Annotated in this window: 40 protein-coding genes; 15 read left to right on the top strand and 25 right to left on the bottom strand. The window is 70.7% G+C overall.

All coding sequences use genetic code 11. From position 1 onward, the window contains the following. Positions 1 to 228 precede the first annotated feature (228 nt). The 13 genes from OXR63_RS15105 to OXR63_RS15045 form a co-directional block, all read right to left on the bottom strand. Positions 229 to 651, bottom strand: a complete 423-nt coding sequence (locus OXR63_RS15105) for a DUF6121 family protein (protein WP_267424580.1) — start codon at positions 649 to 651, stop codon at positions 229 to 231. Positions 652 to 676: 25 nt separating this feature from the next. Beyond that, entirely contained in the window at positions 677 to 1225 is a 549-nt protein-coding gene (locus tag OXR63_RS15100) for a CBU_0592 family membrane protein (protein WP_267424579.1), read from the bottom strand. Between the two features lie 187 nt (positions 1226 to 1412). Continuing rightward, the gene (locus tag OXR63_RS15095; protein ID WP_267424578.1) at positions 1413 to 2138 is read right to left on the bottom strand and encodes a hypothetical protein; all 726 of its coding nucleotides are present in this window, start codon (positions 2136 to 2138) and stop codon (positions 1413 to 1415) included. Positions 2139 to 2141: 3 nt separating this feature from the next. After that, a complete protein-coding gene (locus OXR63_RS15090) occupies positions 2142 to 2921 on the bottom strand; it encodes a hypothetical protein (RefSeq protein WP_267424577.1) in 780 nt (259 codons plus the stop codon). After that, positions 2918 to 3970 (bottom strand): type IV pilus assembly protein PilM, encoded by a 1053-nt coding sequence (gene pilM / locus OXR63_RS15085; protein WP_267424576.1) that lies wholly within the window; start codon positions 3968 to 3970, stop codon positions 2918 to 2920. The genes OXR63_RS15090 and pilM overlap by 4 nt, the downstream gene beginning before the upstream one ends. Before the next feature lie 41 nt (positions 3971 to 4011). Then, positions 4012 to 4854 carry a prepilin peptidase gene (locus OXR63_RS15080; protein ID WP_308202132.1) on the bottom strand — a complete coding sequence of 281 codons (843 nt, stop codon included), beginning with the start codon at positions 4852 to 4854 and terminating at the stop codon, positions 4012 to 4014. Then, positions 4851 to 6689, bottom strand: coding sequence for a hypothetical protein (locus OXR63_RS15075; RefSeq protein WP_267424575.1), 1839 nt, complete (start codon positions 6687 to 6689; stop codon positions 4851 to 4853). Before OXR63_RS15075 ends, OXR63_RS15080 begins: the two co-directional genes overlap by 4 nt. After that, positions 6686 to 7393, bottom strand: coding sequence for a PulJ/GspJ family protein (locus tag OXR63_RS15070; RefSeq protein WP_267424574.1), 708 nt, complete (start codon positions 7391 to 7393; stop codon positions 6686 to 6688). The genes OXR63_RS15075 and OXR63_RS15070 overlap by 4 nt, the downstream gene beginning before the upstream one ends. Then, on the bottom strand, positions 7393 to 8781 hold the full coding sequence (locus tag OXR63_RS15065; RefSeq protein ID WP_267424573.1) for a type IV pilus modification PilV family protein: 1389 nt from the start codon (positions 8779 to 8781) through the stop codon (positions 7393 to 7395). Before OXR63_RS15065 ends, OXR63_RS15070 begins: the two co-directional genes overlap by 1 nt. An 88-nt stretch (positions 8782 to 8869) precedes the next feature. Then, positions 8870 to 9331, bottom strand: coding sequence for a type IV pilin protein (locus OXR63_RS15060; RefSeq protein ID WP_267424572.1), 462 nt, complete (start codon positions 9329 to 9331; stop codon positions 8870 to 8872). A gap of 200 nt (positions 9332 to 9531) precedes the next feature. After that, entirely contained in the window at positions 9532 to 10755 is a 1224-nt protein-coding gene (locus tag OXR63_RS15055; protein ID WP_267424571.1) for a type II secretion system F family protein, read from the bottom strand. Continuing rightward, entirely contained in the window at positions 10755 to 12365 is a 1611-nt protein-coding gene (locus OXR63_RS15050; protein ID WP_276584925.1) for a type IV pilus twitching motility protein PilT, read from the bottom strand. The genes OXR63_RS15055 and OXR63_RS15050 overlap by 1 nt, the downstream gene beginning before the upstream one ends. Before the next feature lie 21 nt (positions 12366 to 12386). Then, positions 12387 to 14051 carry a GspE/PulE family protein gene (locus OXR63_RS15045; RefSeq protein WP_267424570.1) on the bottom strand — a complete coding sequence of 555 codons (1665 nt, stop codon included), beginning with the start codon at positions 14049 to 14051 and terminating at the stop codon, positions 12387 to 12389. A gap of 273 nt (positions 14052 to 14324) precedes the next feature. On the opposite strand from OXR63_RS15045, the gene OXR63_RS15040 reads away from it, so the two are divergent. Next, positions 14325 to 14723 (top strand): VOC family protein, encoded by a 399-nt coding sequence (locus OXR63_RS15040; protein ID WP_267424569.1) that lies wholly within the window; start codon positions 14325 to 14327, stop codon positions 14721 to 14723. Between the two features lie 103 nt (positions 14724 to 14826). Here the strand turns inward: OXR63_RS15040 and OXR63_RS15035 are convergent, their stop codons facing one another. The 6 genes from OXR63_RS15035 to OXR63_RS15010 all read right to left on the bottom strand — a co-directional run bounded on the left by OXR63_RS15035 (position 14827) and on the right by OXR63_RS15010 (position 25878). Continuing rightward, a complete protein-coding gene (locus OXR63_RS15035; protein WP_267424568.1) occupies positions 14827 to 18708 on the bottom strand; it encodes a DNA-directed RNA polymerase subunit beta' in 3882 nt (1293 codons plus the stop codon). Between the two features lie 47 nt (positions 18709 to 18755). Then, positions 18756 to 22247, bottom strand: coding sequence for a DNA-directed RNA polymerase subunit beta (rpoB, locus tag OXR63_RS15030; RefSeq protein WP_194659377.1), 3492 nt, complete (start codon positions 22245 to 22247; stop codon positions 18756 to 18758). Between the two features lie 397 nt (positions 22248 to 22644). Beyond that, a complete protein-coding gene (locus OXR63_RS15025) occupies positions 22645 to 23226 on the bottom strand; it encodes a hypothetical protein (protein WP_267424567.1) in 582 nt (193 codons plus the stop codon). 302 nt (positions 23227 to 23528) lie between these two features. After that, positions 23529 to 24176 carry a response regulator transcription factor gene (locus OXR63_RS15020; RefSeq protein ID WP_267424566.1) on the bottom strand — a complete coding sequence of 216 codons (648 nt, stop codon included), beginning with the start codon at positions 24174 to 24176 and terminating at the stop codon, positions 23529 to 23531. Next, a complete protein-coding gene (locus OXR63_RS15015; RefSeq protein ID WP_267424565.1) occupies positions 24173 to 25381 on the bottom strand; it encodes a sensor histidine kinase in 1209 nt (402 codons plus the stop codon). Before OXR63_RS15015 ends, OXR63_RS15020 begins: the two co-directional genes overlap by 4 nt. Beyond that, positions 25378 to 25878, bottom strand: a complete 501-nt coding sequence (locus tag OXR63_RS15010; protein ID WP_267424564.1) for a hypothetical protein — start codon at positions 25876 to 25878, stop codon at positions 25378 to 25380. Before OXR63_RS15010 ends, OXR63_RS15015 begins: the two co-directional genes overlap by 4 nt. A gap of 131 nt (positions 25879 to 26009) precedes the next feature. On the opposite strand from OXR63_RS15010, the gene OXR63_RS15005 reads away from it, so the two are divergent. The 5 genes from OXR63_RS15005 (at position 26010) to OXR63_RS14985 (ending at position 29847) form a co-directional block, all read left to right on the top strand. Beyond that, positions 26010 to 26852: a spermidine synthase gene (locus OXR63_RS15005; RefSeq protein ID WP_267424563.1), complete on the top strand. Its 843-nt coding sequence runs from the start codon at positions 26010 to 26012 to the stop codon at positions 26850 to 26852. 97 nt (positions 26853 to 26949) lie between these two features. Next, positions 26950 to 27648: a DUF4064 domain-containing protein gene (locus OXR63_RS15000; RefSeq protein WP_267424562.1), complete on the top strand. Its 699-nt coding sequence runs from the start codon at positions 26950 to 26952 to the stop codon at positions 27646 to 27648. A gap of 100 nt (positions 27649 to 27748) precedes the next feature. Beyond that, positions 27749 to 28588 carry a hypothetical protein gene (locus tag OXR63_RS14995; RefSeq protein WP_267424561.1) on the top strand — a complete coding sequence of 280 codons (840 nt, stop codon included), beginning with the start codon at positions 27749 to 27751 and terminating at the stop codon, positions 28586 to 28588. Further along, positions 28585 to 29085: a SprT-like domain-containing protein gene (locus tag OXR63_RS14990; protein ID WP_267424560.1), complete on the top strand. Its 501-nt coding sequence runs from the start codon at positions 28585 to 28587 to the stop codon at positions 29083 to 29085. Before OXR63_RS14995 ends, OXR63_RS14990 begins: the two co-directional genes overlap by 4 nt. A gap of 66 nt (positions 29086 to 29151) precedes the next feature. After that, positions 29152 to 29847: a CGNR zinc finger domain-containing protein gene (locus OXR63_RS14985; RefSeq protein WP_194659385.1), complete on the top strand. Its 696-nt coding sequence runs from the start codon at positions 29152 to 29154 to the stop codon at positions 29845 to 29847. A gap of 3 nt (positions 29848 to 29850) precedes the next feature. Here OXR63_RS14985 and OXR63_RS14980 read toward each other — a convergent pair whose 3' ends face one another. Beyond that, complete coding sequence (locus tag OXR63_RS14980) at positions 29851 to 30420, bottom strand: hypothetical protein (protein ID WP_267424559.1); 570 nt, start codon at positions 30418 to 30420, stop codon at positions 29851 to 29853. 126 nt (positions 30421 to 30546) lie between these two features. On the opposite strand from OXR63_RS14980, the gene OXR63_RS14975 reads away from it, so the two are divergent. Further along, complete coding sequence (locus OXR63_RS14975) at positions 30547 to 31800, top strand: Nramp family divalent metal transporter (protein WP_267424558.1); 1254 nt, start codon at positions 30547 to 30549, stop codon at positions 31798 to 31800. A 7-nt stretch (positions 31801 to 31807) separates the two neighbouring features. Here the strand turns inward: OXR63_RS14975 and OXR63_RS14970 are convergent, their stop codons facing one another. Next, the gene (locus tag OXR63_RS14970) at positions 31808 to 32110 is read right to left on the bottom strand and encodes a DUF427 domain-containing protein (RefSeq protein ID WP_267424557.1); all 303 of its coding nucleotides are present in this window, start codon (positions 32108 to 32110) and stop codon (positions 31808 to 31810) included. Between the two features lie 58 nt (positions 32111 to 32168). After that, entirely contained in the window at positions 32169 to 32774 is a 606-nt protein-coding gene (locus OXR63_RS14965) for a hypothetical protein (protein ID WP_267424556.1), read from the bottom strand. A gap of 96 nt (positions 32775 to 32870) precedes the next feature. Between OXR63_RS14965 and OXR63_RS14960 the strand changes: the two genes are divergently transcribed. The 4 genes from OXR63_RS14960 to OXR63_RS14945 all read left to right on the top strand — a co-directional run bounded on the left by OXR63_RS14960 (position 32871) and on the right by OXR63_RS14945 (position 35265). Further along, positions 32871 to 33503: a GNAT family N-acetyltransferase gene (locus OXR63_RS14960; RefSeq protein WP_267424555.1), complete on the top strand. Its 633-nt coding sequence runs from the start codon at positions 32871 to 32873 to the stop codon at positions 33501 to 33503. 79 nt (positions 33504 to 33582) lie between these two features. Next, entirely contained in the window at positions 33583 to 34059 is a 477-nt protein-coding gene (locus OXR63_RS14955; RefSeq protein ID WP_071276844.1) for a hypothetical protein, read from the top strand. A 259-nt stretch (positions 34060 to 34318) separates the two neighbouring features. Then, positions 34319 to 34888, top strand: coding sequence for a DUF1684 domain-containing protein (locus OXR63_RS14950; RefSeq protein ID WP_194660134.1), 570 nt, complete (start codon positions 34319 to 34321; stop codon positions 34886 to 34888). 11 nt (positions 34889 to 34899) lie between these two features. Further along, positions 34900 to 35265, top strand: a complete 366-nt coding sequence (locus OXR63_RS14945; protein WP_267424554.1) for a GntR family transcriptional regulator — start codon at positions 34900 to 34902, stop codon at positions 35263 to 35265. Positions 35266 to 35286: 21 nt separating this feature from the next. On the opposite strand, the gene OXR63_RS14940 is transcribed toward OXR63_RS14945, so the two are convergent. Next, positions 35287 to 36117, bottom strand: coding sequence for an endo alpha-1,4 polygalactosaminidase (locus OXR63_RS14940; protein WP_267424553.1), 831 nt, complete (start codon positions 36115 to 36117; stop codon positions 35287 to 35289). Positions 36118 to 36458: 341 nt separating this feature from the next. Between OXR63_RS14940 and OXR63_RS14935 the strand changes: the two genes are divergently transcribed. Both OXR63_RS14935 and OXR63_RS14930 read left to right on the top strand, forming a co-directional pair. Beyond that, entirely contained in the window at positions 36459 to 38045 is a 1587-nt protein-coding gene (locus OXR63_RS14935) for a DEAD/DEAH box helicase (protein WP_267424552.1), read from the top strand. 254 nt (positions 38046 to 38299) lie between these two features. Then, the gene (locus OXR63_RS14930; protein WP_267424551.1) at positions 38300 to 38500 is read left to right on the top strand and encodes a CsbD family protein; all 201 of its coding nucleotides are present in this window, start codon (positions 38300 to 38302) and stop codon (positions 38498 to 38500) included. A gap of 79 nt (positions 38501 to 38579) precedes the next feature. On the opposite strand, the gene OXR63_RS14925 is transcribed toward OXR63_RS14930, so the two are convergent. Next, a complete protein-coding gene (locus OXR63_RS14925; RefSeq protein ID WP_071276854.1) occupies positions 38580 to 39128 on the bottom strand; it encodes an NUDIX hydrolase family protein in 549 nt (182 codons plus the stop codon). A gap of 90 nt (positions 39129 to 39218) precedes the next feature. Between OXR63_RS14925 and OXR63_RS14920 the strand changes: the two genes are divergently transcribed. Then, positions 39219 to 39836, top strand: coding sequence for an alpha/beta hydrolase (locus tag OXR63_RS14920; protein WP_267424550.1), 618 nt, complete (start codon positions 39219 to 39221; stop codon positions 39834 to 39836). A gap of 77 nt (positions 39837 to 39913) precedes the next feature. Here the strand turns inward: OXR63_RS14920 and OXR63_RS14915 are convergent, their stop codons facing one another. Further along, positions 39914 to 40591 carry a PadR family transcriptional regulator gene (locus OXR63_RS14915; RefSeq protein ID WP_374116144.1) on the bottom strand — a complete coding sequence of 226 codons (678 nt, stop codon included), beginning with the start codon at positions 40589 to 40591 and terminating at the stop codon, positions 39914 to 39916. Between the two features lie 170 nt (positions 40592 to 40761). On the opposite strand from OXR63_RS14915, the gene OXR63_RS14910 reads away from it, so the two are divergent. After that, positions 40762 to 41712 (top strand): DEAD/DEAH box helicase (locus tag OXR63_RS14910; protein WP_267424548.1); only part of this gene is annotated, 951 nt, incomplete at its 3' end.

Raw genomic sequence — 41712 nt, 5'->3', positions numbered from 1 at the left:
GCCGCTGATGTCGGCCACCCGGGGAACGGAGGTCCAGCCGGTCTCGGGCTGGACGGTGTCGGGGTGGCCGATCTCGGCCTGGACGTTCTCGGCCTGGCTGTTCTCGACGTGGCCGTCGGGCTGGCCGTCCTCGGGCTGGCCGGGCGCGGTCGGCTGGTCGGTCATGGATCCCCCGTCGTCACTGCCGGTTCGGTCCTCCGGCAGCATCGAGCCTACCGGCGACCGACGTCACTGCGACTGCTTGGCCTGGTGCCGCGCGAGGGTGATCCCGCCGACCACACAGAGGAGCGCGACGACGACCGAGCTCACGACGAACGGGCCGAGCGCGTACCCGGCGGGGAAGACCAGGAGCTGCGCGACGTCGTGCCGGATGAGCGCGTAGCCGACCGCCCCGATGCCGAGCATGACCAGGTAGGCGGTGGCCGCCGCGACGAGTCCGGTGACGCCCGGGTTGCCGTCGCGGATGCCGAGCGCGGTCGAGAACAGGACGACGACCGCTCCCCCGACGACCATGGCCGGGCCGAGGTACGGGGTCGCGTCGGACTGGGCGATCACCTCGACGTTCGCGAGCAGGGACTCGAAACCGGTCACGGCGATCACGAGGGCGACGAACAGGACGGACGTCATCGTCGCCACGAGCCATCGGGACATGCAGCGATCGTAGCGTCGGGGGAGCTCAGGAGGTGTGCGGGTCGGTGCGGGCGAGTCCGCCCTGCGCAGGGTGCTGCTGCTGGGCGGCGCTCACGAGGGCGAGGGCGATGGTCGCGGTGATGACGGGGATGCTCTCGGTCATCGGTGCGGCCGGTCGCGCGGGGGTGGCTGCCGGCGGGGTCGGCGTCGCCGTCGCCGTCGGGAGGCTCGGGGTCGCGTGCCCGTCGCCGCTCACGCCGGACTCGTGGTCGCGGACGGCCGGACCGATCACGGGCAGCACCGCGGTGGTGGCCGGCGGTTCCGTCGTCAGCTCGTGGTGCGGCTGGAGCCCGGACCGGCGGGCGGAGCGACGTGCCCGCCCCATCCGCACCAGGACGACGACGGCCACGATCGCCCAGATGCCGTTGACGATGGTCGACGGCACGGCGTGGTGGGCGGCGACGTTGACGGCCACGGCGACCCCGCCGACGAGATTGAACAGCTGGTAGACCGGGCCGTTCGGCAGCTTGCCCGTCGAGAACAGGATGTAGCCGGACAGGACGGTGATGGCTCCGAACCATCCGAGGAACTCCACGATTCCAGACAACACGCGCGACTCCGGGCACGACGGGGGGCGGCCGATTCGTGCCGACCGTCCGAGGGGTGGGATGCGCCGAGGACACGGCGACAGGAACATCGTAGGCAGGACGACGACCGTCGCGGAAGAGGCCTCGGCGTGGTGTGGAGGGCCCCAGTTGGAGGGCGCCCTGTGGAGGGGTGGGTCAGCCGCCGGCGGGGGCGGCAGCAGCGGTGGGGGTCGAGCGGGCGAGGACGTAGATGGAGCCGCCGAACGTCCAGGTCGACTGGTCCGACGCCGTTCCGTCCTCGCCGCTCTTCTCCGCCGAGGCGATGCTCGTGACGAGGAACAACCGCTTGCCGTGCTGCACTCCGTTGAGGAACGCGAGCGCCTGTTCGAAGGTCCCGTCGACCGCGACGGTCACCGGGATGACGGAGAAGTTCGCCCCGGTGATCGCGCCGTTGGTCACGACGGCCGGCGCGGCAGGCGCGGACGGCACGGTCGCGGCGGGAGCGGCCGACGCGGAAGCCGACGGTGAGGGTGATGCGCTCGGGGTCGAGGACGGTGCCACCGCGGGAGCGGCCGGGGCGTACGCGACGGCGTCACTCGTCGTGTACGAGGACACCTCCATGCCGGACGCGGAGGCGATCCCGTCGAGGTCCCCGATGAAGGAGGACAGGTCGGCACCGTCCGGGACGGACGCCGACAGCTGTTCGAGCTCCTGACGCATCGCGGGCAGCTTGGCTGCCTGCTCGCGCAGTCGCGCCAGTTCGACCCGGCTCGCGTGGTTCGTCGTCTCGACGTTGGTCGTCTGCGTCTGCGCTGCCGACGCCTGGGCGAGCTGCGGCTGGACGGCGAGGAAGAAGCCCCCAACGGCGACCACCGCCATCGCGACGACGGCGAGCAGCAGACTGAGACGGTTGCGTGACATCGGTCAGTCCTTCTTCTCGGAGTCCGCGGCGAACCGGCCGTCGAACGCCTTCTCGTCGAGGTGGATCGTGAGGTTCACCGTGTACTCGCCGGAGGCGTCGTCGCGGGTCACGGAGTTGGCCGTGGCGTCCACGAACCCGGTCACGGTGCCCACCGCGTCGAGCCACTCCGGCACCGAGGGCAGGGCGGTCGTCTTGGCGTCGATCGTCAGCGTCGCGACGCGCTGGCCCTGCAGCGGGTCGACCGACTGCGCGTACGCCACGGTCGCCGACGCCGAGTCCACCGTCACACCGCTGATCCGGACACCGGCGGGCAGCTTCGACTGCACCGAGCCGAGCATCGGGGACCAGTCGATCTCCGTCGAGCCGCCCACCTGCTGGGCCGCCTCGAGCAGCCCCGTGGCGCTCTCCGTCGACCGGACGTCGCTGAACTGGCGCTGCTGCTGGAGCAGGCTCACCGTCTCGTTCTGTGCGGCCGCGAGCTCGGTGTCTGCGGCGCTCTTCGTCATGCCGGCTCCGGCCGCGCCGAGTCCGACCGCGAGCGCGACGACCACGACACCGGCCCATGCCCGCCGGACCGTCGCGCGCTGGCGTCGGTGGACGTGGACCTCGCTCGGGAGCAGGTCCGCGCGGGGAGCCGCGCCGATGACGACCTGCTGCCGGCCCCGGCGTCGGCCGGACCCCACGTCGGTCTGGGCGACGGCAGGCGCCGTCCCCTTGGTGGCACGTGCCCGGCGAGGTGGCTTCCCGCTCTCGGTCGGCGGTGCGTCGATGATCTCGGTCATGCTGCTCGGCTCCCGACTGCGAGGCTCCAGGCGACGGCGATGGCACCGCCGCGCTCGCGGAGCACGTCGGATCCGATGCCCCGACCGGCGCGAGCGGAGATGAAGGGGTCGCCGAGGGCGACCGGGAGACCCGAGGAGTCGCCGAGACCCTCGCGGAGTCCGGGCATGGCCGCACCGCCGCCGACCAGGAGGATCCCGCGGACCGGTTCCTCCGGCCGGGTGTTCGCGAAGTAGTTGACGGTGTTGCGGATGCTCTGCAGGAGCTCCCCGACGGCCTCACGTGTGACGGCGACCGCGCGGACGTCGTCCGTGGTGCGGGTGACACCCGACAGGCCGAAGTGGCGCTTGACCGCTTCGGCCTCGGGCACGCCGATGTCCAGGCGCGCGGCGATCGACTTCGTCACGTCCGCTCCCCCGGTCGGGATGATCCGGACGAACTTGGGGATGCCGTCCGTCGCGATGACGACGGAGGTGGTGGTCGCACCGCAGTCGACGATCGCGACGGTCCCCGCGCCGGCGACGCGGGGCGCCAACACGCGGGTCAGTGCGAACGGGATCAGGTCCACGGCGACGGGGTTGAGCCCGGCGAGCTGCACCGCGTTGACGTTCGCGAGGACCGCGTCCTTGATCGCGGCGACGAGGAGCCCGTGCACGACGGGGCCGCTCTCACCGGTGCCCTCGGACGTCGGGTAGAAGTCGAGGATCGCCTCGCCCACCGGGACGGGCAGCATGTCCTGCACCTGGAACGGCAGCGACTCGCGGATCTGCGCGATGGGGGCCTTCGGCACCGTCAGGTCGCGCGAGAGCACCCGCTGGTTGCCCATGCCGAGGACGACGTCCTTGCTCTTGAACCTGCCGAGCGCCCACAGCGACTTCAGCGCGCCGGCGACGGTGTTCGCCTGGAGCACCTCGCCGTGCTTGGTCGACTCCTCGGGCGCCGCGATCTCGGCGAACCGGAGGATCGTCGGCTGCGGCTTGTCGACGTCGGCGACCTCGACCGCGCGGATGACGTCCGCGCCGATGTCGATGCCGACGATGTTCTTCGCCATGTCGTGTTCCTTCCGGGTCCGTGCTGAGCGTGGGTCGGCCGTCAGGCCAGACCGAGGAGTGCGAGGTAGGCGTGCCAGACGGGTTCGCCGGCGAAGGCCCCGGTCCACGCACCCAGGAGCATCCAGGGGCCGAACGGGATACCGACCCCCCGGCCGGTGCGACGCACGAGCATGAGGACGATGCCGAAGGTACCGCCGAGGAGGAAGGCTCCGAAAGCACCCACTGCGAGGGGGCCCCATCCGAGGTACGCGAGGACGAGCCCGAGTGCGCCGGCGAGCTTCACGTCGCCCATGCCCATCCCGCGCGGGACCGCTATGGCCAGCAGCAGGTAGACGCCCCCGAGCACGGCGAGCCCGCCGAGGCCGCGGACCAGCGCCGCCCAGTCGCCCGTCAGGACGCTGGCGCCGGCCAGCAGGACGCCCAGGACCGGGTACATCGGGAGCACGATCGCGTTCGGCAGCCGCTGCGTCTCGAGGTCGATGAGCGCGAGCGCGACGCTGACTGCTGCCAGGTAGAGGAGCGCGAGGAGGAGCACCGTCTGCCCGGCCGCCGTCGCGCCGTCGGCAGCACCGTCCGGCAGGAACCGCAGGGCGACCACGACGAAGAAGGCGGCGGTCCCGACCTCCACCAGGGGGTACCGGACCGAGATCGGCGCCGCGCAGTCTCGGCAGCGACCGCGCAGCAGCAGCCACGAGAGCACGGGCACGTTGTCGACACCGCGGATGCCGCTGCCGCACTTCGGGCATGACGACGGTGGCGTGACGACCGACAGACCGGCCGGCACGCGGTGCACCACGACGTTGAGGAACGACCCGATCGCCAGGCCCAGCACGCCGCCGAAGCCGAGGACCATCGCCGCGAGGGACAGCACGGACCCGGTCACGGGACGGGTGCTCCGTTCACGTCGTACGCCGTCTTCGACTCCACCTGGGTCGCGACGCGGTAGGTCGTCACCGTCGGCTGCGGGAACTTCGGCGGCGTGTACGTCGCCAGGCTGGGGTCGAACCGGTAGCTCTTGTCGAAGCCCTGTCCGCTGGCGAGACCGACCGCACCGCGGAAGTTCTGTGCGATCGAGCCGCTGACCGTCAGCGTGCCGCGCCCGGCCGTCGGCCCTCGCGTCCAGTTCTGGACGACGAAGGTCCCGAGGTTCGACAGGATCGCCGCGTCGACCTCGCGGTTGGCGGGCAGGAGGGGGTTCCCAGCCGCGTTCACGGGGTTCCACACCCAGACCGCCCGCTGGCCGATGAGCCCCAGCACCGTCGACGGCGACCGGGTGGAGGGGTACTTGACGTCGCCGGTCACGTAGACGTAGTTCTCCGCGGCGACGGTCACGGCCTTGTCGACGGTCCCCTGGACGAAGACGTCACCGCGGTCGCAGCCGTAGGGCGTGACGACGTTGGCACCGGCACCGGCCGTCGGGTCGGCCTCGGACGTCGTCGACGAGTTCCCGACGGACGGGTACCCGACGCCGTTCGCCTTCGAGCTGGTCCACTGGCTGGCCGTCCCCGCGGTGTCGCAGGCCGTCGGGATGGTCTTCGTCTCGGCGTTGCCCTTCCAGTAGTTCGGGTCCTGAGCCGTCCCGGCAGCCCGCGCCGCTGGTTCGTTCTGCACGAAGACCATGTTGTTCTTCGGGATCGGGACCGTTGCCCCGGCCGAGCTCCGGAGGTCGGCGAGTCGGCCGCACTTGTCCGGCTGCGTCGGTGCACCGGTGATCAGCGCTCCGGGCGTCGCCGTCGCTCCGGTCACGTTGCTCCGGATCGTCAGCGGGGACAGGACCGTCATGGTGCCGTTGCCGTTGAAGGTGATCTTCGTCGGGCCGGTGTACAGGCACCCGGTGCCCTCCACGGTGTCCGTGGTCGCCGGCAGGTCAGACCGCATCGAGTCGCGCAGGTCCCCGATCGTCGACGGGGGCGTGAGCGTCGAGACGGTCGCCGGGTTCGAGGCGAACTTGGCGGCGGCGGTCCCACAGTTCGCACTCGTCCAGCCGTAGACGCTCTGGAAGGTGCTCTTGAACGTCGCCCCGCAGGCCTTGATCTGGTCGTTCGACCGGACCGGCCCCTCGAGCGTGTCGTTCTGCCCGAACTGGATCTGGTCGCAGGTCGTGCTCGTCGCCGCGGGCCGGTACGCACTCGTGCAGGGCGCCGTCCCGATGCCCTTCTCGTTCGTGACGGTCGGGTCCCCGGACTCGTAGTTCGTGAAGTACAGGTAGTTGGAGAAGCCGTCCGGACGCACGTTCGCGACCACGGTCCTGGTCGTGTTGCCCGCGCGCCCCGTCGACTGCAGGCGGATGACACCCTGCGACGACAGCTTGCTGTTGTCCACGGCGTACCGGAAGGACGCGTCGCTGGCCGAACCGTCCGCCGTCGGGACGGACACCCACGCGGTGCCCGACTGGTAGTTGAACGCCTGGTTCCCGCCGGTGCCCTTCGGGAAGCTGCTGGTGCCGCTGGCGGCACTGAACGGCGCGTTCGGCTGGCCGTAGTTGCCGTACGTGTTGTCGGCGTTGAGGCGTGACTGGTAGTCCGCGACGCCCGAGTAGGCCGCTGCGATCGCGCGGTTCCACGCCGTGTCGGTGGAGGTCACGCGCGCGCCGCTCGTCGCGACGGCGACCATCGTCGCGACGAGGAGCATCACGACCATGCCGATGAGGACGACCACGGCCAAGGCAACGCCACGTTCGTCGTCGCGTGCGCGGATCGCCCGGAGGAGACGGATCACGAGGAGGCTCCCATCACGATGTTCGGCATGCTGGCCGTGTTGGTCAGGGACACGGCGTTCGGGTCCGTCGCGCTCGCGCCGATGGTGACGCTGACGTCGACCGCGCGGATGTCGGGGAGGTCGACGGCCGCGACGGGTGCCGTCAACGAGCCGAGCGGGGTGTCGGCCGCGTCCGAGAACGCGAAGAGGGACGTGCTCGTCACGGACGTCGCCAGCGTGCGGGTCGAGCTCGGTGCCGCGGACAGCAGCGACCCGGTCGCCAGCGGGAAGGAGTAGTACGAGGAGTTCCCGGCGACCGCCGTGCCGTTCCACTTGGTCTCGGTGATCACCTTGCGGGTCGTGTCCAGGGTGAGCTGGACCTCGACCGCCTTCGACAGGCTGGAGTCGAGGTTGACGTAGGCGAAGAACCGGACCGAGGTGGCGCTCGCGTACTGGAAGGCGAACTGCGAGTCGTCGCCGGTGGAGACCGGGTTGTCCGTCGCTGCCCGCAGGTTGCGGCCGACCTCGTTCATCACGGTCGCGGCGACGCGGGTGTTGGCGCTGACGGAACTCGCGACCTTCGCAGCCTTCTGCGAGGACACCAGGAACGAACCCGCCACCGTCAGGATCAGGACCGAGAGCGACATCGCGATGATGAGCTCGGACAGCGTGAGGCCGCGCTCCTCGCCCCGGGCCCGCGCCAGGAGGCGCTGCAGTCGCGTCATCACGGTGTCGGCACCGTCCTCGGGTCGAGGGTGACGACGTTGCCGTTCACCGAGGTGTTGACGTTCAGGACACCGGGCGTCGCTCCCACGGTCTGGCTGTTCGAGCTGAGCAGTCCGCCGAGCGCAGTGCTGCCGCGGAGCGTCCACGAGCCGTACGGCAGCGCGATGGTGGTCGGCGTCAGGCTGTTCAGCCCGGTGAACGAGTACGTCGTGGCCGGGGAGCACCCGGGGTCCCCGCCCGCCGGGCTCGTGTTCTTGACCGTCGCGACCAGCACGGTGTCGAGGCCGCTCAGCTTCACGTCGACGATGCCCATCGGCGCGCGGGCGGTGGCCGCGGTCGCACTCGTCGGGTTGAAGCCCGGTGTCCCCAGCGACGTGTTCGAGTCGGTGAAGACGAACGGTGACACGACGAGCTTGCTCGCGGTCGGCGTGCTCCACGCGGTCGGGTCGACGTCGGTGCAGGTCGAGGTGTAGCTGCCCGCAACGACGTTCCAGCCGTCGGAGTAGGGGAACAGGGTCGTGGAGGTCGTCGAGATCGTCTTCACCGCACTGGCGTTCTGGAAGCTCGTCGTCATGGACGTCGGGAGCTTGACCGCCTTGCCGTTGGCGTTCAGCGGCGCTCCGACCGTGACGTTGATGCCCTGGTCGTACGTGAAGGTCTTGTTGCCGACGCCACCGGTGGAGGTCGTCACGTCGAAGTACGGCGCAGGCGCCCCGTCTGGGTCGATGTTGCCGGCCTTCGTGATCGTGATCCGGTACGTGCCCGGCGTGACGCCGAGGGCGTAGCTGCAGCCGTTGGCATCGGTCGCCGCCGGTTGGGCCGGGAGGCTCTTGGCGCCGTCCGAACGGGCGGTGATCGCGACGTTGACGCCCTGGTTCGGGCCGCCGGTGGCGGTCTGCACGCCGACGACGATGGTCGAGGCCGTCGCACTCGAGACCGCCGAGGACGGTGCGATGAGCGAGTCGATGACGACACGCTTCTGCTTCGGCGAGGAGTGGCTCGACCACGACACCGTGACGGCCACGCGCTTGTAGGCGAGCACCCCGCTGCCGGCGCCACAGGAGTTGTCGGTGCCGTCGGAGTTGATCCAGTTGGTGGTGCGCGTGATCGTGTAGTTCTGGGCACCGATCGCCTGCTGGGACGTGTCGTCGTCGAGCGTGAACACGTCCTTGGTGCTGCGCGCGGCGTCGAGCGCCTGGTTCGCGAGGTTCAGCGCCGCTTCACGGGAGCGGTTGTCCTGGGTGAGGAACAGCGTCGACGCGATGCCCATCGCGACCCCGGCGGCGATGATCGCGAAGATGGTCATCGCGACCATGACCTCGATGATCGAGAAGCCCTCGTCGGACTCCCGTGCCGCCCGGAGACGACGTGCGATTGCGGTGATCACGCGCTGCTCCTCTCGGTCGTGCCCGTGTGGTGTCGGTGTACGGACCGGGCGGGTCGATCGCTCGACCCGCCCGTCCCCGTCAGGTCGACTACGAGGTGGCCGCGGTGAAGACCCCGGCCGAGCAGGTGCCCTTGGCGGCACCACTGTTGTCGGTGATGCCGAAGTTCGTTCCCGACTTGCTCTTGGCCTGGATGCAGAACGCCGTGCCGCCCGAGTTCGCCGTGTAGGTGAGCGTGTCGGAGCTGTTGCTCGTCGCGCCGGCCGCCTTGTAAGGGTCGGTCGTGAAGCTCGGCGCGGTGGTGGGGAAGGTCGACGCGTTGGCCTGGGTCTGCACGGCGATGATCGCCGTCTTCGTGTTCGACAGGTCGGACTGCGCGCCCGAGTCCTTCGCGTTGTTCTGGATGCCGAGGTACACCGGGATGGCGATCGCGGCGAGGATGCCGATGATGATCACGACGACCAGGAGCTCGATCAGGGTGAAGCCCTTGTCGTTGTTCTCGACGAGGCCGTTGCGGCGAGCGTTCAGCTTGCCCATGAGAGCGGAGTACATGTGCTCTTCCATTCTTTCGGGAATGATTTCGGAAAGGGTTCGGGGGCTAGCTCTGCCGCCGGTGTCGAGCGTATTCACGCTGGTTTCCGGGCATAATCCCGAGAACGGGGGGCACACGAGTGCGAAATGCCCCCAGTACCAGGGGTGACGACCAAACGGACCACCCCCGCGAGGGGGTGGTCCGCCATGAGGGGTCCTCGTTACTTGATGAGCGTGGAGATCTGGAAGATCGGCAGGTAGAGCGCGACGATCATGCCACCGACGACCACGCCGAGGAACGCGATGAGCAGCGGCTCGATGAGTGACGTCAATGCCTCGGTGGTGGATTCCACTTCATTGTCGTAGAAGGTCGCGATGCGTTCCAACATCAATTCCATGGAACCGGCGTCTTCACCGACGGCGATCATCTGCGAGACCATTGTCGGGAAAACCGTTTCGCGTTCCAGTGGAGCGGCGATCGATTCGCCTTTCCGGACCGATTCGGAAACGCGGTTCAGCGCTTTCTCGACGACGAAGTTGTTCGACACCTGACCGGCGATGCTCAGCGCCTCGAGGATGGGCACCCCGGCACCGATCATGTTCGACAGGTTCCGGGAGAACCGGGCCATCACGATCTTGCGGTTGAGCTGCCCGAACACCGGGAGCTTCAGCTTGAGCGGGTCGACGAAGGCACGGACCCGGTCGGTGTTCTTGTTCGCGCGCCACCAGAACCACCCGAGGATGATCGCCACGGCGAGGACCGGCCCGACGTAGACCATCGCGTGCGACAGGTAGACGAGCATCATCGTCGGCAGGGGGAGCTTGCCACCGAGGCTGGAGAACATGTCCTGGAAGATCGGGACGATGAACACGAGCATGATGACAACAGCGGCGAGCGACATGCACAGCACGACGACCGGGTAGGTCATCGCGGACTTGATGGTCGAGCGGAGCTTGTGCTCCTTCTCGAAGTTGGTGGCGATCGAGTCCATCGCCTGGTCCAGGAAGCCGCCCGTCTCCCCCGCCCGGATCATGTTGATCATGATCGGCGGGAAGTCGACCGGGTACCTCGACACCGCGTCCGAGAAGGAGACACCGTGCTCGACCTCGTCGCGGACCTTCGCGAGCACGCCCTTGAGCTTCTTGTTGTCGGTCTGGTCGGTGAGGATCGTCAGCGCGCGCAGCAGCGACAACCCCGACGACAGCATCGTCGATGCCTGCCGCGCCATGATCGCCAGGTCCTTGAGCCCGACGCCCTTCTCGAACCCCGGGATCTTGATCTCGGTCTGCAGCCCGGTGCCCGTTTTGGCCTCGCTGATGTCGATCGGCGAGACGCCCATCCCGCGCAGCCGGGCGACGACGGCACCCTCGGACGCAGCGTCGAGCCGCCCCTTCACGAGCTTGCCGGCGACGTCCCGCCCGCGGTAGTCGAATGCGAGTGACATCAGTGGCCTCCGGAGAACTTGTCGCCGAAGTCGATCTCGCTCGCGGCGATGGCCGCGGCGGACGAGTCGGAGGGGGACTCGACGCGCTGGACGAGCCGGTCGAAGCCGTCGTGGTCGTGGACCTTCTCCATCGCCGCGGCACGGGTGACGGTGCCGACGTTGACGAGCTCGGCGAGGTCCTGGTCCATGGTGTGCATGCCGGCGTCACGCCCGGCCTGCATGGCCGAGGTGATCTGGTACGTCTTGCCCTCGCGGACCAGGTTGGCGATGGCGGGGGTGGTCTTCATGATCTCCGTGGCGACGACGCGACCGGAGCCGTTCGCCTTCGGCACGAGCGTCTGGCAGACGACGCCCTCGAGCGTCGTGGCCAGCTGCGTCCGGATCTGCCCCTGCTGGTGCGGCGGGAAGACGTCGATGATGCGGTCGATCGTGCCCGGAGCGCTCTGCGTGTGCAGGGTCGCGAACACCAGGTGCCCGGTCTCGGCCGCGGTCAGCGCGACCGAGATGGTCTCGAGGTCGCGGAGCTCGCCGATCAGGATCACGTCGGGGTCCTGCCGCAGGACGTGCTTCAGGGCGGCGGCGAACGAGTGGGTGTCCGCACCGACCTCGCGCTGGTTGATGATCGCCTTCTTGTGGTCGTGCATGAACTCGATCGGGTCCTCGACCGTCACGATGTGGTCAGCACGGGTCTCGTTGACGAGGTCGATGAGCGCGGCGAGGGTGGTCGACTTGCCGGACCCGGTGGGACCGGTCACGAGCACGAGCCCACGCGGCAGCTTGGCGAACTCCGACACGTGCGCCGGGATGCCGAGCTGCTTGAGCGTCTTGATCTTGGTGGGGATGATGCGGAAGGCCGCGCCCCAGTTGCCGCGCTGCTGGTAGTAGTTCACCCGGAAGCGGTACTCCGGCGACAGCGAGTAGGCGAAGTCGAGTTCCTGGTCCTGGTCGAACTGAGCGGCCTGCTCGGCGGACAGCAACGTCGTGAGCGCCGCCACCACCTTGTTCCGCGCCCACGGCCCACCCGGGACCGCCGGGCGCAGGGCGCCGTCGACGCGCACCGTCGGTGCGGCATCGGCGGTCAGGTGGAGGTCCGAGGCCCCCTGGTAGACGACCTGCGCGAGCGCGGTCAGCAGGTCCGGGTCGGCGACCTCCCGCGCGTGGTGGGTGAAGTGGATCTCCGAGCTGTCCGAGCCGGGCAGGACCTGGAGGCTCGTGGTCGGCTGCACAGGGACGACCGGCAGGTGCTGGGTCACCGCGTCGGGGTAGCCGTAGCTGGCCGTCGACGGCGGGACCGCAGCCGGCGGGGTCGCCGGGGCGGCGTGCGGCTGCGCCACCGGCACGGCGACGGGTGAGCCGGACGGTGCGGGCCACCCGGCGACGTCGTCGCCGAGGTCGTACACGGGGACGTCGTACACGGGGACGTCGTGCACGGCGACGTCGTACACGGGGACGTCCGGCACCGGCTGGGCCGGGGCGACGGTCGGCTGCGTGCCGGTCTGCGCCATCCGGGCAGCGCGGCGCGAACCGATCTCGTGGCCCGGGCGGCCGGGGTGCCAGCCGGCGACGGGCTCGTTGCCGGCGGTGGTGATGTCGTACACCGAGTCGCTCATGATGATCGTCCCCTGCCCTCGCTACGCGACCACGCGCATGATCTCGTCGATGCTCGTCATGCCGAGCTTGACCTTCTCCCACCCGTCCTGCCGGAGGGTGAGCATGCCCTGGTCCTGCGCGACGCGGCTGATGGCGGCGCTCGAGGCCCGGGCGACGGCGAGCCGCTCGATCTCCTCCGACACGGTCATGACCTCGTGCAGGGCGATGCGGCCGCGGTACCCGGTGTTCGAGCAGACCGCGCAGCCGATCGGGGCGAAGAACGCGGGGACGTCCTCCCCGTCGATGAACCCGAGGGCGCGGAGCTGCTCGGGTTCGTAGATCGCGGGCGCCTTGCACCGGTCGCAGAGCTTGCGAGCCAGACGCTGGGCGACGACGCAGTCGAGCGCGGAACCGACCAGGAAGGGCTCGATGTCCATCTCGGTCAGGCGCGTGATGGCCGAGGGGGCGTCGTTCGTGTGGAGGGTGGAGAGCACGAGGTGACCGGTGAGCGAGGCCTCGATGGCGATCTGCGCGGTCTCGTGGTCGCGGATCTCACCGAGGAGCACGACGTCGGGGTCGGAGCGGAGGATGCTGCGCAGCGCGGACGCGAACGTCAGACCGGCCTTCGGGTTGACCTGCACCTGGTTGACCCCGGCCATGCGGTACTCGACCGGGTCCTCGACCGTGATGACGTTGATCTCCGGCTTGGCGACCGCGTTGAGGGTCGTGTACAGCGTGGTCGACTTGCCCGAGCCGGTGGGGCCCGTGACCAGGATCATCCCGTACGGCTTGGAGTAGGAGCGCTGGTACGCGGCGGCGTTCCGGTCGAGCAGGTTGAGGTCCTTGAGCGTCAGCGACGTGTTCGTGTTGTCGAGGATGCGCATGACGACCTTCTCGCCCCACACCGTCGGCAGCGTCGCCACGCGGAGGTCGATCTGCCGACCGCCGTGACGCACCGACATGCGGCCGTCCTGCGGCTTGCGTCGCTCGGCGATGTCGATGTCGCTCATGATCTTCAGGCGGCTGATCACGCCGTTCTGGATGTTCTTCGGCGCTGGCGCCATCTCGTGCAGCACGCCGTCGATGCGGTACCGGACGCGGACCTCGTGCTCGCCGGGCTCGATGTGGATGTCCGAGGCGTGGTCCTGGATGGCCTGCGAGACGAGCAGGTTCACGAAGCGGACGATCGGGACGTCGTCGAGCGACCCGTCGGCGAGGTCGACCTGCTGCTCGGTGCTGCGGCCCGCCTCTTCCTCGAGCGAGGAGGTCAGGTCGTTCAGCTCGTCGTCAGCGCGCAGGTAGCGGTCGAACGCGGTGGCGAGGTCGCGCTCGTCCACCTGCAGCGGCTTGATGGTGCGGCCGGAGGCGGCACGGGCGTCGTCGATCGCCAGCACGTTCGACGGGTTCACCATCGCGAGGACCAGGATCTCGCCCTCGAACCCGACGCCGAGCACGCCGTGACGCCGGCACAGGGCTGCCGGCAGCATCGACACCGCGGTGCCGTCGACCGGGTAGTCGGTCAGGGGCACCGTCTTCGAGTTGTTCGACGCGGCCCGCGCGGTGATGAACTGCGCCTCGCTCACCACGCCCTGCGTGACCAGGGAGCGGATCGAGCGTTCGTCGATGTCCTCGTCTCCGGTCAGGGAGTCGAGGTGCTCGATCGGGAGAGCGCCGTTCAGGATCAGGATCTCGGAGAGCGTCGCCATGGGTCTCGGAGCCTCCTCGGTGTCGCGCGCAAGCGGGTGGGGTCGAAGCGCCGACCAGGGGGCTCGACGCTCGACAACGCTACGTCCGGCACCGGTCGGTGCCGCAGTCCCAGAATGAGGGGGCGAGGGGGTCCAGGTGCACCCAGAACAGGGGTGCGTGGACAGTTCTGCCTCAGCGGCCACCTGTGGAGGAACACCTCAGCACCGGGATCAACGCGAGCCCAGCCCGCGGATCCCCTCGACGGGGCGAGCACCCAGAGGACATGATGAGGCATGGAGATCACGAGCGTGACCGTGGGGCTGCCCGTCACCGACCTCGAGGCGTCCTGCCTCTGGTACGGCGCCGTGTTCGAACGGGTCGACCCCGACCTCGAACCCGCCGAGGGCGTCGCGGAGTACGAGATCGGCGGGATCTGGATCCAGCTGGTCGAGGACCCGGGCGCCGAGGAGAACGCCGTCCTGGTGCGCTTCGGCGTCGACGACGTGGCCGCACAGCACCGCAGGATCGCCGCACTCGGCATCGACGTCGGCCCCGTGGAACACGTCGACGGAGCCGTCGACTGGTTCGACGTCCGTGATCCCGACGGCAACGTCCTCAGCCTGTACTCGCTCGCGGACGAGACGGGCCGTGGACACGGCGGCCAGGACAGCGACGCGGGGCGTTCGCTCTAGCGCACCCACCCGACGCAGGAAGGGCCCCGCATCCAGGTGGATGCGGGGCCCTTCCGTCAGACCGACCGGCTCAGGAGGCTGGTGTCCAGCCGCCTGCGCCTGCTCAGTTGTAGGTACCCGGCGTGAAGTCGTCCGACGAGAAGCTGTCGAAGTCGACGAAGCTCAGGTCGGCGTCCGAGAACGACGAGTCGTCAGCGAAGATGCGGTTGGGGTACCGCTCTGCCTTCGCCTCTTCCGTCGCGTTCACGTCCACGTCGCGGTACCGGCTGAGACCCGTCCCCGCGGGGATGAGCTTGCCGATGATGACGTTCTCCTTGAGGCCGACGAGGTGGTCCTGCTTGCCCTCCATGGCCGCCTGCGTGAGCACGCGGGTGGTCTCCTGGAAGGACGCGGCGGACAGCCACGACTCGGTCGCGAGGGACGCCTTCGTGATGCCCATGACCTCCTGGCGAGCCGAGGCGGTCTTGCGACCCTCCTGCAGCGCCGCACGGTTGATCGCGTTGTAGCGCGACCGGTCGACGAGCTCACCCGGCAGCAGGTCCGTGTCGGCGTGGTCGACGACCGTCACCTTGCGGAGCATCTGACGGACGATGACCTCGATGTGCTTGTCGTGGATCGGCACACCCTGCGAGCCGTAGACGTCCTGCACACCGTTGACCAGGTGCTTCTGGACCTCTCGGACACCCTTGACCCGGAGGACTTCCTTCGGGTCGACGGTGCCGGCGATGAACTGCTCGCCGAGCTCGACGTGCTGGTTGTCCTCGATGAGGAGCGTTGCACGCTTGAGCACCGGGTAGATGAACGGCTCGTCGCCGTTGTCCGGCGTCAGGATGATCCGACGGCCCTTGTCCGTGTCCTCGACGACGACGCGGCCGGGGGCCTCGGCGATCGGGGACGCGCCCTTGGGGGTACGAGCCTCGAAGAGCTCGGTGACACGGGGCAGACCCTGGGTGATGTCGTCGGCCGAGGCCGAACCACCCGTGTGGAAGGTACGCATCGTCAGCTGGGTACCGGGCTCACCGATGGACTGGGCGGCGATGATGCCGACCGCCTCGCCGATGTCGACGAGGTTGCCCGTGGCGAGCGAGCGGCCGTAGCACTGCGCGCAGACACCGACGGCCGACTCGCAGGTCAGGACCGACCGCACCTTGATGCTCTCGACACCGGCAGCGAGCAGCGTGTCCAGGAGGACGTCACCGACGTCCTCGCCACCCTCGGCGACGACCGTGCCCGACGCGTCCGACGCCGCGGTGGCGAGGGTGCGGGAGTACACGGTGTTCTCGACGCGGGGGTCGCGGACCAGCTTGCCGTCAGCGTCCACGGTCGCGATCGGCAGCTCGAGGCCACGCGTCGTGCCGCAGTCGTCCTCGCGGATGATGACGTCCTGCGAGACGTCCACGAGACGACGGGTGAGGTACCCGGAGTCCGCGGTGCGCAGCGCGGTGTCGGCAAGACCCTTGCGAGCACCGTGGGTGGCGATGAAGTACTCCGCCACGGTCAGGCCCTCGCGGTACGAGTTGATGATCGGGCGGGCGATGATGTCGCCCTTCGGGTTGCTCACCAGACCACGCATACCGGCGATGTTGCGGACCTGCAGCCAGTTGCCTCGGGCGCCGGAGGACACCATGCGGTTGATCGTGTTGTCGATGGGGAAGTTGTCCCGCATCTCCTGGGCGATCTCGTTGGTGGCCTCGGTCCAGATCTTGATCAGGTCGGCGCGACGCTCGGAGTCGGTGATCAGACCCTTGTCGAACTCGCCCTGCACCTTGGCGGCCTGGACCTCGTAGCCCGCGATGATCTCCTTCTTGCGAGGAGGCGTCACGACGTCGGAGAGCGCCACGGTCACACCGGAGCGCGTGCCCCAGTAGAAGCCCGCGTCCTTGATCCGGTCCAGCGCGGCGGCCGTCTCGGTCTTGGAGTAGCGCTCGGCGAGGTCGTTGACGATCGCGGAGAGGGTGCCCTTGTCGGTGACCTTCTGCACGAACGGGTAGTCCGCCGGCAGGGTCTCGTTGAAGAGCGCGCGACCGAGGGTGGTCTCGAGCAGGATCGACTGACCGAGCTCGTAGCCCTCGGGTGCTTCACCCTCGGCGAAGTGGACACCCGACATGCGGATCTTCACGGTCGCGTTGAGGTGCAGCGTGTTCTGGTCCTTCGCCATGATCGCCTCGGCGACCGAGGAGAACGAACGGCCCTCACCGACGGCGCCCTCGCGGACGGTCGTCAGGTGGTGCAGACCGATGATCATGTCCTGTGCGGGCAGGGTCACCGGGCGGCCGTCGGACGGCTTGAGGATGTTGTTCGAGGCGAGCATCAGGATGCGGGCCTCGGCCTGGGCCTCGACCGACAGCGGCAGGTGCACCGCCATCTGGTCACCGTCGAAGTCCGCGTTGAACGCGGCACACACGAGCGGGTGGAGCTGGATGGCCTTGCCCTCGACGAGCTGCGGCTCGAACGCCTGGATGCCCAGGCGGTGCAGCGTCGGCGCACGGTTCAGCAGGACGGGGCGCTCGCGGATGATCTCCTCGAGCACGTCCCACACCTGCGGACGCGAACGCTCGACCATGCGCTTGGCCGACTTGATGTTCTGCGCGTGCGACAGGTCGATCAGGCGCTTGATGACGAACGGCTTGAACAGCTCGAGCGCCATCTGCTTGGGCAGACCGCACTGGTGGAGCTTGAGCTGCGGGCCGACGATGATGACCGAACGGCCCGAGTAGTCGACGCGCTTGCCGAGCAGGTTCTGGCGGAAACGACCCTGCTTGCCCTTGAGCATGTCGCTCAGGGACTTCAGGGCGCGGTTGCCGGTACCCGTGACCGGACGTCCACGACGACCGTTGTCGAACAGCGCGTCGACCGCTTCCTGCAGCATGCGCTTCTCGTTGTTCACGATGATCTCGGGGGCACCGAGGTCGAGCAGGCGGCGGAGACGGTTGTTGCGGTTGATCACACGACGGTAGAGGTCGTTGAGGTCCGAGGTGGCGAAGCGGCCACCGTCGAGCTGCACCATCGGGCGGAGCTCCGGCGGGATGACCGGCACGACGCCGAGCACCATCGCTGCCGGCGAGTTGCCGGTGGCGAGGAAGGAGCTGACGACGCGCAGACGCTTGATCGCGCGGATCTTCTTCTGGCCCTTGCCCTCGGCGATCTGCAGACGCAGCGCCTCGGCCTCGGCGGTCAGGTCGAAGGCCTCGAGCCGCAGCTTGATCGCCTCGGCGCCCATGTAGGCGTCGAAGTAGATCCCGAAGCGGTCCTGCAGCTCGTGGAAGACGGCGTCCTCGGGCTTGAGGTCGCCCACCTTGAGGTTGCGGAAGTCCTCCCACACACGCTCGAGACGGGTGATGTCCTCGTCGAAGGACTTGCGGACCTGGGCCATCTCCTTCTCGGCGGTGTCCTTGGTCCGGCGCTTGATGTCGGCCTTGGCGCCCTCTTCCTCAAGAGCGGCGAGGTCGTCCTCGAGCTTCTTGAGGCGGTCGGCGATGATCGAGTCGCGCTGGTTCTCGAGGTTCTTGATCTCGAGGCGCATCTCGTTCTCGAGACCCGGCATGTCAGCGTGCCGGCCCTCTTCGTCGATGCTGATGATCATGTAGGCGGCGAAGTAGATGACCTTCTCGAGGTCCTTCGGCGCCATGTCCAGCAGGTAGCCCAGGCGCGACGGGACGCCCTTGAAGTACCAGATGTGCGTGACGGGCGCGGCGAGCTCGATGTGGCCCATGCGCTCACGGCGGACCGAGGACTTGGTGACCTCGACGCCGCAGCGCTCGCAGACGATGCCCTTGAACCGGACTCGCTTGTACTTGCCGCAGGCGCACTCCCAGTCGCGGGAAGGACCGAAGATCTGTTCGCCGAACAGACCGTCCTTCTCGGGCTTCAGGGTGCGGTAGTTGATGGTCTCCGGCTTCTTGACCTCGCCGTACGACCACTGGCGGATGTCCTCGGCCGTGGCGAGGCCGATCCGCAGTGCGTCAAAGGAAGTTGCTTCGAGCAATGTTCTTCTCTCTTGCTGAATTCGAAACGTTGTCGGGCGGGGCGGGATCAGATGTCGTCGACGGAGGACGACTCGAACCGCGAGGAGATGTTGATGCCGAGCTCTTCAGCGGCACGGAAGACCTCGTCGTCCGTGTCGCGGAGGCTGACCGCCTGGCCGTCGGCCGAGAGGACCTCGACGTTCAGGCAGAGCGACTGCATCTCCTTCATGAGGACCTTGAAGCTCTCCGGGATGCCGGGCTCCTGGATGTTCTCGCCCTTGACGATCGCCTCGTAGACCTTCACGCGGCCGAGGATGTCGTCGGACTTGATCGTCAGGAGCTCCTGGAGGGCGTAGGCCGCGCCGTATGCCTCGAGCGCCCACACCTCCATCTCGCCGAAACGCTGTCCACCGAACTGCGCCTTGCCACCCAGCGGCTGCTGCGTGATCATCGAGTACGGACCGGTCGAACGGGCGTGGATCTTGTCGTCGACCAGGTGGTGGAGCTTCAGGATGTACATGTAGCCGACCGACACGGGCTCCGGGAACGGCTCGCCGGAGCGGCCGTCGAAGAGCTGGGCCTTGCCGGAGGAACCGATCAGGCGCTCGCCGTCACGGTTCGGGAGCGTCGAGTCGAGGAGGCCCTCGATCTCACGCTCGTAGGCGCCGTCGAACACCGGGGTGGCGACCTTGGTGCCGGGCTCCGCACTGTGGGCGGCCTCGGGGAGAGCCGAAGCCCACTCCTGGATGCCGTCGACCTTCCAGCCCTGCTTCGCGAGCCACCCGAGGTGGATCTCGAGCACCTGACCGAAGTTCATGCGGCCGGGGACGCCGAGCGGGTTCAGCACGATGTCGACCGGGGTGCCGTCCGCCAGGAACGGCATGTCCTCGACCGGCAGGATCGTCGAGATGACGCCCTTGTTGCCGTGACGACCGGCGAGCTTGTCGCCCGCGGTGATCTTGCGCTTCTGGGCGATGTAGACGACCACGCGCTGGTTGACGCCCGAGCCGAGCTCGTCGTCGCCGTCCTGCGAGTCGAACACCTTGACGCCGATGATCGTGCCCTCTTCACCGTGGGGCACCTTCAGCGAGGTGTCGCGCACCTCGCGCGACTTCTCGTTGAAGATCGCGCGGAGCAGGCGCTCCTCGGCGGAGAGCTCGGTCTCGCCCTTCGGCGTGACCTTGCCGACCAGGATGTCGCCGGGGCGGACCTCGGCACCGATGCGGATGATGCCGCGCTCGTCGAGGTCGGCCAGGAGGTCCGGGCTGACGTTCGGCAGGTCGCGGGTGATCTCTTCCTTGCCGAGCTTGGTGTCGCGGGCGTCGACCTCGTACTCCTCGATGTGGATCGAGGAGAGGGTGTCGTCCTTCACGAGGTTCTGCGACAGGATCATCGCGTCCTCGTAGTTGTAGCCCTCCCACGGCATGAACGCGACGAGGAGGTTCTTGCCGAGCGCGAGCTCGCCGTTCTCCGTCGCGGGGCCGTCGGCGATGACCTCGCCCTGCTCCACACGCTCACCGGCGCTGACGATCACGCGGTGGTTGTAGCTGGTGCCCTGGTTCGAGCGGTCGAACTTGCGCAGGTAGAACGACTGCGTGCCGCCGTCGTCGAGCTGCAGGGTCACGGCGTCGGCCGAGACTTCGGAGACCACACCGGCCTTGTCGGCGATGATCACGTCGCCGGCGTCGATGGCGGTGTAGCCCTCCATGCCGGTGCCGACGAGCGGCGACTCGGAGCGGAGGAGCGGCACGGCCTGGCGCTGCATGTTCGCACCCATGAGCGCGCGGTTCGCGTCGTCGTGCTCGAGGAACGGGATGAGCGACGTCGCGACCGACACCATCTGGCGCGGGGAGACGTCCATGTAGTCGACCTCGCCGCGGCCGACGAGCTCGACCTCGCCGCCCTTCTTGCGGACGAGCACCTTGTCGTCGGCGAAGTGGAAGTCGTTGGTCAGCGGGGCGTTGGCCTGCGCGACGACGAACTCGTCCTCTTCCGAAGCGGTCAGGTAGTCGATGGTCTTCGTGACCTCGCCGTCGACGACGCGACGGTACGGGGTCTCGATGAAGCCGAACGAGTTGATCCGACCGAAGGACGCGAGCGAGCCGATCAGGCCGATGTTCGGGCCTTCCGGGGTCTCGATCGGGCACATGCGGCCGTAGTGCGACGGGTGGACGTCACGGACCTCGACGCCGGCACGCTCACGGGACAGACCACCCGGGCCGAGGGCCGACAGACGCCGCTTGTGCGTCAGGCCCGCGAGCGGGTTGTTCTGGTCCATGAACTGCGACAGCTGCGAGGTGCCGAAGAACTCCTTGATCGCGGCGACGACGGGGCGCACGTTGATCAGGGTCTGCGGGGTGATGGCCTCGATGTCCTGCGTGGTCATGCGCTCGCGGACGACGCGCTCCATGCGGGACAGACCCGTGCGGACCTGGTTCTGGATGAGCTCACCGACGGCGCGGATGCGACGGTTGCCGAAGTGGTCGATGTCGTCCACGTCGAGGCGCAGCTGCACCGGCTCGCCGTCGCGGACGCCGTCGAGGTTCGTCTTCTCGGCGTGCAGGGAGACGAGGTACTTGATCGTGCGGACGATGTCCTGCACGGTCAGGACCGAGTCGCTCAGCTGCGCGTCGATGCCGAGCTTGCGGTTGAGCTTGTACCGGCCCACCTTCGCCAGGTCGTAGCGCTTGGAGTTGAAGTAGAAGTTGTCGAGGAGCGCACGCGCGGCCTCGGCAGCGACCTGCTCGCCCGGGCGCAGCTTGCGGTAGATGTCCTTGAGCGCCTCTTCCTTCGTGAGGATGGCGTCCTTCTCGAGGGTCGACTCGATGGAGGCGAAGCCCTGGAACTCCTCGAGGATCTCCTCGCTCGTCATGCCGAGCGCCTTGAGGAAGACCGTGACCGACTGCTTGCGCTTGCGGTCGATGCGCACGCCCACCTGGTCGCGCTTGTCGATCTCGAACTCGAGCCAGGCACCGCGGGACGGGATGACGCGAGCGGAGTAGATGTCCTTGTCGGACGTCTTCTCCTGCTGACGCTCGAAGTACACGCCCGGCGAGCGGACGAGCTGCGAGACGACGACGCGCTCGGTGCCGTTGATGATGAACGTGCCGCGCTCGGTCATGAGCGGGAAGTCGCCCATGAAGACCGTCTGCGTCTTGATCTCACCGGTCATGTGGTTCATGAACTCGGCGTTGACGTACAGCGGGGCGGCGTAGGTCTTGCCGCGTTCCTTGCAGTCGTCGATCGAGTACTTCGGGTCCTCGAGCTCCGGGGACGTGAACGAGAGCTGCATCGTCTCGCCGAGGTCCTCGATCGGGGAGATCTCCTCGAAGATCTCCTCGAGGCCGGAGTGCAGCGCGAGGTCGGTGCGACCCTGCTCCTGCCCCTCGGCCAGTCGGGCCTTCCAAACGTCGTTGCCGACGAGCCAGTCGAAGCTCTCCGTCTGGAGAGCGAGCAGATCAGGAACCGTGAGGGTGTCCGTGATCTTGGCGAACGAGAGTCGCGAGTGGTTGCGACCGTTCTTGGGGGTGTTGGTGGATGCGTTGAGCGCAGCAGCCAAGGGTTTGACCTCCGGTTGGCCCCGTCGGGCCGATACTGACGGGCAGCATGTAGGTGAGTGGATTGAACGCCGACGACCCCACGAGAACACGCGGTCATGCACCATCCGGGTGGAGGAGTTGCATGTGCGATGATCGTGGTGAGCGGGACCTGCCGACATGTGCGGGTCCGGCTGCACCAGGCGGAGTCCTTCGAGGACTTTCGGTCGACCGCAATATGACGACGCGGATGCCAGGGAGCGCGAACAGTCATCATATGCAGTGGTCGCACGTGCTGTCCAGTCCTGGCTTGACCAAGTTCGCCGGAGCCGTGTATAAGCACGACGGCCGGGTCACTGCTCCCGCCGGTCGCTCCCCCGCGATCCCCGTCCCGCTGCGGATCGAGCGGCGACCAGCCGGTCAGCCGAGGCGTTCGCGCTCGGCGTGCACCGAGCCTCCCGGCTGACCGGCCAGACCAGCCAGCGCACGGAACGCGTCCTCCGGACGACGCGTCCGGACGAAGGTGGTCCGGCCACGGTCGTCGGTGAGCTCGATGCCCAGACCCGGTGAGAGCAGGAGCGCCCGCACCCCGCGACCGACGCGCAGGCCGATGCCGCCGTAGGTGGTCGCGTCGGCCTCGACCAGGCGCGCCTGGACGATCCGGCTCCGCTGGATGCGGCGCGGCGGCAGCGGGCGGAAGTGCAGCGTCACGTGCCGCTCGGTGACGGTGAACCCGGCACGCGCGAGCAGGAGCAGCAGGCCGACGGCCATGCCGAGGAAGCCCGGTACCAGGAGTGCCACCTCCGGCGCATCCCCCGGCCAGGCGAGGACGGCCGCCGACAGGGCGGTTCCGGCACCCAGGAGCGCTGCACCGATCGCGCGCATCCAGAGCGGCGCCGCCTCGCGGTCGGCGTGGAATGGACGGGAGGCTCGACTCGGCCCGGTCGGTCGGCTCGCGACGACGCGGCACGGCGTCTGGATGCTCATGGTGTCGGCGGACAAGTGGGTCTCCTGGTGCGTGCGGTCCGGAGCGTGGGGCACCCGGACGCGGTGTGTTCGAGGTCGGAGCGCACTGGGGCGCGCCGACGGCGCGGGTGCTGCGGCGCGACCCGTGGGTGGCGGCAGTGGGGTGCGCGCCACGGTCTGCCGGATGCGGACCCGCCAGGAGCACGAGGGCTCCGGAGGTCGACGCGCTCGGCGGACGACCCGTCGACGGTACGTCGCGTGCCTTGGCGTTCACTGTCCGTTCATGTGTACGCATTCACCCCAGAGCGGGGGACGCGCGACCGCGAAACGCGGCGGCGTCAGCGCAGGACGAGGGCGACGGCCTCCGCGCGGGACCGCACCCCGAGCTTCTGGAACAGCTGGTTCACGTAGGACTTCACGGTCGGCACCGTCAGGAACAGCTCCGCGGCGATCTCCGGGTTCGTCCGGCCGTCGGCGATGCGCTCGAGCACGTCGGCCTCGCGCGGGGTGAGTTCAGGGAAGCGCTCGCGGAGCGACACCGGCGTCGGGGGTGTCGAGAGGGCCGGCGTCCCGAGCGCAGCGACGAGCCGGGCCCCGACCGCGGCGTCGAAGGTCGACTGACCAGAGGCCACCGCCCGGATCGCGGTGGCGATCTCCACCCGGCCCGCGTCCTTCGTCAGGTACCCCCGGGCGCCGGCGCGGAGGGCGGTCGTGATCGAGTCGTCGTCGGCGAAGGTCGTCAGCACCAGGACCGCGACCCCGGGGTGCGCCGCCGTGATCCGCGCCGTGGCGGTCGGGCCGTCGACCACCGGCATGCGCAGGTCCATGAGGACGACGTCCGGCGTGCGCTCGGCCACGAGGGCGACCGCCTCGGCACCGTCGGCGGCCTCGCCCACGACCTCGAGGTCCGGCACGAGCGACAGCACCGTCACCAGGCCGTCACGGACGATGGCCTGGTCGTCGACGACGAGCACACGGATGCTCACGTGGTCCCCCCGGTCCCGGAGGGCGATGCGGGCACGTGCATCGCGACGACGAACGCGTCGTCGGTGCGCTCGGCACGGATCGTGGCGTCACCGCCGAGCTCGGCGAAGCGCTCGCGCATGCCCACCAACCCGTGCCCCGGGTCCGCCAGGGGGTTCGTGACGACGACGTCGACGGGTCCGCTCGGTCCGGTCCGCTCGACGGTGAGCGTCACGGGTCGGCCGGGCGCGTGCCGCCGGGCGTTGCTGAGGGCCTCGCGGGTGACGGCGACCACTGCGGCACGGTGGGCCGGGTCGAGTCCGGCCAGGGTGACGTCGCCGTCGACGTGCAGGTCGCCGCCGAAGGACCGGTGGGCGTCGACGAGGGGCGCGAGACCGGCGGCGGCGGTCGCGGTGGTCGTCCCCGGCCGGGAGGCTCGGTGCGCCCCCGGCAGGTCGGTCGCGGCGGGTGCCGGGTCGTCCTCACGCAGGGCGCGGACCGCGCGGCGCGCCTCGGCGAGACCGTCAGCGGCGAGGACGCGGGCGTCAGCTGCCCGGCGGGTGGCGTCGTCGACACGGCCGGCCTCAAGCAGGGCCTCGACCGCGTCGAGCTGCAGCACGAGCCCACCGAGGGAGTGCGCGAGGACGTCGTGGACGTCCCTGGCCGCCCGGGCGCGGTCGGCGAGGAGCTCGGCACGCTGCTGGTCCCGCTCGGCCTGGCGCGCCTGGAGCTCGGTGAGTCGGACCTGTCGGCGGCTGAAGCCGACCAGGACGCCGAGCACGAGCCCACCGCACGCCGCGAGGACGAGCGCCACGGGGGCCCGCTCGAGTGCGGCGACGCCGGCGATCTCGACGATCGCGACGAGGACCGCGACGGTGCCGGTCCAGACGGGCAGGTCGGCGCTGGCCTGCAGGGCGACGATGCCGATGATGACCGGCACGAGCAGCAGCGCGTCCGTGGGCACGGCGACGAGCGCGCCGGCGACGACCATCACGACCGCGACGGCGAACCCGGCGCGGCCGGACCGCACGACCTCCCGCGCGACCCACGCGGCGAGCGCCACACTCCCGACGACCCACACCCACACGGGGTGGTGCACGGCGAGGCCGTTGTGCACGAACCAGAACACGACGGCGACGACCCCGACGGCGGTGAGCCACCAGCCGAGACGCGAACGCGGCCGGCCCCGGGCGAGGTCGGCCGGCTCGACACCGGAGAGGAGGGTCACCGGACCATCATGCCGCTGGTGCGGGACGGGATGCGCTGGTCGACGACGAGTGCCCGGGCAGCCCGGTTGACCGCGAGCATGAGCAGGATCGCGCCGGTCGAGCTGAGCAGGTGCGCGCCGAGGTGGCCGCCGAGGACGTCGATGCCGATCCGGACGACGATGAGCACGATCCACAGCACGGCCCCGGCCGCACCGGTGCGGGACTGGAGCGTCCGGCCCTTGTCGTCGGGGGCGGCGACCGTGCGGAAGCGGGTCAGGCTGCCCATCGCGAGGCCGAGGCCGACGGACACGAGTGCCTCGATGCCGAGGAACACGACGTCGGTCGTGCCGATCGTCGCCGTGGACTGGGCGAGGACGACGATCCCGACGCCGGCCATCACGAGCGGCATGCGCCAGATGCGGGTCGGGTCGAGGTACTGCCACGTCGCCTGGCGGTACGCGAGGAAGCCCACGAGTGCCAGGCCGATGACGATGTTCGCGAGGAGTTGAGCCGACATGGTGTGCGCCTTTCCCGGGTGTCCGGCGGGGGTTCCCGGCCGGTGGTCCCATCGTCGGACGGACGGGTCCGCGGCCCCACCACCCAGGGGTGGTGACCGGGGTGGTGATCCCGGTGGTGTTCCATGGACCCATGGGTGATGCGTTCGACGGGTTCAAGCTCGGTGCGGGGTTCTCGGTGATCGAGCCCGACCGGCACCGGCCGGGGTCCTTCACGCTGGTGGTCGACGGCACGCCCCAGTCCCACGTGGACCTGGAGGACCCGACGCACCTGGCGTTCGAGTACATCCGGCGGATCGGGCACGCCATCGACCTGCTGCCGCCCGGGCCGATCACCGCGCTGCACCTCGGTGCTGGTGCCCTCACGCTCCCCCGTTACGTCGCGGTGACCCGGCCGGGCTCCCGCCAGCAGGTCGTCGAGCTCGAGCGCGACCTCGTCGACCAGGTGCGCGAGGTGCTGCCGTTCCCCCGCGGCGCCTCGATCCGCGTGCGGTACGGCGACGCCCGGGAGGTCCTGGGCAAGCTGCCGAACGGGCTGCACGGCACGGTCGACCTCGCCGTCGTGGACGTCTTCGGCGGGTCGCGGATCCCGGCGCACGTGACGAGTGTCGAGTTCTACCGGGAGGTCGCCGCCTTCCTCTCCCCCACCGGGATCGTCGCGGTGAACGTCGCCGACGGTGCCGGTCTCGCGTTCGCCCGGGGGCAGGCGTCGACGCTGCAGTCCGTGCTGCCGTCGGTCGCGGCGGTGGCGGACACCGGCATGCTCAAGGGCCGGCGCTTCGGCAACATCGTGCTCCTCGGGTCCCCGACGGACCTGCCCGTGGCCGAGATGCCGCGCAGGTACTCCTCGGACCCGATGCCGGCGAAGGTCGTGCACGGGGCCGAGCTGCGGGCGTTCATCGCCGGGGCACCCATCGTCACGGACGCCACGGCGGTCGCGTCGCCGGAGCCGAACCGGTCGGTGTTCGGGGCGTAGCCAGCGCGGCGCTCTCGGGCAACGGGACGGTCGCGCTGCCAGGATGGACGCTGGACGACCGCGCAGGTGCGCGACCGAACGAGACGGGGAAGCCCTCATGACGAACGACGACCGGAGCAACGACGACCGGCCTCGCTACGGCGAGCGCATCACGCCGGACTCGACGCCGCAGTACGGCGAGCAGCAGCAGCAGTACGGCCAGCAGCAGGGTCAGCAGTACGGCCAGCAGTACGGGCAGCAGCAGCAGGGTGACCAGTACGGGCAGCAGCAGGGCCAGCAGTCGGACGCCCCCTCGTGGGGTGGCCAGCAGCACCAGCCGCAGCACCACCAGCAGCAGTACGGGTCCGCGGCGTCCTCGGGCGGCCCGGCGTGGCAGCAGCACCACGAACCCGTCGCCAAGAAGCCGACCGTCGGCCGCATCGCCTTCGTCGCCTCGGTCGTCGCGCTCGTGCTCGGCGTCATCGGCGGGTACGTCCTCGGGACCGCGCTCGGTGCGACCGGCGTCATCCGCGACCTCATGCAGAGCGGCGGCAGCGGGAGCGCGAGTGACCAGCAGGAGCTCCAGCGGCAGCTCCAGGACTCGCTGATGAACTCCGCGAACGGCGGTCAGTTCGCCGTGGGCAGCGTCTTCATGTGGGTCGCCACGCTGTTCGGCGTGTGGGGCATCGTGCAGGGCATCGTCGCGATCGCCACCAAGCGCGGCCGTCGCTGGGGTGTGTTCGCGATCATCCTCGCCGTCGTCGCGTTCCTCGTCGCGTTCATCGTGTACATCGGGGTCGCGGTCTCCGCCTCCTGACCACCACACGTCCTCGAAGGCCCGTCCCGCACTGCGCGAGGCGGGCCTTCGGCGTGTGGCAGCGGTCACTCCCGGGTGAGCCCGGTTACCCTCGACCCTGATGTCCAACCCGCCCGAAGACCGCCAGCACCTCGACCGGGACGACCGCGCCCGGGAACCGCGTCACGCGGCCCCCGGAAGCCCGAGCGTCAGCCCCGGCAGCACCTTCGCGCCCATCAGTCTGCGCCCCGCCGTGGACGTGCAGGCCGTGCAGGACCGCCTCCGTGACCTCGGCCAGAGCCGCAGCACCGACGCCCTCGCCGAGCGCGCCGAGCTGATGCGGCTGCTTGGCCGCCTCGACGAGGCGCTCGTCCTGGCCGAGGAGGTCTTCCGCCTGACGATGTTCACGGGGGAACGCTCCGACAAGGTCGCCGCCCGGATCCGCCGCGCGCACGTCCTGCACGACCTGGGTCGGCACGAGCGCGCCGCGAGCGAGGCCGCCATGGCCCGTGACACCGCCACGACCGAGGAGTGGCCGGAGCTCGAGGGCGCCGCCGCCGAGATCGAGGGCTGGTCCCTGTTCGAGCTGTCCCGCTTCGACGAGGCGCGCGAGGTCCTGGCCCGCTCGTACGAGGCCTTCCGCGCCGCCGGGGCCCCGTCGGAGCGCACGGACGCCCTGCGCACCGCGGTCGAGGCCGCCATGCGCGCGTCGATCGCCCAGCCGGCCGCGCCCAGCACGCAGGACCGTGACGCCGCCGACCGTCCCCGGACGGCACGCGAGCTCGCTGCCCGCCGCGAGACCGACCCCGTCACCCGGGTGGCCGAGCCGGTGAAGGAGGTCCCGCCGATCCGTCGACGGGTCCTCGGTGCCCCCGACGCGGCCCGCACCGAGGGCGACAGCATCTGGGGCAAGCTGACCGGCCGCTCGGACCGCTCACGCCCCACCGACACCGACCGGTGACCTCGCTCGACCAGGTCCGCGACCGGGCCGAGGAACTGCTGCGCCTGCACCTCGGTGGTGGTTCGTGGTCGTTCGGCTTCGACCACGCGAAGACCCGCGCCGGACAGTGCGACTTCGCGAAGCGCCGGATCACGGTCAGTCGGCACCTGGCGGCACGGTTCTCGGACGAGGACGTCGAGCAGGTCCTGCTGCACGAGGTCGCACATGCGCTGAGCGGTGCCCGTGCCGGGCACGGACCGGCCTGGCGGCGGACGGCCCGGTCGATCGGGTACACCGGGTCGCGGCTGCACGACGGGCCGATCGCCAGCGAGCTCGCGCCGTGGGTGGGGACCTGCCCCGCCGGCCACGAGCACTACCGCTACCGGACGCCGACCCGGCCGCTGGCCTGCGCGAAGTGCTCCCGCCGGTTCGACGAGCGCCACCTCATCGCGTGGCGTCGCCAGCACGTGCACGAGCACGAGCACGAGCACGAGCACGCAGAGACGGTCACCCATTAGCCTGGCCGGATGCACCCCTTCCGGACCCGGCAGCACGATCCGCAGGTCACCCATTAGCCTGGCCGGATGCACACGGGGCAGCACATCCGCACGGACTCGGGCTCGTCGTGGTTCTTCGACGCCGGACGGATCGCGCTCGACTTCGCGCACACCGGCGGGTTCGCCGACGACCCCGACGGCCGACGCCCCCGGTCACGGCTCGGCGAGCTCCTGATGACGCCCGCCGACCTGGACGAGTGGCTCAGCGAGCACACCGAGCCCATCGACGTCGGCGCGAACGCGCGCGAGCTCCAGGACGCCCGTGCGCTCCGCGCGGCGATCGGCCGCCTCGCGGTGGCGGCCGCCCCGGGACCGGCCCCGTCCGCGGCGGAGCGGGCCGCCGTGGCCGCCGGGCTCCGCGCCGGCACCGGCCGGACGCGCCCCGCGCCCGACGACATCGACACCGTCAACCTGTTCGCCGCCCTGCCGGACGTGCCCCCGAGCCTCCCGGGTGGACGACGCCGAGCCGGCGCCAACCGGGTGCGGCTCACCCAGGCCCTGTCGAGCGTCGCCCGTGACGCCGTCGCCCTGTTCACCGAGGTCGGCTTCGACGACGTCGAGGCCGACGGCCGACCCACCCGGCTGAGCCGTTGCTCGGCGCCGGACTGCGGGCTGGTGTTCTACGACTCCTCGCGCGGCGGCACACGCCGGTGGTGCGCGATGCAGCGCTGCGGCAACCGGGCCAAGGTGCGCGCGCACCGGGCCCGTCGCGCGGCCGCCTGACGCCTACGCGTCGGGTGCGCGCCAGGTGATCGTCGCGTCGCCCTCCGCGCCCTCGTCGACCGGTGCTGCGCGCAGGTAGCTGACCGCCTCGACGGTGCTGCCCTCCGGGGCGAGGAGGACCGCGCAGACGTCGGCCGTGCCGTCGGAGGTGAGGGCCTTGGCGATCGCGGCGCGGTCGAACGGGCAGGCGTCCCGCAGGACGGCGTTCCGGTCGGCGGCGTCGAGCTCGGGGCCCGCCTGCAGCCGGTCTGCGGCGCGGAGTCCCCAGGCGTCGTTCGCCAGGTCGCCGACGGCGTCCCGGTCGAAGGTGCCGCGTTCGGTGCGGACGGTGAAGTGGGCGAGGTAGGCGTCGTCCCCCTTCGGGTCCAGCCCGAACTGGTCCATCGCGCGGGCGGTCACGCGCTCCACCTTCGTGGCCCGGATGTCGAGCTGCCCGTGGAACGCGGAGCCGTTGAGCTTCGTGGTCACGGAGTCGCCGATGTCGTGGCCGCCCTGCGCGCACCCCGTGAGCGTGATGGCGGCGGCGATGGCGAGCACGCCCGCCGTGGTCAGTCGTCCTGCGGTCCCCTGCATGGTCGTCCACGGTAGTCAGCCGTGAGGCCCGGGGCACGTCGCCGACGGATGCTCGGCTGTCCGTCGGGTTGCGACCACCCGAACACCTGGATTCGGCCTCCCGAATCCTCTGGCATGCTCGGCATCATGACCGACATCGTCACCCCGCGCCCCGCCCCCGTCGGCGGCCCGCGGAGGCGTGCGGCCGGCCTGACGCTCCTCGGGCCGGCGTTCGTCGCCGCGATCGCCTACGTCGACCCGGGCAACGTCGCCGCGAACCTCACGGCGGGGGCGCGGTACGGCTACCTGCTGCTCTGGGTCCTCGTCGCCGCCAACGCCAGCGCGGTCGTGGTGCAGTACCTCTCCGCCAAGCTCGGGGTGGTCACCGGACGGTCGCTGCCGGAGCTGCTCGGGCTGAAGATGCGCAGGACCCCGCGGCTGCTGTTCTGGGCGCAGGCCGAGGTGGTGGCCGCCGCGACCGACGTGGCCGAGGTCATCGGTGGGGCGTTGGCCCTGCACCTGCTGTTCGGCCTGCCGCTCGTCGTCGGGGGCGTCATCACCGGGGTCGTCTCGATGGCGATCCTCGTGCTGCAGAACCGGCGGGGCGCCCGCACGTTCGAGGTCGTCGTCACGTCGATGCTCGCGATCCTGACCGTGGGCTTCTGCGCTGGCCTGCTCTTCGCGCAGGTGTCCCCGGGCGAGCTGGTGTCCGGCCTGGTCCCGCGCTTCGAGGGCACGCAGTCGGTGATGCTCGCCGCGTCGATGCTCGGGGCGACGGTGATGCCGCACGCGGTGTACCTGCACTCGGCCCTCGCCCGCGACCGCCACGGCGACACCCCCGCTGGGCCGGAGCGCCAGCGGGTCCTCGTCGCGACGCGGTGGGACGTGGCCCTCGCGCTCATCGTCGCGGGCGGCGTCAACGTGTGCATGCTCGTGCTCGCCGCGGCGACGCTGCCGGGGGTGCCTGGCACCGACACGATCCCGGGCGCCCAGGCCGCGATCACCGCGAACGTCGGGCCGGTCGTCGGGGTGCTCTTCGCCGTGGGGCTGCTGGCGTCGGGGCTGGCATCGACCTCGGTCGGCTGCATGGCCGGCGCGGAGATCATGCACGGCCTGCTCCACGTGCGGGTCCCGCTGCTCGCACGGCGCCTGGTGACCCTGGTGCCGGCGCTCGTGCTGCTCGCCGTCGGTGCCGACCCGACGATGCTGCTCGTCGTGAGCCAGGTCGTGCTGAGCTTCGGCATCGCCTTCGCACTCGTCCCGCTCGTGGTCTACACGTCCCGGCGGAGCGTCATGGGCACGGACGTCAACGCCGCGACCACCCGCGTCGTGGCGTGGGTGATCGCGGCGGTGATCGTCGCGTTGAACGTGGCCCTGGTGGTGCTCACGTTCACCGAGTGAGCCGGGGCTACTCGACGACGCGGACGCCCTTCCAGAACGCCACGTAGCCGCTGTAGTCCTTGCCGACGCGGTCGAAGGACGACGGGATCGGGGTCGGGTACGACCAGGCGTTGTCCTTGAGCGACTGCCCGTCGACGTTCACCGTGTAGTACTGCGTGTCGCCCTTCCACGGGCAGTGGTACTGGGTGTCGGTCTCGGTGAAGAGCTCGGTCTTCACGCTCGACGGCGGGAAGTACCAGTTGCCCTCGATCTTGATGAGGTCGTCCTCGGATGCCTCTGCGATGACGGTGTCGCCGACGACTGCCTTCATGATGTGCTCCTCGTGCCGTGCCCGCGATCCGGTGACCGCTGGCGTGATGGCTGGAACGCTACGCCCGGCCGGTGTGTTCCCCGGGTCGGACGCTCAGGAGCTCCGGCCCCGCGGCGAGCGCCGCGTGCACCCGCTCCGGTCCGAGCTCCCGTGCGGCCTCGGACGCGGACACCAGGTGGCGGACGGCCCGTCGGAGTCCGGTGAACGCGGCGCTCGCGGCCGCGGCCTCCGGCGAGCAGTGGTCGATGCCGACCGCCGTCAGCGCGTCCACGACGGCGCCGGCGCCGAGCAGGTCCTCGACGGCGAACCCGGGAGCCTCCGGCACGTCGACGGACTCCCCGGCTGCCTCGGCAGCGTCGTCCCCGACGGGCGTCGGCGCGGTGCCGGCGGCGATCACCGCGACGACGCAGCGGTCGCCCAGTGCGGCCTGGAGGCTCGTCACGCGGTCCGCCACGGCCGTCGCGTTCCCGAGGTGGCCGAGCACGACCTCGGCCCCGGCCGGCACCGCGCGGCGCACGGCCCGGTGGGCGGCGTCGTCGTCGGCGCCCGGCCAGGGCAGGACGTCCGTCCAGACGACCAGGTGTGCCCCGACGGTCACTCGACGGGCATCGGCGATGCCCCACCCGAATCGGACCTGGTACTGCTGCTGGCCTCGTTCACGCACCTCGTCACGATAACCGCTGTGGAGGACCTGTCCTTTTCCACAGGTGCTCCGCTCTGGCACCGTTCGCCGGGAGGGCCGCCAGTACGATCGACTCCCATGGAGATCGCCCCCGCACCGACCCTGACCGGTGACCGCGTCACGCTCGAGCCCCTCGGCCCGGAGCACGCGGACGACCTCCGCGCGGCGGTCGCCGACGGGGACCTCTGGCGCACCTGGTACACCGCGATCCCCTCCCCGGCGCAGGTCGACGACGAGATCGAGCGGCGCCTGGCCGAGCAGACCGCCGGCCGGATGGTGCCGTTCGCCGTGCGCGACCGACCCACCGGACGCGTGGTGGGCTCGACGACGTTCATGGCGGTCGACACCGCCAACCGCCGGGTGGAGATCGGGTCGACCTTCCTGGCGCAGTCGGCGCAGCGGTCCGGGATCAACACCGAGTCGAAGCTGCTGATGCTCTCGCAGGCGTTCGAGGTCTGGCAGTGCATCGCGGTCGAGTTCCGCACGCACTGGCACAACCAGCAGTCCCGTGCCGCGATCGCCCGGCTCGGCGCCAAGCAGGACGGTGTCCTGCGCAACCACCAGATCGGGCGGGACGGCACCCTCCGCGACACCGTGGTCTTCTCGATCACCGCGTCCGAGTGGCCCACCGTCCGGTTGTCCCTGGCCGAGCGTCTCCGTCAGCACGACCGCGCCGAGGGCTCCCGCCGCCGGTCGGCCCGGCACGCCTGACCCGCACGGCCCGGCTGACCCGCTCGGCGCGCCTGACCTGCACGGCCCGGCGGCAGCGCCGCGGCGTACGGTCGGCGACATGCACGTCGGTCTCCGCCTCGTCCTCGACGCCCCGGTCGCGTCCGTCCGCGACGCCCTGATGGCCCCGGCGGTGATGGTCGGGGTGACCAAGCCGTTCCTGGTCTACCGCTCGCTCGCTCCCGAGGGCTTCCCGCGCCGCTGGACCCCAGGGCAACCGCACCCGATCGCCGCGAGCGCCTTCGGTGTCGTGCCGAGCGGTGCGAGCCACGTGGACATCGACCGGTACGAGGTCGACGGCGTCCCCGTGCAGCGCGACAACGGCGGCGGCACGAGCGGCCTGTTCGCCCGGATGGACATGCGGCACCGGATGGCCGCGACGGAGCTCCCCGACGGGAAGACCCTGTTCGTCGACCGGCTGGACTACCGGATGCGCCCGGCCGTGCTCGGCATCGCGCTCTGGCCCGGCATGTGGGTCATCTGGCAGTGGCGGGCGATCCGGATGCGGGCGCAGGCACCGTCCTGGCCGCCGGCCTGAGACCTGCGCTCGCCTGAGACCGGCGCTGGCCAGAGACCGGCGCTGGCCAGAGACCGCCGCTGGCCTCGGACCGTGCCGGACCAGCCCGGCCACCTGTCGGACAGGACCGGACACGCCGACCGGACCCGGGCCTCCCGCCCGCCCTGGTGCCCGGGAACGCGACGGGCGTAGCCTCGTCCCTGTGAGCCAGACGCGCCCCCAGGAGCCGACGACCGACGACCGCGTGCACAGCACGATGGCGACCGTGGACTGGCGGCGCATGACGTTCGACCTGTACCGCCGGGTCCGCGCGACAGCCGACCCGGAGACGGCGCACGCGATGTGGCGCGAGACCCGCGACGCGATGTTCGCGGAGCACCCCGCCAGTCCGCTCCTCGACGAGGACGCCCGCGACTTCGAGGAGCTCCCCGTGCCGGCCTACGACCCGGAGTGGCGCTTCCGGGCCCGCATCGAGACCGCCGAGCCGCAGGTGCTCGACGTCGAGACGGGCACCGACGGCATCGTGCACTTCGACCGCCTCGGCGTGGTCTCCCTGCCCGGCATCGGCACCCTCGACGTGTGGTCGCACGGCGGCTACGCGGGCGGCGTCTTCGTGCCCGTCAAGGACGCCAGCGCCGGGAAGGCGCGCGGCACGTACGGCGGTGGGCGCTACCTGCTCGACACGATCAAGGGTGCCGACCTGGGTGGCGACGACGGCGAACTCGTGCTCGACTTCAACTTCGCGTACAACCCCTCGTGCGCGTACGACCCGGCGTGGGCGTGCCCGCTCGCGCCCCCCGGCAACACCGTCGCGGTGCCGATCCCCGTCGGCGAGCAGTACGACTTCTAGGAGCTCCGGACATGTCGACGACGAGCCTCGTGGCACTCGACCCCGGCGGCCGCATCCCGCCGTTCGAACAGGTGCGCTCCCAGATCGCGGCGCAGATCACCGCCGGCTACCTGGTCGACGGCCAGCGGCTGCCGAGCGTGCGGTCGCTGGCGGACGACCTCAAGCTCGCGCCCGGCACGGTCGCGAAGGCGTACCAGCTGCTCGAGGAGTCCGGGCTCGTGCAGACCGCACGAGGAGCCGGCACCCGCGTGGTCCGGCCGGCAGCGGTGCCCGACGAGGTCGCCGTGGCGATCCGCGGCGTGGTCACCGAGGCCCGTGCAGCCGGGCTCTCCGCCGACCAGGCGGCTGCGGCGCTCCGGGACGCCTGGCCCGCGTAGGGACCAGGTCCGCTGCTGCGCTCAGCAGTGGTCGAACACGTACGCCGGGTCGCCCTTCGGCACCAGGTCGCGGTCACGCAGGATCGTCATCGCCGGTCGGTCCCGCGTCGCGCACACGGACGACCACGACGGCTTGAGCGTGTCTGCGTACTCGACGTCGATGACCCGCTTGCCGTAGACGTCTGTGTAGGCCGAGCACTCCTCGTACTGCACGCACTCCTCGGCGACGGCGAAGTCGAACCCGGCGGTGCGCTTGCCGGCCGTGCCGAGCTGCGGGGTGTTCTTCTGCGCCGCCGCCATCCCGTCGCGGTGTGCCTCGGCGACGAGGGACGTCGCCAGCGCGACGTTGTCCGCCCGGGTCAGGGCGCCGTGCGAGCGCGTCCACGAGTCGAGGTTGTCGAACTCGACGGCGTCGAAGCCCCGGTCGGCGCACCGGGCGACGGCCTTGCCGATGACCTCCGTGATCACCGCACGCTTCGCCGCGGTGCGGGTGTCGAGGAGCATCTCGTCCGGCCACCCCGGGTCGGACACGGGCTTGCCGGCAGCGGTGCGCAGGATCGCGGACGGGTGCGCCTGCTTCCACATGGCAGCGTCGCCGGGCTGCGTCTGGAAGCCGTTGACGTAGCAGATGCCGTAGGTGCCCTTCGCCGGGCGCTCGGTGCTGTCCCGCTCGACGACGGTCACGCCGGACGGTGGTGTGTACGCCCCGCCGAGCTGGTAGTCCGGCACGCCCGAGGTCGGGAGGGCCCGGTGACCGTCACCTGCGGCGGTGCCGGTGTCGGCCGCGCACCCGGCGGCGCCGACCAGGGTGACGAGCAGGACGGCGGGGAGGAGGAGGCAACGGAGACGCACGCCGACCAGGGTCCCATGCGGGGCCTGCTCTTCCGCCGGGTCCCGTCGGAGCGCTACACTGGCCGTACTCGAGGCGCCGATCGCCTCGTGCGTCGTACGGACGCCCCCGAAACCTCCCGGTCGAACTCGACCGATGCGTATCGCGCACCACCGCTCCCCCGGAACCCGTCCGGGTGGGACACCGGTGCCAGGCTCTCTGCTGCGGCGACAGTGCCCGCACCTCCACGTCCTCTCCAGCAGAGGACACGTCCGCTCCCCGAGCGGACGACGGACGCGGACATGCTCCCGCCCGCGCGCCGATCGAGCGCGCACCACGGCCGAAACCGGCCCGAAAGGTCGTCATGACCAACCCCATCGAAGACACCCGTTTCTCCGACCTCGGCGTCCCCGCCCCCATGGTCGACGTGCTCGTCAGCCAGGGCAAGGAGAACGCCTTCCCGATCCAGGCGGACACGCTCCCCGACTCCCTCAAGGGCAAGGACGTGCTCGGCCGCGGTCGCACCGGCTCCGGCAAGACCATCGCGTTCGCGATCCCCCTCGTCGCCCGTCTCGCGGCGAACCCGCAGAAGCGTCGCCCGGGTCGTCCCCGCGCCCTGGTCCTCGCCCCCACCCGTGAGCTCGCGACGCAGATCGACGCCGTGCTCGCCCCCCTCGCCAAGGCGATGGGCCTCACCACCACGACGATCTTCGGCGGCGTCTCACAGGGCCGTCAGGTCGACGCGCTCCGCACCGGCGTCGACATCGTCGTCGCCTGCCCGGGCCGCCTCGCCGACCTCATGCAGCAGGGCCACGCCCACCTCGACGCGATCGACGTCACCGTCCTCGACGAGGCCGACCACATGGCCGACATGGGCTTCCTGCCCGGCGTGACGAAGATCATGCAGGCCACCCCGGAGCGCGGGCAGCGCATGCTGTTCTCCGCGACGCTCGACAACGGCGTGGACAAGCTCGTCAAGAAGTTCCTGCACGACCCGGTGATGCACTCCGTCGACGACGAGTCCAGCCCCGTCGAGGCGATGACCCACCACGTGTTCGAGGTCGCCGACGCCGACGGCAAGAAGGACCTCGTCCAGACCCTCGCCTCGGGCACCGGTCGCCGCATCCTCTTCATGCGCACGAAGCACCACGCCAAGCGCCTGGCGAAGCAGCTCTCCTCGCAGGGCATCCCCGCGGTGGACCTGCAGGGCAACCTGTCGCAGGGCGCCCGTGAGCGCAACCTCGCCAAGTTCTCCGCCGGTGAGGCCCTCGTCCTCGTCGCCACCGACGTCGCCGCCCGCGGTGTGCACGTCGACAACGTCGAGCTCGTCGTGCACGTCGACCCGCCGACCGAGCACAAGGCGTACCTGCACCGCTCGGGCCGTACCGCCCGTGCCGGTTCGTCCGGTGACGTCGTCACCGTGGTGATGCCCGCCGAGCGTCGCGACGTCGCACAGATGATGCGCAAGGCCGCGATCTCCGTCGCGCCGCAGCAGGTCACCCCGCGGTCCGCGCCGGTGCTCGAGCTCGTCGGCGAGATCGCCCCGCTCCGTCACGAGGACCCCGCCGCCGTCCAGCAGCAGCAGCCGCAGCGCCGGCAGCAGTCCTCCGCCGGCTCGTCGTCCGCAGGTCGTGGCCGTGGCCGCGGTGGCCGCTCGGGAGGCTCGGCTCCGGCCGCGCAGTCCAGCTCCGCCGGCAACGGCTCGGGTTCGGGCCGCCGCGGTGGCCGTGCCGCCGAGGGCGCGTCCGCCTCGTCCGCCGGCTCGACCGGGCAGCGTCGTTCCGGTGGCGCCCCGCGTCGCGCGGGCAGCGACTCGCCCCGTGGCGGCTCCGCACAGGTCTGGTCCTCCGACGGTGGCTACGCCCCCGGTCGCGCAGCCGGCACCGAGTCCAGCGCCAACCGCCGTGGTGGCTCGCGCCGCGCCTCCCGTCCGGCCGGCACCGGCCGCTGACCGACGCTCTGTCGGGGCGTCCAGCCCCCGCCGCTCTGTCGGGGCGTCCAGCCCCCGCGAAACACCGGTGTTCGGTGGTCGCGCCGCGGATCTCCGCGGCGCGACTGCTGAACACCGGTGTTCAGCTTGGAGGGCCTGGTCGAACCTGGGTGGGGACTGCACAGGGGCGCCCGCGGGGCGCGTAGGTTCCTGGTCATCGGCGGCCGCGCAAGCGACCACCGGTGGTTTTGTCCGACGACGGAAGGAGCCGCCACATGGCAGGCATCGACGACATCAAGAACGCCGCTGAGAAAGCGGCCGGCAAGGTCAAGGAAGGTGTCGGCAACACGACCGACAACGACCGCCTGAAGGCCGAGGGTCAGACCGACCAGGCCAAGGCCTCGACCAAGCAGGGTGCGACCGACGTCAAGGACGCCGCGCACGGCGTGGCCGACAGCTTCAAGGACCACAAGTAGGACCAAGCCGGTCTCGACAGACCGTGCTGCGAAGCCCCCGGGACCATCGGTCCCGGGGGCTTCGTCGTGCGGGGGGCCGCTAGAGCAGGGCGCCGACCGAGGCGAGCCCGGCGCGCATCAGGGCGCCGCGGCCACCCTCCATCTCCTCGGACACCGCGATCGAGGCGGCCTCCATCGGGCTCATCCACGTCAGCTCGAGGGCGTCCTGCCGCGGCTCGCACGTCCCGGTGACGGGGACGACGTACGCCAGGGAGATCGCGTGCTGGCGCTCGTCGGTGTAGACCGAGGCACCGGGGAGCGGGAAGTACTCCGCCACGGTGAACGGCGCCGGGTTCGAGGGCAGCTGCGGGAACGCCATCGGCCCGAGGTCCTTCTCGAGGTGCCGGAACAGCGCGGTGCGGATCGACTCGCCGAACATCACGCGGCCGGACACGAGCGTGCGCGCGATCGACCCGCTCGGGGCCACGCGGAGCAGCACGCCGACCTCGGTCACGACGCCGAGGCCGTCGGTGCGCACGGGGATGGCTTCGACGTAGCAGATCGGCAGGCGACGGCGGACCATCGCGAGCTCCTCGTCGGACAGCCAGCCGGAGTCGGGGTCGGGATCGGGGGTGCGAGTCGAGGCCATGCTCCGTGTCTACCAGGCGGCGGGGCGAAGCAGGTGGAAGGGCACGGGGTCGTGGAGGGACGCGGGGTGCGCGTCGCTACTGTCGGCAGCATGATCGACCCCGACCTCGTCCAGTGGACCCGCCCGACCGGTGACCGCGCCGGCACACCCCTGCTCGTCGCGCTGCACGGCGTCGGCTCCGACGAGCACGACCTGCTCGCGCTCGCGCCGGCCCTGCCGCCCGCGTGGACGATCGCCTCGCTGCGTGCTCCGCTGCCGTGGGGTGGCGGACACAGCTGGTACCCGCTCGGCACGCCGGGGTCGCCGGAGCTCGGACCCGTCGACGCGGCGGTCGGGGAGGTCCTCGACTGGGTCGACGGCGTCGCGGCCGACCACCCGCGCATCGGGCTGCTCGGGTTCTCGCAGGGCGGGTCGATGGCGCTGCAGCTCCTGCGCGCCCGACCGGCGGGCTTCGCGTTCGCGGTGTCGCTGTCGGGCTTCGTCGTGCCGGGCGTCACCGACTCCCGGGACGAGGCGGTCGCGGCCGTCCGGCCCCGCGTGTTCCTCGGTCACGGTGACTTCGACCCGGTGATCCCCGCTGACGCCACGGCGCGCACGGCGGTGTGGGCAGCGGAGCACACGGACGTGACCGTCCGTGCCTACGAAGGGCTGCCGCACGCGGTGTCGGCCGCGGAGCTGGCGGACGTGGCGGCCTTCATCGGCGGCTGACGGCGTCGCGACCACAGAACGGACGGGAGGCTCCCCACCAGCTGGTGGGGAGCCTCCCGTCCGTGGGGTGGCCCGGCTCAGTCAGCGAGGATCTGCAGGAGGTCCTTGCGGAGCTGGTCGACCTTGGCCGAGGCGGCCTTGACCTGCTCGTCGGTCGCGCTCGTGCGGTACATGTGCAGGACGCCCATGGTCTTGCGGAGCGCCTCGACGAACTCGCGCTGCGAGTCCGGCATGCCGGGCGTGGACTCCCACGCGGCGGCGATCTCGTCGGCCTTGGCCTCTGCCTCGGCACGGCCGGCGTCGGTGAGCTCGAAGAGCGTCTTGCGGCCGTCGCCGGTCGAGACGACGAGGTCCTCGTCGACGAGCTGCTGGAGCGTCGGGTAGACCGAGCCGGGGCTCGGCTTCCAGGCGCCACCGGTGCGCTCGGCGATCGTCTTGATCACGGCGTAGCCGTTCTGGGGGCCCTCGGCCAGCAGGCCGAGGATGGCGAGGCGGACGTCGCCGCGACGGCGGCGCTCCCGGCCGAAGCCGGGACCGCCGAACCCGGGGCCGAAGCCCATGCCGGGTCCGAAGCCGCCGCGGCTGCCGAAGCCCATCGGGCCGGGGCCGAAGCCGCCGCGCCCGCCGTGCTCGCCGCGGTCGCGGCCGGGGAAGCCGACGCCGTGGTGGGCGCGTCCGCCGCCGAAGCGGGGGCCGCGCGGTCCGGAGCCACGCTGGTCGTGGCGGTGGTCGTGCATGTTCTCGTGGCCGTCCATGGGGTGCATGGTGACTCCTCTCGAGGGTCGTGGTGACGTGGGCTCGCGATCCGTTCCGGACTGTTCCGGCACTGTCGCGATGTAGTAACGATAGATCGGTAACTATCGCTGTGTCAAGCGCTGCTGCTTGTCGGGGTCTTGTCGGTGGCGGCGGGCAGGATGGGCTGACCATGACGGACGTCCTCGAGCGCTTCTCCCCCGCCACCGCCGCGTGGTTCCGCGGTGCGTTCAGCGCCCCGACCGCGGCGCAGTCCGGTGCGTGGGACGCCATCTCGACCGGGCGGCACGCGCTCGTCGTCGCCCCGACCGGTTCCGGCAAGACGCTCGCCTCGTTCCTGTGGTCGATCGACCGGCTGATCAGCTCCACCGACCACCCCGAACCGAAGCAGCGCACGCGGGTGCTCTACATCTCGCCGCTGAAGGCCCTCGGCGTCGACGTCGAGCGGAACCTCCGCAGCCCGCTCGTCGGCATCACGCAGACGGCTCGGCGGCTCGGGCTCGAACCGCCGGACGTCACGGTCGGCGTCCGGAGCGGTGACACCCCGTCGTCCGACCGGCAGAAGCTGCTCCGGCTGCCCCCGGACATCCTCATCACCACGCCCGAGTCGCTCTACCTGATGCTGACGTCGAAGGCGCGGGAGACCCTGCTGAACGTCGACACCGTCATCGTCGACGAGGTCCACGCCGTCGCGTCGTCCAAGCGCGGGGCGCACCTGGCCGTCTCGCTCGAACGGCTCGACGACCTGCTCGACAAGCCGGTACAGCGCATCGGCCTGTCCGCCACCGTGCGTCCGGCGGAGGAGGTCGCCCGGTTCCTCGGCGGCCGTGCCCCGGTCGAGATCATCGCCCCGCCGGCGCAGAAGACCTTCGACCTCCGCGTGGTCGTGCCGGTCGACGACATGTCCGAGCTCGGGTCGCCGCCCGTCGGGTCGGACTCCTCGGACGCGCCGTCGAACGGGTCGATCTGGCCCCACGTGGAAGAGCGCGTGGTCGACCTGATCGAGGAGCACCGCTCGACGATCGTGTTCGCGAACTCGCGGCGGTTGGCCGAACGCCTGACCGCCCGGCTGAACGAGATCCACGAGGAACGGGTGGTGGCCGCCGCGGGCGACGGCGTCCTG

The sequence above is a fragment of the Curtobacterium sp. GC_Cur_3 genome (assembly GCF_026544205.1).
Classification (GTDB): Bacteria; Actinomycetota; Actinomycetes; order Actinomycetales; family Microbacteriaceae; genus Curtobacterium.
This window is presented reverse-complemented; position numbering and strand designations above follow the sequence as displayed.

Coding starts and splice junctions, on each gene's coding strand:
- OXR63_RS15070 (WP_267424574.1), bottom strand. CDS start 7,393: ATGACGCGACTGCAGCGCCTCCTGGCGCGGGCCCGGGGCGAGGAGCGC.
- OXR63_RS15055 (WP_267424571.1), bottom strand. CDS start 10,755: ATGTCACTCGCATTCGACTACCGCGGGCGGGACGTCGCCGGCAAGCTC.
- OXR63_RS15050 (WP_276584925.1), bottom strand. CDS start 12,365: ATGAGCGACTCGGTGTACGACATCACCACCGCCGGCAACGAGCCCGTC.
- OXR63_RS14970 (WP_267424557.1), bottom strand. CDS start 32,110: ATGAAGGCAGTCGTCGGCGACACCGTCATCGCAGAGGCATCCGAGGAC.
- OXR63_RS14980 (WP_267424559.1), bottom strand. CDS start 30,420: ATGCAGGGGACCGCAGGACGACTGACCACGGCGGGCGTGCTCGCCATC.
- OXR63_RS14945 (WP_267424554.1), top strand. CDS start 34,900: ATGTCGACGACGAGCCTCGTGGCACTCGACCCCGGCGGCCGCATCCCG.
- OXR63_RS15010 (WP_267424564.1), bottom strand. CDS start 25,878: ATGTCGGCTCAACTCCTCGCGAACATCGTCATCGGCCTGGCACTCGTG.
- OXR63_RS14920 (WP_267424550.1), top strand. CDS start 39,219: ATGATCGACCCCGACCTCGTCCAGTGGACCCGCCCGACCGGTGACCGC.
- pilM (WP_267424576.1), bottom strand. CDS start 3,970: ATGGCGAAGAACATCGTCGGCATCGACATCGGCGCGGACGTCATCCGC.
- OXR63_RS14975 (WP_267424558.1), top strand. CDS start 30,547: ATGACCGACATCGTCACCCCGCGCCCCGCCCCCGTCGGCGGCCCGCGG.
- OXR63_RS15000 (WP_267424562.1), top strand. CDS start 26,950: ATGACGAACGACGACCGGAGCAACGACGACCGGCCTCGCTACGGCGAG.
- OXR63_RS15105 (WP_267424580.1), bottom strand. CDS start 651: ATGTCCCGATGGCTCGTGGCGACGATGACGTCCGTCCTGTTCGTCGCC.
- OXR63_RS14950 (WP_194660134.1), top strand. CDS start 34,319: ATGACGTTCGACCTGTACCGCCGGGTCCGCGCGACAGCCGACCCGGAG.
- OXR63_RS14930 (WP_267424551.1), top strand. CDS start 38,300: ATGGCAGGCATCGACGACATCAAGAACGCCGCTGAGAAAGCGGCCGGC.
- OXR63_RS15045 (WP_267424570.1), bottom strand. CDS start 14,051: ATGGCGACGCTCTCCGAGATCCTGATCCTGAACGGCGCTCTCCCGATC.
- OXR63_RS14995 (WP_267424561.1), top strand. CDS start 27,749: ATGTCCAACCCGCCCGAAGACCGCCAGCACCTCGACCGGGACGACCGC.
- OXR63_RS15040 (WP_267424569.1), top strand. CDS start 14,325: ATGGAGATCACGAGCGTGACCGTGGGGCTGCCCGTCACCGACCTCGAG.
- OXR63_RS15095 (WP_267424578.1), bottom strand. CDS start 2,138: ATGTCACGCAACCGTCTCAGTCTGCTGCTCGCCGTCGTCGCGATGGCG.
- OXR63_RS14935 (WP_267424552.1), top strand. CDS start 36,459: ATGACCAACCCCATCGAAGACACCCGTTTCTCCGACCTCGGCGTCCCC.
- OXR63_RS15060 (WP_267424572.1), bottom strand. CDS start 9,331: ATGTACTCCGCTCTCATGGGCAAGCTGAACGCTCGCCGCAACGGCCTC.
- OXR63_RS14955 (WP_071276844.1), top strand. CDS start 33,583: ATGCACGTCGGTCTCCGCCTCGTCCTCGACGCCCCGGTCGCGTCCGTC.
- OXR63_RS14960 (WP_267424555.1), top strand. CDS start 32,871: ATGGAGATCGCCCCCGCACCGACCCTGACCGGTGACCGCGTCACGCTC.
- OXR63_RS14985 (WP_194659385.1), top strand. CDS start 29,152: ATGCACACGGGGCAGCACATCCGCACGGACTCGGGCTCGTCGTGGTTC.
- OXR63_RS15090 (WP_267424577.1), bottom strand. CDS start 2,921: ATGACCGAGATCATCGACGCACCGCCGACCGAGAGCGGGAAGCCACCT.
- OXR63_RS15005 (WP_267424563.1), top strand. CDS start 26,010: ATGGGTGATGCGTTCGACGGGTTCAAGCTCGGTGCGGGGTTCTCGGTG.
- OXR63_RS14925 (WP_071276854.1), bottom strand. CDS start 39,128: ATGGCCTCGACTCGCACCCCCGATCCCGACCCCGACTCCGGCTGGCTG.
- OXR63_RS14915 (WP_374116144.1), bottom strand. CDS start 40,591: ATGGACGGCCACGAGAACATGCACGACCACCGCCACGACCAGCGTGGC.